We start from the raw sequence: 57374 nt of genomic DNA, 5'->3' as shown, positions 1-57374 counted from the left end.
AGTATACGTCGCAAACGTCCCGGGCCATAATGATCACCTCGATTTTCATTCAAACACGCGTTTGATTAAAAGTATATATCGTTTGCGCAACATATTCAAACATTCCTTTGATTGAAAATATTTGATTTGCGGTAACGCTTTGGGCGCTGGGCGAATATCCTAACGGTAAATAAAGGAGGCGCTGAAAACCATGTACCCGATTCAACCCGAAAGAGCCGGCTTATCGGCGGAAGATATCAAGGCACAATGCCACAAGTACATGAATTACCATGTTATCGCGCACGGGAACGACGGTTCGCAGTTCGAGGGCATTATCGACGGCATGGACGAGGAAGGGGTTACGATGCTCGTCCCCGAAGACGTCGATGGAGAAGAACGGGAGTTCGACCCGAGGCAGCCGTTTGGCTACGGCCGAAGAAGATTCCGCAGATTTCGCCGGCGGCGGTTTCCGTTTTTCTTTTTCGCTTTCCCGTTTTTCCGGCCTTACCCGTACTACTATCCGTACTACCCGTACTATCCCGGATATGGATACGGGTATGGATACGGCGGAGGCTACTATTGAACTTGAACGAGCATGCGGGAACCAAAAAGAAGCCTGTGCGTCCGTCAGGAAACACAGGCTTCTTTTTCGGTTTGCGGGACGGGCCCGCCGCAGCCCCGTTCGAACCGGCTAAACCGCGTCCTGATGCTGCTTCGTCGTCGCGAACTGGCTGTTGTACAGATCGGTGTAAAAGCCGTTCAAAGCGAGCAGTTCCTCATGGGTGCCCTGCTCGACGACGCGCCCGTGGTTCATGACCAGAATAAGGTCGGCGTCGCGAATCGTCGACAGCCGGTGCGCGATGACGAAGCTCGTGCGCCCCTTCATCAAATCGGTCATCGCTTTCTGGATATGCACCTCGGTTCGCGTATCGACGCTGCTCGTCGCTTCGTCCAATATAAGGATCGTCGGGTTCGCGAGAATCGCGCGGGCGATCGTCAGCAGCTGCTTCTGGCCTTGCGACAAATTGGACGCCTCTTCGTTCAGGATCGTATCGTAGCCGTCCGGAAGCGTACGGATAAAATGGTCGGCATATGCCGCCTTCGCGGCTTGCACCACTTCCTCCTCCGTCGCGCCTTCGCGGCCGTACGCGATATTGTCGCGGATCGTGCCGTTAAACAGCCACGTGTCCTGCAGCACCATGCCGAACATCCCCCGAAGCCCGCTTCGCTTCATGTCGCGTATGTCGACGCCGTCGATCGAGATGCCGCCGCCGCCGATTTCGTAAAAGCGCATCAGCAAATTGACGAGCGTCGTTTTGCCGGCGCCCGTCGGCCCGACGATCGCGACCGTCTGCCCGGGACGAATCGAGATCGACATGCGCTCGATGAGCGGCGCGTCTTCCTTGTACCCGAACGATACGTCGCGGAACTCGACGGATCCTTGCGGTTTCCGGTGCATCGCGGCTTCGGACGCTTCCGGCACTTCCTCCGGCTCGTCGAGCAGCTCGAACACCCGTTCGGCCGAAGCGAGCGCGGACTGGATCAGGTTGGCGATATTCGCCACCTGCGTGATCGGCATCGTAAACTGCTGCGAATATTGGATGAACGCCTGCACGTCGCCGATCGTGATCGCCTGACGGGTGACGAAAATGCCGCCGACGACGCAGACGAGCACGTAGCCGATATTGCCGACGAACATCATGAGCGGCATGATGATGCCGGACACGAACTGGGCCCGCCAGCCGGCATCGTACAGCTTTTCGTTGATCGATTGGAACGTATCGACCGCTTTTTTCTCGTGTCCGAACGCTTTGACGATCGTATGGCCCCCGTACATTTCTTCCACGTGGCCGTTCAGCTCGCCGAGCGTCTTTTGCTGCGCGGCGAAATATGTTTGCGAGCGGGTCGCCACCTTTTTGGTGACCAGGACGCTGAGCGGCAGCGTAACGATCGTAATGAGCGTCAGCAGCGGGCTGATCGAAAGCATCATGACGACGATGCCGACGAGCAGGACGACCGATGAAATGAATTGCGCGAGCACCTGCTGCAGCGTGTTGCCGATATTGTCCACGTCGTTCGTGGCCCGGCTCAATATTTCGCCGTGCGTGCGGGAATCGAAATATTTCAGCGGCAGCCGGTTCAGCTTGTTCTGCACGTCTTTCCGCAATTCGAATACGACTTTTTGCGCGACGCCGGCAACGATGAACTGCTGCACGAACGTAAACAGGGCGCTCAGGGCGTACAAGCCGACGAGCAGCAGCAAAATGCGTCCGATCGCATCGAAGTCGATTGCGGCGTCAGGGACGTTATTCAATTTCGCAACGGCGCCTTCGAACAGCCGGGTCGTCACTTCCCCCATAATTTTCGGGCTGACGATGCCGAACACAGTGCTTAAAACGGCCGCGACGAGCACGATCGACAGCTGTCCCCGTCTCCGCTTCAAATAGCCGAGCAGCCGCTTCATCGCGCCTTTGGCGTCTTTCGCCTTCTGCACCGGCATGCCCATCATGCCGCCGCCCGGCCCGAAGCCGGGACCGCGCATCGGCTGTCCCGCGGGAGCTTTGTTTCTATGCGATTCGCTCATGCGATCTCCTCCTCCGACAGCTGGGACGATACGATTTCACGGTATACTTCGCATGTTTCGAGCAGCTCGCGATGCGTGCCGATGCCCGCCACCTCGCCGTCGTCGAGCACGACGATCCGGTCGGCGTTCATGATCGTGCTGACGCGCTGCGCCACGATGATCAGCGTCGCGTCGGTCGTCTCGGCCTGAAGCGCGGCGCGCAGCGCGGCGTCGGTTTTGTAATCGAGCGCGGAGAAGCTGTCGTCGAACACGTAAATCGCCGGCTTGCGGACGAGCGCGCGCGCGATGGATAGCCGCTGCTTTTGCCCGCCGGAAAAGTTCGTTCCGCCCTGCGCCACGACCGACTCGAAGCCGTCCTTCATTTCCGCGATGAACGGCTTCGCCTGCGCGACCTCCGCCGCGCGCTCCACTTGCTCCGGGGAGGCTTCTTCGTTTCCGAACCGGATATTGCTCTCCACGGTACCGGAAAACAGCGACGCCTTTTGCGGCACGTAGCCGATCATGCCGCGCAGCTGCTCCTGCCGCATGGCGCGCACGTCGCAGCCGTCGATTCGCACGCTGCCGCCGTCCGCGTCGTAAAAACGGAGCAGCAAATGAACGAGCGTCGATTTGCCGGAGCCGGTTCCGCCGATGATTGCCGTCGTTTCGCCCGGCCTGGCCGTAAACGATACGCCTTTCACGGCCGGCTGCTCCGCGCCGGGGTAGCTGAACGTGACGTTGTCGAATTCGACGATCGCTTGCCGGAGATCCGTGTCGCGAACGCCCGGCCCGTCGACGATCGTCGGCGCGGCGTTCAGCACTTCGTTGATGCGCACCGCCGATGCCGAAGCGCGCGGAATCATCATGAACATCATCGACACCATCGTCAGCGAAAACAAAATTTGCGAGGCGTACTGCGTAAAGGCGATCAAATCGCCGACCTGCATATAGCCGCGGTCGATCCGGATGCCGCCGAACCACATGATCGCAACCAGGGACAAATTGAGCAGCAGCAGCATGACCGGGAAAATGACGGACATCATCCGCGTCACTTTGATCGCCGTGTCGGTCAAATCCGCGTTCGCCGCGCCGAATCGGCTCCGCTCCCATTCGGTCCGGTTGAAAGCCCGGACGACGCGAATGCCGGTCAAATTTTCCCGGAGGACGAGGTTCAGCCGGTCCAGCTTCGCCTGCATCGCCCGGAACAGCGGAGTACCTTTCGACGCGATCAGCACGATGACGCCGACGAGCAGCGGGATGACGGCCACCAGCACGAGCGAAAGCTTCGCGTCTTTCGAGACGGCCATGACGACGCCGCCGACGATCATAAGCGGAGCGCTCAAAAACATCCGCATCATCATGAACAGCACTTGCTGCACTTGCGTAATGTCGTTCGTCGTTCGCGTAATCATCGACGCGGTGCCGAACTTGTCGAATTCCTGCAGCGAAAACCGTTCGACATGGCCGAATACGCTGCCTCGGACGATTTTGCCGAAGCCCGAAGCCGTCTTCGAAGACAAATAGCCGGCCGTTACGTTGCACAGCGTACCGAGAGCCGCGACAAGCAGCATGACGGCGCCCGTCGTCAAAATATAGGCCGTATTGCCGTGCATGACCCCGACGTCGACGATGTCGGCCATCAGCGTCGGCAAGTACAGCTGGGCGATCGATTGCAAAAACATGAGGGCGACGATCGCGATCACCCATGAACGGTACGGCTTCAAAAACCGGAAAAGCTTGAACATGCTTTCACGCTCCTATTCGATATCGGGGCCGGGAGCCTGTCGCGGTCTTCCTCGCCCTCCGCCGCGACGGGCGTCGCCCGGATCGTCCGCGGCATGATCGCGACGGTGGGTCCGGCCGGGAGGGATCGGACCTCGATGCATCTCCGGATGTATGCACGAAGGCGGTCCTTCGCGCAAAAAAATGCCCCTTTTGCTCCGGTACTCGTCCAAAATGGCGGTCTGCCCCTCTTCCGACAGCTCCTGCTTGAACGATTCGATCTCGTCGCTCACGAGCAGCGAGAGCGCTTCGTTGACCGACAAATTCAAGCTCTCGCAATATTTGCTGAACAAAGCGAACAACTCGTAGTCGACTTTCCACGGATACTGGTGGTATTCTTCCTTCGATTTTTTCGCGTATTTTTTCAGTCTGCCCATAATGCCACGCCTTTCCAGGTAAATGTGTCTGCAAATAATATTACATATCTATTTCGATATGTAAATGTAATTATAACTAAATTTATTAAAGCACATCTTCCTATACATCTTTCAAAGCTATACGACTACTATATCCGGTTAAAAACGAAAAAAAATCGGCCTTGCGACCGATTCTTTTTCGTGCCTATGAGGTTCGTTAAAAGCGGTCCGGCGTAACCGGAATCGTACGCGAGCCGGTTCCGGTTCCCGATGTGCCGGTTCCCGTACCCGATGTACCGGTGCCGCTTCCCCCGCCGGTTCCCGTCGTTCCGGTGCCGGTCCCCGAGCCCGGAATGCCGGTGCCAGTCCCTGTTCCAGTTCCGGTACCCGCACCTGGCGTACCGGTACCGGTTCCCGTCCCGGAACCGGAGCCCGGCGAACCCGTTCCCGCACCTGTCCCCGTTCCCGCGCCCGAGGTGCCGGTGCCGGTGCCGGTGCCGGTGCCGGTACCCGTTCCGGTACCCGATCCGTTTCCAGTGCCCGGATTTCCCGTACCGGTGCCGCCCGGAGTCGTCGTCCCGGGCTTTCCGGAACCGGTTCCGTTGCCGCCAATTTGCCCGTTTCCGGTGCCGGTATTGTTTCCATTGCCGTTACCGATTCCGCTGCCGTTTCCGGCGCCTTGGCCGTTTCCGTTCGGATTGCCGTTGCCGGCGCCTTGGCCGCTTCCGTTTCCGTTGCCTTGCCCGTTATTCGGGCCGCCAGCCGGAACCTCGATCGAAACGACGTTCGATTTTTCCGCTTCCGCATCGGTCGCCGAATTGTAAGGAACAACGTAATATTCGTACTTGTCGCCCGCCGGCACGGTCATATCGTCCAATCCCGGCACCGCCGTCCGCGGCAGCTCGATAAATTCCTTGTCTTTCGAGCCTTTCCGGTAAATTTTGTACACGATATTGTCTCCGCCGACGGCCGACCAGCTCAAACGGACGATGCCTCTCTCGGGTACGTAAGCGGCGGTCAAATCGTTCACCGTCTGCGGCGGCTGGCTCAGCTCCTCCACGCCGTTCGGCTTCTGGAATTGCGTCACTTTGACGCCGGTCAACGCCTTCGTCATCACTTCCTTGAACATGACCGCGGGCAGCGCGCTTCCGCCCGAAACGTAATGCTCCCGATCGGTCGTATCGAAGCCCATCCAGATCGCGGCCGACCATTCCGGGGTATACCCGGCGAACCAAACGTCCCGGTTATATTTCTCCAGCCCTTTCAGATCGAGCTGGGTCGTTCCCGTTTTGCCGGCGACCGGGCGATTCATTTTCGCGCTGGCGCCCGTCCCGTTGTCGACGGCGTTTTTGAGCATGACCGTCATGTACCAGGCGGTTCTGGCGCTCATTGCCTGCGTCGGCTTCTCGTTGAATTTGTAAATTTCCTTGTCCGACGAGTCGACGATTTTGTCGACCGCGTGACTTTTGTACAGCTGGCCGTTGTTGGCGAACGCCCCGTAGGCGGAAGCCATTTGCAGCGGAGTGACCCCGTTGGTCAAGCCGCCTAGCGCGATGGCGAGGTTTCGGTCTTTGCTGCGATCCAAGTCGATGCCGAGTTTTTTGGCAAAATCGAACGCTTTCTGTACGCCGATTTGCTCCAGCAGCCAAACGCTCGGCACGTTCGCCGACTTTTGCAAAGCTTGCATCATGCTGATTTGGCCCAAATAGACGCCGTCCCAGTTGCTCGGCGAATATCCGCCCTGGAACGTCATTTTCTCGTCCTTCAGCATCGTGTACGGGTTCCACTTTTTGAAGTCCGTTTCCATCGCCGGGCCGTACTCCGCGATCGGCTTGAACGACGAACCCGGGGCCCGCGGCTGAACGGCGCGGTTCAACGTTTTCGTCTTATAGTCCCGGCCGCCGACCATGCCGACGATTCCGCCGTTTTTGTGATCGACGATGACCATCGCGCCCTGCATTTTTTGCTTCGGACCGTCCTTCTGGAACAGCTTGTCGTTCGCGAACGCCGTTTCCATCGCTTTCTGGGCGGCCGGGTTCATTGTCGTATATATTTGATAGCCGCCCCGCAGCAGCTCGTCTTCCGATTTGCCCGACTTTTCGACGGCTTCCTTGAGCGCATAATCGATAAAGGTCGCATAATCGCCGTTTCCGGTTTGCGGCTTGTACGTATATTCCACGGCCGCCGCCGCGGCCCGCTCTTCTTCGGTAATGTAGCCTTGATCTCTCATCAGCTGGAGCACGACGCCCCGGCGTTCCTTCGAACGGTCCGGATGATCGATCGGATTGTAATAGGCCGGCGCCTTCGGAATGGCCGCCAGCGTAGCCATCTCCCAAACTTCGAGCGAGCCGAGGTCCGACTTGCCGAAATATTTTTTCGCCGCCATCTTGACGCCGTACGCCCGATTACCGAAATAAATCCGGTTCAAATACAACGTCAATATGTCTTGCTTGGTCAAATTATTTTCCAGCGCAAGCGCGATGGACGCCTCCGTCGCTTTGCGGAATAACGTTTTGTCGGCGTTCAAAAACAAGTTTTTGGCGAGCTGCTGCGTAATCGTGCTTCCGCCCTCGACCGCTTTCCGGTTGACGATATCTTTGACGAGCGCCCGGCCGATCGACCAGAAGTCGATGCCGCCATGCTCGGTAAACCGTTTGTCCTCGGTCGCGATAAACGCCTGCGCGAGCCGTTCCGGAATATCCTTCGCCTCGACCAGCTCGCGGTTTGCCTCCGGCACGTACAGCGTCGTCATCTCGTTGCCGAACACGTCGTACACTTTGGCCGCTTCCGCCAAATCGAGCTTGTCTTTGTTTTCGTTGAACAGCTTTTCGCCGTTCAGCATGATGAACACGTAACCGCCCATCGCGCAAAATACGCCGAGCACGCACGTAACGAGAAACCAAACGAGCAGCTTCCGCGGCTTAAACCGCTTTTTCGTCTTTTTCTTTTTCGGCTGCGGGTTCGTTCCGCCGGCATTGGAGTTTCTTGCTGCGCTCATCCTCCGACTCCCTCCCTAAGTAACCCCACAAAGTGAAGCTGGACTTCGAAGCTTATTCCGATTACTTTGCGGGGACTCCGATACTGAACCCCACAAAGTGAAGCCGGCCTTCGAAGCTTAATCCTGTTACTTTGCGGGGACCCCGTTTCTTTCAGCGCCAGAAGCAAAAGAACAACCCGTTAGGGTTGCTCCTCTCTTCTCGGTACACTTATTAAACGATTGAAAGCCCGAAAAAGTTTCAAAACGGCTTCTTCCGGGCGTCCGGCCGATCAAGATTCGGTTGCGGACTCCTGCGGCATGAGCGATACGGGACGCTGCGGCGTGAACGTGGAAATCGCGTGCTTGTATACCATTTGCTGACGGCCGTCGCTGTCGATAATGATCGTAAAATTATCGAACGCTTTAATGTATCCGCGGATTTGGAAACCGTTCGTCAAATATACCGTAACGGCGATGCTCTCCTTGCGGAGCTGGTTCAAAAACGTGTCCTGAATGTTGATCGACTTGTTCATCAAAGGTCCCCCCAAATATAATGATTACCACGGACATTGCCGGAATTTTCGTTCGATACGTACCCCATTCTTATTCTGGATCGGGGGTAAACTTTCCTGCTAGTATATCATGAAATGTTTGCAAATGCGCAGAAAAATTTGGCTCCGTGACGTCGATCCAACGGATGTCCGGCATGCGCCGGAACCACGACAGCTGCCGCTTGGCGAATCTTCGCGTATTCCGCTTCAGAAGCTCTGCCGCGAACGGCAAGTCGTATTCGCCCTGCAAATAGCCGACGATTTCCTTGTACCCGAGCCCCTGCATCGAAGGCAGGTCGGTCGTATAGCCCCGGCGGAGCAAAGCGTCCACTTCGCGGACGAGACCTTGCTCGATCATGAGGTCGACCCGAGCTTCAATACGTTTATATAAAATTTGCCGGTCCATTGTCAAGCCGACGATACATAGTTCGTAAGGGGACTCCTTTTTCGGTCCGGTCGCTTCCGGAGACTGCGGACTTCCGGTCGCGCGCACGATCTCCAGGGCGCGGATCGTCCGTCTCCGATCGTTCGGATGGATGCGCCGCGCCGATTCCGGATCGGCCTGCGCAAGCATATCGTGGAGCGCGGCTTCGCCGTGGCGGTCGGCGTAATCGTTCAGCTCCTTGCGATACGATTCGTCGATGCCGATGTCGCTGAACTTGTAATCGTAGCACACCGATTCGACGTAGAGTCCGGTCCCGCCGACGATGAAGGGCAGCCTGCCCCGGCGATGGATGTCTTCGATCAACCGGCGGACCCGTTCCTGAAATTCGGCGACGGAAAACAAATGGTCGGGATCGCAAATGTCGATCATGTGGTGCGGCACGGCCGCTCGCTCTTCGCGCGATGCCTTCGCCGTTCCGATATCCATCCCCCGGTATACTTGCATCGAGTCCCCCGAAACGATTTCGCAGCCGTACCGGACGGCCGCCTCCAAGCTCAAATTCGTCTTTCCGACGGCCGTAGGCCCGACCAGCACGAGAAGACGCGGTTTCGATTCCGCTTCCGTCAAGGATGTATCACTCCATAAGCTATTTTCGTTCGCGACTTGGATCGCATCGTAAAGCCGAGCCGCTCGAACTCGCCGCTCTCCTTGCCCTCCTTCAGGACGACGCTTTTGCGGGCGACGCGAACCGCTTCGCGAATCGCCTCCTCGGCGAGCGGGGCATGATTGGCCAGCTGGCGCAGCGGCCCGATCGCGCTCGACTCCTCGACCGGCAGGCGGAACATCGGGTCGAAATAGACGATATCGACGCTTTTGTCCGCCAGCTGCCGCAGCACGTCGAGATGGTGGGCCCGCTTCATGACGACCCGTCTCATCGCCGCGTTAAATTCGGGCAGCTGCGTTTCGTAAGCCAGCAAGCCTTCCCGCACGATCGTATACAAGGCCGGCTCGCTTTCGACGGCCGTCACTTCGCCCGTTTCGCCCACCGCGTAAGAAAATACGATCGCATCCGCTCCGAGGCCTGCGGTGCAGTCGAGCACCCGGTCGCCGGCGGACGCCCCGGATATGTCGATCAGCGCGTCCCGTTCCCCGTTCATCAGCCGTTTGACGCGCACGAACGAAAGCGACGGGTGAAAAAACAGAGGCGCTTCGTCATTGCCGTGATAAAACAGCTCCCGCTCCGCGACGAGCAAAAAGCGAGACTCTCCGTACCGCTCTCCGAGCCTGCGGACCGAAGACGTTCCGCGCGGCACGTAACGGACGCCGAGCTCCGCCGCGAGCCGCTTTCCGCGTTCGACCGTTTCGCCGGACGGCGAATAGGAGGTCGTTACCAGCATTACATCACCCGCTTGAACATTTTTTCCAGCTCGTACGTCGTGAAGCTGACGACGATCGGCCTGCCGTGCGGACACGTATACGGATTGCGGCAGCGCGCGAGCCGGTCGAGCAGCGCTTCGATTTCCGCGATGCTCAAATGCTGATTCGCCTTGATCGACGCTTTGCACGAGCACATGATCGCCGCTTTTTCGCGCAGCTTCGTCAAGTCGACCGATTTTTTCTCCGCCAGCAGCCAATCGGTCATTTCCTCCACCAGCGCCTTCTCCTCGCCGGCCGGAAACCAGTGGGGCAGTCCGCGGACGAGAAAAGCGCCGCCTCCGAACGGCTCCAGGTCGACTCCGACCTGCGCAAGGAGCGGCAGCTTGCCGGCAAGCGCCTCGGCTTCGGCCGTCGTGAATTCGAGCGTGATCGGCACGAGCAGCTGCTGGCTCGCTTCGGCCGGCTTGCCGAATTTCTCGTAATAATATTCGTAGTTGATCCTCTCGTGCGCCGCGTGCTGATCGATCAAATAAAGCCCGGTTTCGTTCTGGGCGACGACATACGTGCCGTGCATTTGCCCGATCGGATCGAGCTGCGGAAACCGCGGCGCGGGCGCCGGCCGCTCGCCCGGCGTCTGCGGCAGCGCGTTCGCCAGCCGTTCGTACGCCGCCGCGCTCGTCGTCGAAGTCCGCTCGAACGACGGACGCGCCTGCCGGGCCGGCGACGAAGACGAATACGCCGACGGCGCGCTGCCGCCGCGCGGTTGCGGCGCGACGCGTTCCTCCCGCGCGAACGCCCCTTCGCGCCCAGGCGATCGTACCGCGTCGTTCGCCGACGATCCCGACAGCGGCTCGCTTATGTATGCATCGCGCCTTTCCGGACGCGGAACGGTATCGCCCTCAGCCGCATCGACGGCCGCATCCTTGCCGGGATTCCCGGCGGACGGGCGTTCCGGCGAGGGCGGCTGCCCGTTGCCGCGCTCCGCCGGCGGCGGTTCGGGCAGCGGAGCGTCCCGGTACGCGTCGTTATCGGCGATCGGCTCGGCCGAGCTCCGATACAGCTCCATCCGCTCCTGCACGACGGCCGCCTTCGGCGTCGGCCTGCCCGCCTTCGGGATGAGCACTTGTCCGCTCAGCACGGCGCGCAGCTCGGCTTCGACGAACCGGACCAACTCCTGCTCTTTGCTGAACCGCACTTCCAGCTTCGCCGGGTGGACGTTGACGTCGACGAGCGACGGGTCCATGCCGATATGCAGTACCGCGACCGGATACCGGTTGATCGGCAGCAGCGTATGATACGCGTTCATGATGGCGTTCGACACCGCATAGTTGCGTATCGTTCGTCCGTTCAGGATCGTCGTGATCGCCTGCCGGTTCGACCGCGTCATGTCGGGGCGGGATATAAGACCGCGCAGCGAATAGTCGGCGTTTTCCGCCTCGACCTGCAGCATCGTCTTCGCGACGGCCGTGCCGTAAACGGCGGCGACGACCTGCAGCAGGTCGCCGTTGCCGAGCGTTTGCAGCAGTACGTTGCCGTTATGCTTCAGGCCGAAGGCGACATGCGGATGGGCCATCGCGCAGCGGTATATATAGTCCGAAATATGGCCGAGCTCGGTTTGGATCGTTTTCATATATTTCAAACGAGCCGGCGTATTGAAAAACAGCTCCTTGACCGTCATGTCGGTCCCCCGCGAAGCGGCCGTCTCCTCGAACGACCGGACCGCGCCGCCTTCGATGACGAGCCTGCGGCCGAGACCGTCCGCGTTCGAGGCGGTAACGCATTCGACTTTGGCGACGGCCGCGATGCTCGGCAGCGCCTCCCCGCGAAAGCCGAGCGTGCGAATTTGGAACAAATCTTTGCCGCTCTCGATTTTGCTCGTCGCGTGGCGGTAAAAGGCGACCTCGCAGTCGCCGGATTCGATGCCGCTGCCGTTGTCGGTCACGCGGATCAACTGCAGTCCGCCTTCCTCGATGGCGACGTCGATTTTCGTGCCGCCGGCGTCGAGCGCGTTTTCCACCAGCTCCTTCACGACGGACGACGGCCGTTCGATCACTTCGCCCGCGGCGATCTGGTTCGCCACATGCTCGCTAAGCACTTTTATTTTTCCCATTACTTCCCGTTTCCTTTCACGGTCAGCACCGTTTTATCCGGACCGGCCGTCCATTCGAGCTGCGGAAACTGCTCCTTGAAGCGGCTCAGCTCGATAAACCCGGAGCCGTTCTCGTTGCGGAACCCCGTCGACGGACCGAAGACGCGCTTCGCCGCGCCTTGACCGATTTCCACGCCCTGCAGCTCGTCGTTCCAGGCGAGCGGCTCGCCGACGACGGCCGCCAACGTGCGGGCCGGGAAATAGACGCCGCCGTCCGCGCGCAAAGTCGGAAGCGCCGCGTCGAAAAACTCGAACCCGTTCAGCGTATACGAATGCTTGTCCGCCTCCAGCTTGATGTCGCGAAGCCCCGCCGCGCGCAGACCGGTAAGCAGCTGCGGAACGGCGCCTTCCGTCTGCACGTCCGGCTGGAGCCCCGCCTTGTTGACGACCCGCTTGTTCGGGGACAAATATTCCTGCACCGTCACTTTCAGGACGCCCCCCGTATTCAGCGGGTACAGCGCCTGAACGCTCCCTTTGCCGTACGTTTTCGCGCCGACCGCGATCGCTTTCTTGTAGTCTTGGAGCGCCGCCGTCAGCACCTCGGACGCGCTGGCGCTGTTTTCGTTGACGAGCACGACGACGGGAAACGAAACCGACCGGCCTTTCTTGATGACGAGAGGCTCGTCCTTATTGTCTTTGTCGCGCGTATGAATAAGGATGCCCTCCGGTATAAACTGCTCGGCGATATGCTTCGCCGTTTCCAGCAAGCCGCCCGGGTTGTCGCGCAGGTCGATGACGAGACCTTTCATCCCGTTTTTCTTCATCAAATCCAGCATCCCGGAAAACTGCTCGTCGGCGTCGTCGGAAAAGCTGTCCAGGTTCAAATACCCGATTCCGCCCTCCATCATGCCGCCGCTGATGACCGGCAAATGAATTTGTCCGCGCGTGGCGGTGACGTCGATTTGCTCGTTGCCGCGTTTCACCCGGATCTGGACGTCGGTGCCTTCGGCTCCGCGAATCAGTCCGGTCACCTGTTCGATTTTCATGCCGGCCGTCGATTCGCCTCCGACCGCGATAATGTAGTCCCCGCGCCGCAAGCCGGCTTTCAGCGCCGGCGACCCTTGAAACACCTCGACGGCGATAAACCCGCCTTCGTCCTGGCCGAGTCTCATGCCGATGCCCGCGTAGTTCAAATCGAGCGAATTCATGAAATCGTTCCATTCTTTTTCGTCGAAATATTCGGTGTACGGGTCGTGAAGCGACTCGATCAAGCCGTCGATCGTATTCGCCGTCACCTTTTCGATGCCGGCTCCGTTAATATGGACCTGCGAGAGCATCTGCTGAACTTCCTTCACCTGCTCCGCCGTATCCGCCCATGCGGCGCCGGCCGGGAAGACGAGCGAGCCGAACAGCAGGGCGGCGGCGGTCCACGTTTGAAGCAACGGCGACCGGCCGGTCTTTCGTTTGAAAATCATCGATGAGTCCTCCTTATTTCGATTCGGCCGCGGCGAGCTGCTTCAGCTCGAACAAAAAATTCATCGCCGCGAGCGGCGTCATGTTGATCAGGTCGGCGGCCTGCAGCCGTTCGGCGAGCTTTCCTTCGGCGGCCTCCGCCTTCGATTTCGTTCTCGCTCCGCCTTTCGCCACCCGGTCTCCGTCGCCGAACAGGCTCAGCTGGACGACCGGCTCCTCTTCCTTGACCAGCCCGGCTTGCCGCCCCGCGTCGTCGCGATAAGTCGCCGAAGGCGCGGGCGGCGCCGTCTCCTCGAGCGCGGCGGCCGTCCGTTCGCCGCTCGCGGCGGCTTCGCCGGCGGCCTGCATCGCCGAAGCCGCCGCCTCGTGCCGGCCGAGCAGGTCGTACGCCCGGTCGATGATCGAGCCGGGAAGCCCGGCGATGCGGGCGCAGTAGATGCCGTAGCTCGTGCTGGCCGCGCCGCGGATCATTTTGCGCAAAAACGTCACGTCGTTGCCGCTTTCCTTCACCGCCATGCAATGGTTGCGCAGTCCGCCGAGCGTTTCCTCCAAATGGGCCAGCTCGTGGAAATGCGTCGAGACGAGCGTCTTGCAGCCGACCCGGTCGTGCAAAAATTCGATGACCGCCTGCGCGATCGCCATCCCTTCCCCGGTCGACGTCCCCCGGCCGAGCTCGTCGATAATGACGAGGCTGCGCGCGGTCGCCTTCTCCGTCATCGTCCGGATGTCCATCATCTCGACCATGAACGTGCTTTGTCCGCCGACAAGGTCGTCGGCCGCCCCGATGCGCGTAAAGATGCGGTCGACGATCGGCACCGTGGCGGCTTCCGCCGGCACGAAGCTGCCGATTTGCGCCATGATGCAAATCATCGCCACCTGTCGCATATACGTGCTCTTGCCGGCCATGTTCGGCCCGGTAATGAGCAGCACCCGTCCGTCGTCCTGCGTCATTTGCGTATCGTTGGCGATGAAGGAGCCGTCCGTCAAAATCGCCTCGACGACCGGATGGCGGCCGTCCGTCACGTTCAGTTCGAACCCGTCCGAAATCGTCGGACGGCGGTACCGGTACGCGGCGCCGACCGTCGCGAACGATTGCAGCACGTCCGCGGCCGCCACCGTTTCGGCGAGCCGCTGCAGCCGCGTCACTTGGCCGGACAGCTTGTCCCTCAGCTGCAGGAACAGCTCGTATTCGATGTCGACCATCTTTTCCTCGGCTTCGAGAATGAGCGCTTCTTTTTCCTTCAGCTCCGGCGTCACGAACCGCTCCGCGTTCGCAAGCGTCTGCTTCCGCTCGTACCGTTGCTCGGGCAGCGAAGCCAAATTGCTGCGGGTCACTTCGATATAGTAGCCGAACACCTTGTTATAGCCGATCTTGAGCGATTTGATGCCGGTCGACTCGCGCTCCCGCCGCTCCAGCTCGGCGATCCACTGCTTCCCGCTGACGCTCGCCTCGCGCAGCTGGTCGAGATGCGCATGGTAGCCCGGCTTGATCAGTCCGCCTTCGCGCACGGACACCGGCGGCTCCTCCACGATCGCGTCCTCGATCCATTCGCGGATGTCGGCGCAGTCGTCCATCGTCTCGGCCAGCTCCTTCAGCGTGGACGAACCGGATTCGGCGCATATTTGCTTGATGAGCGGAATTTGCGCCAGCGACAGCTTCAGCGCGACGAGATCGCGCCCGTTCGCGTTGCCGTACGAAATGCGGCCGACGAGCCGCTGCAAATCGTAGACGTCCTTCAGCTGCTGCCGCAGCTCCTCGCGGACGATCAGCCGATTGTACAAGCAGTCGACCGCCTCGAGCCGCTTCTCGATGTCGGCGCGGTTCGTCAGCGGCTTGTCGATCCAGCGCCGCAGCAGGCGGCCGCCCATCGAGGTCGCCGTCCGGTCGAGCAGCCACAGCAGCGATCCTTTTTTCGCCCGCTCCCGGACCGTCTCCGTCAATTCCAGATTGCGCCGCGTGAACGGGTCCATCGTCATATGCTGCCGGCGCTCGTATGCTTCGATGCGCGTCAGGTGGGACAACGTCCGCTTCTGCGTTTCTCCGAGATACGAGAGCAGCAGCGCGACGGGGGGCAGCCAGTCCGGGGCGACCGAGCGGAGATGCTCCGGAGAAAACTGGCGGTTCATCAGCGCCTCGTCGGCCCGTTCCCAATCGGTCATCAGCATTCCTTGCAGCAAGCCGCTCTTCTCGGAGCGAAGCTGACGCAGCAGCTCCGGCTGTCCGATCAGCTCGGACGGCGAATAAACGTTGATTTCATCGATCAGCTGCGCGAGCGAAGGCTCGGTCGCCGTAACGAACAGCTCCCCGGTCGACAAATCGCAGGCGGCCAGGCCGTATTGGCCGTTCGACGCGGCGACGCAGACGAGAAAATTGTTTTTCGCCTCCGTCGCCGTTTTGCCGTCCATGACCGTTCCCGGCGTCACGATTCGCACGATTTCGCGCCGGACGACCCCTTTCGCCTCGGCCGGATCCTCGACCTGCTCGCAAATGGCGACTTTATACCCTTTCTCGATCAGACGGTGAATATACGATTCCGCCGAATGGTACGGGACGCCGCACATCGGAATGCGCTCCTCCATGCCGCCTTCCCGTCCGGTCAGCGTAATTTCCAGCTCTTGCGCCGCTCTGATCGCGTCGTCAAAAAACATTTCGTAAAAATCGCCCAGGCGGAAAAACAAAAACGCGTCCTCCGCCTGCGCTTTGATCGACAAATATTGCTCGATCATCGGCGTATATTTGCTCATGTCCATCCTCCAACCGCGATTCGTGTTCCAATTGCCCGTTTTTCGCTATTATAACACAAATTTTGCCGATCACCTTCCTCCGGCGACCGGAGAACCGATTTTCCAGGCGGCGCGAATGTCGGCGCTCTCGTCCCAGCGTTCCCCGTTTTCGATCATGGCGAAAAGCGGCGCGATCATGCCGGCGTATTCCGCGTAGTCCGGCAAGCCGCGAATATCGGCCATCAGCGGCTTGACGACACCGCGGAGCGTCTCCTTGTCGCCGGCGAAATAGCCGCTCAGCACGTCCGGCCGAAGCAGCGGCCTCGCGCGCAGCGAGCCGCACCGCTTCGCGACGAGCGCCGCCAGCGCAAGCGCGCCTTTGGCCACGCGCGGCGAAACGAGCCAGCTCGGCAGCGTGCGGTATTCGAAGCCGCCGTGCGGCTGGCGGCGGAAATCGCCGGGAATGCCGTAGCGCGGGCGACGCGCGGACGAACGCTCGTCTTCGATCAGGACGAGCGGCAGCGCCAAATAGTTGTCGAGCGCCCGCAGCAGCGGAACGCGAAGCGAGACGCCGCTCAAATGAATATGGCCGCCGAGGGCGAACCCTTTCGCCGGCATCCCTCCGGCGAGCCATTTGACCCCCGGCGTATCCGGAATGAGCCTCGATGCGGCCGCGAGCGCCTGCCGCACGTGCCCCACCAGCTGCAGCGGGTCGGCGCTCGGCCGCGGACGCAGCTCCGCCAGCGGATACATCACCTTGCCGCCGATGCGGACGACATCGCAGCCGGCCCGGCCTTGTCTCGGCAAATAGGCGGAAGCCGGCACCACCTTGCCGTCCGCGTTCGTCAGCAAAAACTCGGGATCGGCCCCCATCCGGAAATTCGGCAGCCCGGGGTCGCGCTCCCGCTCGCGGGCTTCGGCGTCCCGATACCGGCCGAGCGCCTCCGCGAGCCGGCCGGCCAGCGGCGCCTCCATCGCCGGAAACGGCTCGATGGCGAGCAGCAGCGGCCGCCCTCCCGGCCGGATGCCGATATCGACCATGCCGTAATCGAGACCGGCCAAGAACAGCAGCCGCGCGGCCGCCTTTCTGGCCCGGCGCTGTTTCGGATCCGCGGCGTCGTCCGGATCGGCGCGAAGCCATTCCCCGCCCGCCGCTTCGCTCCCGCCGGCCGAATAGAGCGTTCCGCGGCGAATCGCCGGAGCCGCATACACGCAATTCGCCGCCGACCGGTACACGGCGATCGTTTCCAGCTGAAACAACAAAAACCGGTAGCGATGGGTGATGCCGAAATCGCCTCCGGTTTCCGATTCCTCCGAATAGCCGAGCAGCCGCGCCGCGGCCTGTCCCGGCCGTGTCTCGCGGGACGTCCGGCCGATCGGTTCCGCGTTCAGTCCGAGCCGTCTCGCTTCCGCATGGATTCCGTCCATCCGGCCACCCCTTCCAGCGTATCAATTCAACAAAAAAGAGGGCGAATGCCCCCTGGCGAAACGTGTAGCTCCGACATACTATACAGTAAGCAGTAAGTATTAATCCACTTCGTCGTCGAGCAGGTCCGGATCGAGATCTTCGTAATCCTGCTCGCCGCCGTCGTCGAAGTCCGCATCCTTGTCGAGATCGTCGCAGCCGCCTTCGCATACGAGCACGCACACCTTCGTCTCGGCGACCATCTCGACCTGGAATTCCCGCTCCACTCTGATGACGACACCGCCTCCGGTGGACGAAACATTCGCTTCCACGCAGTTCGGATCCTGCGTCGCGACCGCAGAAACCTCGACCGTGGAGGCTCTATGTTTCGAATCGAGATACGACAGCGGGACCAGTTCTACATAAGATACCGTCTCTTTCGCTACGTCCGTGCTCTTGTTTTTGTCGTAAGAATACCAAATGTTGATATCGTAAGTACCTACCACTTCGACTCCGTCGCTTGCTTTTACGGCTTCATATTCATGGTTGATGACCCATGCCCCAAGAATACTGGACGGCGTCTGTGGCGGAGTTACGGTATGCGTCACTTGAGAAAACTTACGACCTTTGCCGCATACAGCTTTCGTGATGATTTCTCTGCAATGCGTATCTCTATGTGTAGTCGACATCCTGCAAACCTCCTCCATGACAAATCATTCAATTAAAGTGTATGCAGGACATTCGTCTAGAGTGACAACATTTTTTGAACCTTATAGGTTTTGCGTAAAACCGGATCCCGCAAGGCCCGACGCTGTACGCTTCGCAGGCCGGCGCGGCTTGGCGGGGTTATTAGACTTCCAACTGCTTCTTTTCTCTTTTCGCGATATTCAAATAATATGTTAGCTCGCGGCATAGCTGCAAGATGGCCGACCGCACCTCGAACTCCTCGCGGCTTTGCGGCAGCGGCATGCGTTTGAATTCGTCCTCCAGCGCGGCAAGCCGCTTCTCCACGTTTCCCGTGTACGTCATGCTCTTCACGTCGACGCTCAGCGCCTCGAACAGCTCCGCCACCAAATGTCCGTGCGGCAAGCTGCTGTATACTTGCGCGACGAGCCGGATCATATCCTCGATCGATTCCAGCTGACCGCCGCGCATATGAAAGTATGTATTCCAGTACGGGTTTCCCGAAAAAAGCCGGTTTTCCGCCGCTTTCACCGCTTCGGCCTTGCCCCGCTCGATCGCTTCATGCGCGTCCAGCACCTCGCCGCCGCTCCATACGTAATCGACTTCGCGAAGCTGTTTCGCGATATGCCGGAAGATGTCGGAGAACGCGTTCTCGACCCGCTCCCGTTCCGTTATCAGTTTACGCTCGGCATCCGGCATATAGACGACGTTTACGACCGTCGCCGTACCCAGTCCGACGAGAAGCAGTCCGATCTCGTTCAGCACGATCGGCACCGACGCCTCCCCGATCGAGAAGATGTGGAAGACGGCGACGCAGCAGGTCGCGAGCCCGTTCTGCAGCCGCAGCCGCAGCAGCACCGGAATCGCGATCAGGATGAACGCGGCCAGCACGAGCAGATGGAACCCGAACGCCATCAGCATCGACGTGGCGATCACAAGTCCCATCAGCGACGCGCCGATGCGGGTGAGCGACGTGACGATCCCTTTGCGGATCGTCGACTCCACGCCCAATATGGCTAGCAGCCCCGCGGACATCGGATATTCGAGCGACAGCAGCATCGCCAAATAAACGGCCGCCACGGTGGCGATTGCGGTTTTCACGGTGCGAATGCCCATAGGCGACTCCCCCTTGTTTCCTTCTATAGTAATGCATGCGGCATCGGCATGACAAACCGCGGGCGGGCTCGTCCGGCGGAAAACGAGGCGACGCAGGCGAACGTCCCGCCTCGCCGCCCCGGACCCGGCTTTCGCAAGCCGTCACGGTTTCCGGTTCAGTCTTCCTTCGATATAAGCGACGATTTGATACATGACGGTCGCCACGACGGCGATCACGACGAGACTTCCGAGCACCAGCGTAAAATTGAACACCTGGAAGCCGTATATGATCAAATAGCCGAGCCCCTGCTTCGATACGAGAAATTCCCCGACGATGACGCCGACCCAGGCGAGGCCGACGTTCACCTTCAGCGTCGACACGATCGCCGGTATCGAAGCCGGCAATATGACTTTGCGGAACGACTGCCCCTTCGTCCCCCCGAACATGCGCACCACTTTCAAGTAGTTCGCGTCGACTTCCTTGAAGCTCGTAAAAACGACGAGCGTCGTAATGATGACCGTGACGGCAAGCGTCGTCGCGATAATCGACGCGACGTTCGGCCCGAGCCCGACGATGAACAGCGGACCGAGCGCCACCTTCGGCATGCTGTTCGCGACGACGAGGTACGGGTCGAGCACGCGGGCGAGAAACGGCGACCACCAGATCAAGGTGGCCAGCGCGGTCCCGAGCAGCGTGCCGAGCGTAAATCCCGCTCCCGTCTCCAGCACGGTCGCCCATACGTGAGGCAGCAGCGAGCCGTCGGCCCATTTGCCCGCCAGCAGCAGCGCGATTTTGCTCGGATAGCTGAACAGCAGCACGTCGATCCATTTCAGCCGCCCGGCCGTTTCCCATAAAGCGATAAAGGCGACGAACAGAAACAGCTGCGTCAGCGAGACCGACGCCGTGAGGCGCCGCCCCGCCTTTCGGTGCTCCTGCAGGACGCGGGCGGGCAGCGCGGAAAGCGAATCGGCGGATCGGTCAAGCTTCGGTCCCGAACTCATGACGGCTCCCTCCTTGCTTCCATCTCTTCGAACTCGCCCCATATTTCGCCGAACAGCGCGTGAAAGCCGGGCAATTCCCGCGCTTTCATCGGACTGGCGGCGCGAATCTCGTCGGGGACGCGAATGTCCCGGCGCACCCGCCCCGGCCCGCGGTCCATGACGATCACCCGGTCGCTCATGGCGATCGCCTCCGATATGTCGTGCGTCACGAGAATCGCCGGCTTGCGCCGCTTGCGCAGCGTCTCGGAGACGAGCTGCTCGAGCGTCAGCTTCGTCTGGTAGTCGAGCGCCGAGAACGGCTCGTCGAGCAGCAGCAGCTCCGGCGACGCAATCAGCGTCCGAACGAGCGCCACCCGTTGGCGCATGCCGCCGGACAGCTGGTGCGGATATTTCGCCGCCACGTCGCCGAGGCCCATCTCCTTAAGCAGCCGCAGCGCGTCGGTCCGCTGGGCGTCCGTCACTTTGCCGTGCAGCTCCAGTCCGATCAAGCAGTTGTTCTCGATCGTCCTCCACGGAAACAAATAATCGTGCTGCAGCATATAGCCGACTTGCCGGGAAGGGCCGGTTACCCGCCTGCCGCCGATTTCCACCCGTCCCTCGGTCGGAACGATCAGTCCCGCGACGACGGACAGCAGCGTCGTTTTGCCGCAGCCGCTCGGACCGACCAAACTGACGAACTCGTCTTCGTCCAGCTCGAAGCCGATCCGCTCCAGCGCCAGCAGCGCCCCTTTGCCGGATACGTATACGTGGGAAACGTCGGTTAAGCGGACGGCCGCCTGCTTCTCCTTCATAACCGATCACCGCCCTTTTCATTTTTTGGCGGCGTCGATCGCTTTTTGCGCGAACGTATTGTCGACGAGCTTCTTATAGTCGGCCCGCTGCTTCAGCTCGCCCGCCGCCTCCATCACATCCTGCAAATTGTTCCACTCGTTCTCGTCGACGATCGGGTCCGCGGCGAACGACTGCTGGTCTTTGTACCGCTTCACGACCGCCTTCACGATTTCTTTGTCCGTGTCCGCGAAAAACGGCTGGAGTGCGGCCGCGATCTCGTCGACCGATTTGTCCGCGACCCACCGCTGCGCCTTATAAACGGCGTTCGTAAATTGCTGAATCGTTTTCGGATTGCGGTCGATAAAGCTTTTTTTCGCCATAAACACCGTATACGGCAGCTTGCCGCTTTCGATGCCGAACGAAGCGACGACGAACCCTTTCCCTTCCTTCTCGATCACGGTCGCCTGCGGCTCGAACATTTGCACGTAGTCGCCGGTTCCGGACGAGAAGGCGGCCGGAATGTTGGCGAAGTCGACGTTTTGGATCAGCTTCAACTCTTTTTGCGGGTCGATCCCTTTCTTTTTCAGCGTAAATTCGCCCGCCATTTGCGGCATGCCGCCCTTTCGCTGGCCGAGAAACGTACTTCCCTTCAGCATCGACCAATCGAATTTGTCGATTTTTTTGCGCGATACGAGAAACGTCCCGTCCGTCTGCGTCACCTGCGCGAAATTGACGACCGGATCGTCCGACCCTTGCTGGCTGACATAAATCGACGTTTCCGAGCCGACGAGCGCCACGTCGATCCCGCCCGACAGCAGCGCGGTCATCGTCTTGTCGCCGCCCGCCGTCGTCGTCAGCTCGATGTCGAGCCCCTCTTCCTTGAAAAAGCCTTGGCTGATCGCCACATACTCCGGCGCATAAAAAATCGACCGGGTCACCTCGCCGATCCGGATTTTCGTCTTGTTGCCGGCGGAGCCCGAGCATGCGGCGAGCATGACCGGCACGACGGCGACGATCGCCAGCAGCAGCGACTTCATCGTTTTGCTCATGCTGCAACGCCTCCCTTTCGTTTGCGATTATCATATGCAAGCGCCCAGAGCGGGGTGATAGAACGATAGACGAATCCGGGGCCCGATCGAACGCAAAAAAGCAGAGAGCGCGCGCTCTCTGCTTCGCAAACGTTTCGGCTTATCGCAAACCGTAAATGTCGCCGTATTTCGTTTTCAAATACGCAATCATGTATTCGGGGTTGAGCGGCTCTCCGGTAACGCCTTCGACGATTTCGTCCGGCGTAAGCAGCTTGCCGTGACGGTAAATGCGTTCGACGAGCCAGTCTTTGATCGCCGCAAAATGTCCGCCCGCGATCAAATCGTCCAGATCGCCGAGCTGCCGCTCCATCGTCCGGCGAATTTGCGCCGAGTACATGTTGCCGAGCGAATACGACGGGAAATAACCGAACGAGCCGCCGGCCCAATGTACGTCCTGCAGCACGCCTTCCCCGTCGTGAGCGGGCTCGACGCCGAGGTATTCCTTATACTTCTCGTTCCAGTAGGACGGCAAATCGGCGACTTGCAGCGAGCCGCCGAACAGCGCTTTTTCGATCTCGTAGCGGATCATAATATGCAGGTTGTACGTAAGCTCATCCGCCTCGATCCGAATAAGCGACGGCTGCACGCGATTGATCGCGCGGTAAAACGAATCGACCGAAACGCCTTGAAACCGGTCCGGATACAGCTCCTTCAGCTTCGGGAAATACCGGTCCCAGAACGTCCGGCTGCGGCCGATCATATTTTCCCAGAAGCGCGACTGCGATTCGTGGATGCCCATCGACGTGCCCGAGCATAAAGGCGTGCCGATCAGCTCTTTCGATATATTTTGCTCGTACAGGGCATGGCCGCATTCGTGGATCGTGCCGAACAGCGCGCTCGTCACGTCGCCGGGCAAGTAGCGGGTCGTGATGCGCACGTCGCCCGGATTGAGCCCGGTCGCGAACGGATGGACGCTTTCGTCCAGACGGCCCGCTTCGAAGTCGTAGCCGAGCTCCTTCAGAATGTACAGGCTGAACGCTTTTTGCTGCCGCACGTCGAACGTCTCGTTCAAAAACGACGTATCCGGCTCGTTGTTCGACCGCTGAATCGCCGACACGAGCGGCACGAGCTTTTCCCGGACGTCCGCGAAAATGCGGTCGAGCTTTTGCACCGTCATGCCCGGCTCGTACATGTCGAGCAGCGTGTTGTACCGGTGTCCTTCGTAGCCCCAAAGCTCGACGAATTCGAGATTGGCGGCGACGATTTTTTCCAAATACGGACGGAACATGGCGAAGTCGGCTTTTTCCTTCGCTTCCTCCCAAACGGATTCCGCCTGCGACGTCAAAACGACGTACGCCTGGTATTTGTCCGGCGGAATTTTTTTGCTGCGGTCGTATTCCTTCCTGCACTCTTCCACCAGCTTGCGGTCGACGCTGCCAAGCCGCTCGAACGCCGCCGGTTCGGACAGCCGCTCCAAATAACGGCCCATCTCGTCGGAGACGGACATTTTGAACATCTCCGCGGACAGCTCTCCGATGACCTCGGAGCGGGCTTCCACGCCTTTGCGCGGCGCTCCGGTTCGCAAATCCCAATACATGACGTCCAGCGCTTCCCCGTAGCTCTTCATTTTCTTCACATAGCTTCGAAAAGACGGCAACAACGTTTCGATCGATTCGCTCATGACGGCGTCATCCTCCTTTAGCGTGGAAACGGATGGTAACATCATACTTGGAAACGGCGGACGAATCAACATCGCCCCGGTTTTATGATACAATGTGACGGAGCGACAACGAATGGGAGATGACCGGCATGTACGTCCAGTTTACCGATGAAGCGGCCGATTTCATCGGATCCAAATTTTTCGGCAGCACCGCGTCCGGCGCCTTGAAGCTGGCCTACGACACGGACGGATGCGGCTGCGCCGTGAACGGCGTGGCCGCCCTATGGATCGTCGACCGACCGGAGGAGGGAGACCGGCTCGCGCGCAGCAACCGGTTCACCGTCTTTTACGATCCGAAGCAGTCGATCTTTTTCGAGGACGAGGTGACGGTCGACCGGAAGCCGGGCCAGCCTTCGCTCGTGCTGAAGAGCAGACAGCAAACGTACAATCCGAACATGAAGGCGATCGATTTTCGGCCGCAGCCGGAAAGCCGATAAGCCGCGGCGCGTAAAAAAGCTTCTTCGTCCGGTCGGCGAAGAAGCTTTTTGCGCTTTTTAGTCCAAATACCCTTCGTCCACGACGTCCAGCTTGCCTGTCTTCGGATCGATGACAAGCCCGTGAATCGGAATTTTCGGCACAAGCGGATGGTGGCGAATGAGGCTGACGCTTTTGCGGATGCTTTCCGTCACGTCGTTGAACCCCCGCAGCCAATGCTCGATATTGAGCCCCGAGTTTTCCAAAATTTGCAGCGTATCCTCGGAAATGCCGCGGTCCAAAAACTTCGATTTCATCGCATGCGGGTTAATGTTGCCCATGCCGCAGTCGTAGTGTCCGATGACGAGCACTTCTTCCGCGCCGAGCTCGTAAATGGCCACGATAATGCTTCGCATAATGCCGCCGAACGCCGTCGACACGACGCCGCCCGCCGATTTGATCATTTTGACGTCGCCGTTTTTGATGTTCATGCTCGCCGGAAGCAGCTCGATCAAGCGCGTATCCATACACGTCAAAATGACGAACTTTTTATCCGGAAATTTCGACGTCAAATACGGCTCGTATTTGCGCTGCTCGACGAACGAGCGGTTGAATCCGATAATTTCATCCAACAGTCTTGCCATCGCTGTATGCTCCCCTTCGTTGTAAATTTGCGGTTTTCCCGCTGCGATCCGGAACGGCCGTCAGTCGAAATACCCCCGCGACACCGCATTCCGGATCATCTGCTCGGCATACCGCCAAAGCTCGGCCGAGCCTTCCCCGATCGACGCGTTTCGGCGAAGCACCCGGTCGCTCGCAATGCCGTGCTCTTTCCACGACTGGCCTTCGTTCTCGTAATTGAACAGCATCGGCTGCAGCCGGTCGATCGCCGCGGCGAACTTCGCTTCCTTCGTCTCCCGTCGTTCGAACTGCTCCCAAAGCCGGATAAACTCGTCCCGCTGGTCGTCCGGCAGCATGCCGAACAGCCGCCGCGCCGCTTCGCGCTCGCGCTCGTATTTGCCCTCGAGCCCTTTGTCGTCGTAGGCGAACGTATCCCCGGCGTCGATCTCGACAAGGTCGTGGACGAGAATCATTTTGAGGACCGTCGGCAGGTCCAGATCCGGTTCGTTCGCGTATTCGAACAAGACGACGGCCATGATCGCCAAATGCAACGTATGCTCGGCATCGTTCTCGAACCGTTCGCTGCGGATGAGACGGCTTTTGCGAAACACGTGCTTCAACTTGTCGATTTCCAATATAAATCCGAGCTGCTTGTCCAGTCGCGCTCCTACCGTTCTCACCCCCTCGCTTCGCTGCGGCCGATTTGCCTTTTGGCCGCTTCCAGCCGTCTCGCCTCGATGACGTCGGTCCGATCGCGAAGCGTATGCTTGTTGCGAATAAACGAATCGTTCGGATCGGTCGGCTGCTTCCAGACCAGCCCCCGGCTTCGGCATTCGGCCATGCAGGCGGCGGCCAGCTCCGCATCCGCGAGCGGAATGTCCATATCCGCATACGGCGCCGCCGCATCGTCCGTCAGCTGCGCCAACCGGCGCTCCGCTTCGCGGCGAAACGCCGGCGCGTCGACGCCGAGCTCGGCCAAATGCGCGTCGTCCATATTGCGCAGCGCGGCGGCCATCATTTTCAGAGCGCCGGCCCGGTTGCCCCGCCGCTGATGATACAGCGACACCGCGACCTGGATGAGGCCGACCCACGTTTTGCTTTTCGGATCGTCCGGATGCCGCTTCCAATAATCTTCCAAAATTTCATGGCATTCGAAAAAATCGCGGCTCGCGTGAAACTGAACCAAATATTCGATATAGGACGCCGGATACACGGTGCGGACCGCCTCCTTTTCCGCCAGCAGGCCGTAATCATCTCTACATTATATCACGGATGGCGGAAATTTGCAGACTCATTGAAAGCCTGCGGATCGGTCTATTTTTTTTTCATATTTTTTTATAAAAAACGAAACCGTTGCCCACGCTATTCGTAGTACATCGTGTACCGGCATATTGATTTACGAAAACAGGAGGGTTTTTCTGATGAAAAAATGGGTGCTCGTATTGATGGCCTGCTTTGTTTTCGCCGCGATCAGCGCACCGCAGTTCGCGGACGCGAAGCCGAAGGGCAGCTTCAATTCCGGCAGCAAATCGTACTCGCCGACCAAGCCTGCGGACAATGTGTCGAAAACCGATTCGAGCAAACCGGCTTCTACGAATCCGACGACGCCTGCAACCGCGTCCAAACCCGGCTTTTTCGGCGGCGGCGGTTTCATGAAGGGCTTGATGCTCGGCGGACTCGCCGGCCTGCTGTTCGGCGGCTTGTTCGGGGGCATGGGCTTCCTCGGCAACATTCTCGGACTGCTCGTCAACGTGATGGCGATCTTCCTTGTCATTATGCTCGTCCGGATGGCGTACGTCTACTTCCGCGACCGGAATAAAACGAAGAAGAGGTTCCAAGAATGACGCTCAGCCAGCAAGAAATCATTAACGCGATTTGCGAGCATATGGCCGAGCGAAAAGGGATCGCGCCGGATCAAGTGACCGTCCAGCTGGAATGGGAGGAAAGCCTCGGGTTTTCCGCCCAGGTGACGATCGACGGCCGCTCGCACTATATCGTGGAAGCGAACATGCTCGAGGCGATCGAGCGGTATATATTGAACCAGTACAACCGGCGCGTCTTTCGCAGCCAGCTCGAGCTCGATGTGGAAGACGAAATGTTCTGCATCGTGAAAGAGTAAGCGCGAATGAACGCTTCCAAAAGCGGCTGGCCGGCGAACCAAGCTTCGCGGCCGCCAAAGAACGTTCCGATATCGGAACGTTCTTTTTTTTCGCCCGTTCGCGAGGCGACCGCTTTCCCTCACCCGGCGTTCAGACGTAGTCGCTCTTCGTATCGAACAAGTTCGGCGCCAACGGATGAAACGGCTCGAACGTCGTCGTCAGCTCGTACCGGCTTCCGGATTCGGCGGATCGGTATACGCCGAACATCACCTCGTGCACATGCAGCTGCTGCCGCGCCGACTGCTTCGGCGAAACGCCGGAGCGGATGCAGTGCACGAAGTGGCTCACGATGTCCTTCTCCGTATCCGGAGCCGGCCGCAGCGCCGGCGCGTAGCACGATTCCATCCCGCGCCAAACGACCGGGCTCGCTCCCGGGATCGGTCCGTGCGGGGAATGAATCACGAGCGGAAAACCGCCGTCGTTCAACGCGATCGTTCCGTTACGCCCGTACACGATCGTGTTGTTTTGCGTAAAGGACGTCCCCCACAATGTGCGAACGACGGCGTGCTGCCCGCCCGCGAACTCCACGATCGCGGTCGCATTGTCGTCCACGTCGCTGACGATCCGCTTCCCTCCGCCGACGATCCGATTCGGAATGAGCGTGTTGACTTCGGCGACGAGGCTTTTCGCCGGGCCGAGCAGCGCAATGAGCCGGCTGATCGGATACACCATGCAGTCCAGAACGGCGCCGCCGTGCGAAATCGCCCGGTTGTAGTACCAGTTGTCCCGCGGCGGTCCCGGAATGTTGAGCTGCGCTTCCGCACCGGTCACTTTTCCGATCGTCTCTTCGTTAAGGTACGAAAGCGCCGTCAGCAAGGCCGCGTTCAGATCGTAGGGCAGGTTCATCAAAATGACGTTGTTCCGTTCGGCCGTCCGAACCATCCGCTCGCAATCGTCGTAGCGGGTCGCCATCGGCTTTTCGTTCAGCACATGGAGCCCCCGGTTCATAGCAGCCAGCGCCGGCTCGGCGTGGACGGAATGGGGAGTCGTCACGACGACCGCGTCAAGCTCCTCTTCGTCCATCATGGTCTCGTAATCGTCGTACGCCCGAGCCACCCCGTACTTCTCCGCCTTCCGCTTCGCGTTGTCCAAATGCTTCGCGCACGTCGCCGCGAACCGGACGCCTTCCAGCCTGGCCGCCTGCTCGAAAAAGCGGTTGCTTATATCGCCGCTCCCGATCATGCCGAGTACGATCGGTTTCATCGCGCATCCCTCCTTTTGCTTAAGCATACCACGTTTTCGGCCGTCCCGCTCCAACAAACGGCAGCGGCGGGGCGCATTCCCGCCTTTTCGGGCTTTTTCCCGGAATCTCGCAACTATTTGCATTCCATCACGTCTGAACATATGGAAGATTGCTAGGGAAAGAGGTTGAGAGATGAGAAGATTCGGTTGGGTTGCCGCACTGCTCGTGGCGGTGACCGTAATCGTCGCCCCCGCCGGAGCGACGGCTGCGAACAAAACGACGAAGTATCGCGTGTACCAGAACGAAACCGCCGTTTCCGAGTTTTCCGACCTGAAGCAGGCGATCGCGTTCGCAAGCGGGTACAAGAAAAGCTACGTCGAGGAAATCGGCACGAGAAACTGGGTATGGAACAATTATCCCCGCTACAAGCTGTACCAGTACGACGTATCGCTCCCCGACTGGGAATTCGCCACGCTGGAGGAAGCGAAAGCGGTCGCCCGGTATTACGGCCATGCCGCCATCCGCGACATGCAATCGACCGGCTGGGTCTGGAACAACTACCCGCGATACCGGCTGTATCAAGGCGGCATAACGCTCGATCAATGGGAATTTGCCGATATGAAGGACGCGATTGCGGCCGCAAAATGGTACTTGGGCGCCCACGTCATCGACTTGAACACGAACAAATGGGTATGGGACAACATCCCCGCCTCCGAGAAGCAGCAGCTTCGCCAAGGGTCCGCCGTTTATAAAGTGGTGCAGGACGGCGTCTCGCAGGATTTGGGAACGTTCGCCTATTTGGAGGACGCCGTCAACGAGGCGCTGAACTGGTCGAACTCCTCGGTCGTGGACACGTCGAACGGCAATCAGGTCGTCTACCGCAACGCCAAGCCTTACAAAGTGTATCAAAACGACAACCTGATCGCCGAGTTCGTCAGCATGGACGAAGCGATCGCTTATTCGCAATGGTACTTACATATCCGCATCAAGCTGGACGGCAAAGAAATATGGACGAACGTTCCCTATTACCAGGTTTACCAAAGCGACAACAAAGCGGCCGAATTCAAAACGCTTTCCGAGGCGCTGCAATTCGCAAAGTGGTATACGAACATATCGATTCGGACGTATCACGGCGAACGGATCTGGAACAATTATCGCAAGCTGCTCTATTGGGGCTGGAACGGCTCCTCGGCCGCCGACACCATCAAGAAGCAGGTGCAGACGACGGTCGGTCTCGACATCGTGTCCCCGACCTGGTTTCAGCTGGCCGACGGCGGCGGAACGATGAAGGACATGTCCAACACGGAATCCGTGGCATGGCTCAAAAATCAAGGCTACGCCATTCATCCGCTCGTCAACAACCAGTTCGACTCGGCGATGACTTCGCAATTTTTGGCCAACAAGGGGGCGCAGCAAACGTTCATTCGCGCGCTGATCGATAAAGCCGCCCAGCTGGGCGTCGACGGGCTGAACATCGATTTTGAAAACCTTTCCGGCAAAGACCGGGCCGCCTTCACCGCCTTCATGAACGACCTTACGGTCGAGGCTCATGCGAAAGGACTGATCGTTTCCGTGGACTTGCCTCGCGGAAGCGTCAAATGGAACCATCTGTCCGCGTTCGATCACGAAAAGCTGGCGCAAATCGTCGACTATGTCATTACGATGGCTTACGACCAGCACTACTCCGGCAGCGACAAGCCGGGCTCCGTCTCCGGCCTGCAATGGGCGGAGGAAGGCGTCAAGGAGTTTCTCGAGTACGGCATTCCGCGCGACAAGCTCGTGCTCGGCATTCCGTACTACGTCCGCGAGTGGAAAATAAACGCGGCGACCGGCGCTCTGGAAAGCAACCGGGCCATTTACATGAAAGACATCCCGGCGCTGATCGCCGCCAAAAAGGCGACGTCCGCCTGGGACCCGCAATTCCAGCAGTACAAGGTCGAATACGAGGACGGCGGCTACCGCTACGTCTTTTGGCTGGAAAACGAAGAAACGGTCAAGGCGCGGGTCGATATCGCCGCCAAGTACGACCTGGCCGGGATCGCCGCCTGGAGGCTCGGCTACGAAACGACCGACGTTTGGAACGCGATTTTACAGCAGAAATAAGACCGATATGGCGGCGGCGGTTTCCGACGGGGACCGCCGTTTTTGTTCGCTGCGGCGAAGCCGGACCGCCATTTTTGGCCGAACGTTCCGATCGAAATGGCGTACCCCGGCTTCGCGGCGGGTTTATAATAGGGTCAATCGAACCGACCAAAGGAGGAGTTGCGGCATGTACGCTTGCCGACCGGCGCAAAGCGAAGATTTTCAAACGATATGCACGTTTCCGCAATCGGAGGACGAGCTGTTTTTCATGTTTCCGTCGGGCACGTATCCGCTTACGGCCGAACAGCTGGAGCTAAAAGCGAAAGAACGATGGTGGCCGACGGTCGTGGCCGACGAAAACGGCATTGCCGGGTATGCGAACATATACGGCTACGAGGAAGGCAAGCACTGCAGCCTGGGCAACGTCATTATCGCTCCGGGCCACAGAGGGCGCGGGGCGGCCGTTTGCCTGCTGGAAACGATGATGGAGAAAGCGGCGAACGAGCTGAAGGTGCCGCGGCTGCTCCTCGTCTGCCACCATTCGAATCCGCGGGCGCTGCTGTTTTACGACAAGCTCGGCTTCGTTCCGTACGGTCTTAAGAAAATGCAAAACAAACGGGGCGAAGTGATCGTCGGCATTTTGATGGAGAAAAATTTGTAGCGAAAGTCCCTCTAACGGAAAGGCGCCAAACCAAACAACGGCCTTCAGCTCCGCCGATGCGGGTCTGAAGGCCGTTTCGTTTTTACTCCGGCTGCCGTTTCGCGAGCACGGCCCGGTAGCAGTACAATTCCCCCCACATCGTGGATCGCAGCGCATGCGCCGGTTTCTCCGTCGAACGAGCTCCGTAATATCCGAAGCCGGTCAGCTTCAACGCTTCGTCCAGCCGGGGCAGCGAGATGGTCGGGTAATCGAACGTCACGACGAGCAAGCCGTCGTCCTTCAATACCCGGTGAAATTCCGACAGCGCCCGCACGATATCGTCCCATTGCATATGCTCCAAAACGGAAATGCAAAAAATTTTGTCGAACTTTCTCTCCTCGTAAGGAAGGCTGGCCAGATTGGCTTGGGCGTAACGAATGCCGTCGAAATAATGATCCGGCATCGCCGCGTAAATGTCGGGACCGAGCTCGGCCGCGACGGCTTGGCGCATCAGCTCGGCGGAAGCGATCCGGCCGTCCAGGTCGCAAGCATGCACCTCCTTGCATACGTCAGACAAATAAAACTTCAGCGGATGCGGGATGCCGCAGGCCGCGTCCAGAACGACGTCCGCGGCATTCGCGAATCGGCCCGCCCACTCGTATTCGTATAAGCGGCTCCACCAGGCGTCGGGCAAATCGTAAACAAACCGGTTCGTTCGCGGGTCGGTTTCCAAAATGAATCTCGACTCAAAATGGTCGGACATTGCGCACTTCCCTTCCTCATTGCAATCGTTGCGCCGCTAGGATAACTTATGAACGGTCCAAGCCAAACGGAACATCATCTTGCAGCCGGAAAACGAAAAAAGGCGTCCCCATCATAATCGCGGGACGCCTTTTTCACTATAACGCACGATTATCCGTCCAACAGCTCCTCCAGCTCATCCGCGTCTCCGGTCGGAGCCTGGCATGCGAAATGCTCGCAAACGTAAGCCGTCGCCATGCCGCCAAGCGCCGTTTTATCCCGTACGAGAGGGATCGCCGCCCGGACGCGGTCCCCTTCGGCGCCGTTCGGAACGAGGATAACGACGGCGTTCGGGAGAAACCGGCTGCGCACCGCCTCCACCATCCGCTTCGTGTCCGGCTTCGCCGGATCGCCGGCGATGACGATTTCCGCCGGAGCCGACACGGCGAAATCGAGCGCCGTCAGCAGCATCGAGTGGCCGGTCGGATACCGGTCGGCCGCTCCCGCGAACGCCTTCAGCAGCTCGTCGGCTTTTTGCGACAGCGCCGCATCGTATACGTATTTGGACAGCCGCTGCAAATTGTACGCCGCGACGGAATTGCCCGAAGGCATCGCTCCGTCGTAACTTTCTTTCATCCGCGTCGGCAGCCGCTCGGCGTCGTTTCCGTAAAAGAAGAAGCCGCCTTTCTCGTCGTCCCAAAACAGGCCGATCATCGCATGGGCCAGCTCCGCCGCTTTTGATACGTACGCCGGATCGAACGTCGCGCCGTACAGCTCGATCAGCCCCCATATCGTATAGGCGTAATCGTCGACGTACCCGGGAATCGCCGCTTCGCCGTCGCGATATCGCGCGAGCAGCCGACCGTCATCTCGCCGCAGCTTGCTCCATAGGAACGACTCCGCTTTGACGGCCGCCGCCGCATACTGCGGTTCGCCCAGCACGGCGGCGCCTTTCGCGAGCGCGGCGATCATAAGCCCGTTCCACGACGTCAATATTTTGTCGTCCTTAAACGGGTGAACGCGTCGCTCGCGATGCTCGAACAGCTTGGCGCGGCATGCTACGATTGCGTCGCGCAGCTCGGAGACGGCCATTCCTTTCCGTTTCGCCGCCGTATTCAGGTTTTGGCCGATCAAATTCGGAATGCTGCGCCCTTCGAAATGGCCCTCCGCCGTAATGTCGAACAGCTCGCAAAACAGCTCCCCGTCGTCCGGACCGAGCACTTCGAGCACTTCCTCCGGCCTCCAGACGTAAAATTTGCCCTCGACGCCTTCCGAATCGGCATCCTCGGCCGAATGGAAGCCGCCCTCCGCGTCCGTCATATCGCGCAGTACGTATGTAAAAATGTGCTTCGCCGTTTCCGCGTATTCCGCTTTGCGCGTCAGCTGATACGCTTCCAGATAGGCGATCGCAAGCAGCGCGTTATCGTAAAGCATTTTCTCGAAATGCGGAACGAGCCAGCGCTCGTCCGTCGAATATCGGGCGAAGCCGAAGCCGATATGATCGTACATGCCGCCGCGGTACATCGAGTCGAGCGTTTTCTCCGCCATTTCCAGCGCATGCGCGTTGCCCGTCCGTTTATAATAGCGCAGCAGCAGCGACACATGGTGCGCCGCCGGAAATTTCGGCGCGGAGCCGAAGCCTCCGTACGTCTCGTCGAACGACTCCGCATACTGCCGATAAGCGCGATCGAGCGTCCGCTCCGTCAGCTCTCCCTCAAGGTTCGAAAGCATCCGGCTTTCCGTATCCTTGACGATTTGCTCGCCGATTTCCTCGACTTTGCCGCGGTCCTCTCCCCATTTCTCCGCAAGCTGGGGCAAAATGTCCAGAAGGCCGTACCGTCCGTACTTGCGCCGCTTCGGAACATACGTGCCGGCAAAAAACGGCTTCTTCTCCGGCGTCATGACGATCGTGAGCGGCCAGCCGCCCTGCCCGGTCATCGCCTGGCAGACGGACATGTACAGGTGGTCGACGTCGGGCCGCTCCTCGCGGTCGACTTTTACGGACACATAACGCTCGTTCAACATCGCGGCGACTTCCTCGTCTTCGAACGATTCGCGTTCCATGACGTGGCACCAATGGCAGGTGGACGCAAGCCGCTCCTTTCATCCGACTAGGAATAGCCTATTGACAAAAATACCGGCTTGCTCTCCCTTGCCGCTTTGGAAAACGCTTCTTCTCCCCAAGGAAACCAATTGACCGGATTGTACGCGTGCTGCAGCAAATAGGGCGATTTTTCACGAATCAGCCTGTTTGCTTTCCGCTCTTTTCGCTCCACGAATTCTCTCATGTTCCCGTCCATCTCCTTCGCAATAGGTATCGACTCCAGTGTACCCTTATTTTGACAAAAAAAATAGAGCCGTAACTTACGGCTCTGTCGCGTTATTTTTACTGGCTCCCCGTTTCGCAACCGTGTATAAAGTCGCGGATCGCGGCGAAACATATCCACATACCGGAGGTGTTGACGAATGGATGACGAACAACAATTCACCAATGGCACCAATCAACAAATTGCCAATAACAGACCCCCGAATCTCACCGAAGATTTCGGGATCATGGACGGAGAAGATAAGCTTGATCAAGAAATAATGGAAACGCTCGGGCAAAACAAAACGGAAAAGAATAAGGAATAGCGTACCAGCCGGCATCTTCGCCGGCTTTCCGTCCCATTGTGCACTGCCTTCAAACCGTCATGCCAAATGAAGCTCGATCACCGTATCCCGCTCGTCCGGCAGCCGGGCGCCCGCGAGCGTTATAAAAGCGCCGCTCTCGATGTCGGAATATTCCTCGGCCATCCAGGGCGTCTCCACCTTCAGCTCGGTTCCGTCCCGCAGCAGTCTCGCTTTTTTGATTTTTCCTTTCAAGCCTTCGAAATAAATCGGTCCGATGCCCCGGTCGTAGACGTGGGCGTACAGCTTGCTGCCGTTTTGGGTGTATCGTCCCCACTCCGGCTTTTGGAAATTCGCCGCCGCGCCGCACCCGTAGATGCTGTCGCCGTTAAGCCGCAGCCATTCCCCGACCTCGCGGAGCACGTCCAGCGTCTCCCGGTTGATTTCGCCTTTGGCGTCGGGCGCGACGTTGAGGAGCAGGTTGCCGTTTTTGCTGACGCACTCGACGAGCGTGCGAATAATTTGCTGCGGCGACTTGTAGTTTTTGTCGGCGGAATGGTAGCCCCAATGGTCGTTCAGCGTAATGCACGCCTCCCACGGCACGGGCTTGCCGTTCACGTCGATGATGCCGCCGGGCGGAATGATCTGCTCCGGGGAGAAGAAATCGCCCGCGTATTCTTCCGGCTCGGCCGCGCGTATGTTGCCGCCCAGCCGGTTGTCGATAATGATGTCGGGCTGGATGGAGCGGATCATCCGGACGAGCTCCGTCGCCTTCCATTTCTCGCCGGTCATCTGGTCGTAGGAGAAATCGAACCACATGATATCGATTTTGCCGTAGTTCGTCAGCAGCTCCTTCACCTGACCGTGCATATAGGTCAAATAGCGGTCGAAATCGATCGGCTTGTCCTTGACCGCCTCGTTGGACCGATCGGGATGCGCTTTGTCCCCGTAGGCCGGATAATCGTCATGATGCCAGTCGATAATGGAATAATACAACCCGACCGCGAGTCCCTCTTCCCGAAAAGCGTCGACGTATTCGCGAACGAGGTCGCGTCCGGCCGGCGTGTTGGTCGCCTTGAAGTCCGTCAGCTTGCTGTCGAACAGGCAGAAGCCGTCGTGATGCTTCGTCGTCAGCACGGCGTATTTTTGCCCGGCGGCCTTCGCCGCTTTGGCCCATGCCTTCGGATCGTAGCGGGAAGCGTCGAATTCGTCGAAATACGCTTTATACTGCTCCCAGCTCATCCGCTCGTTTCCGCGAATCCATTCCCCCCGGGCCGGTATCGAATACAGCCCCCAATGAATAAACATGCCGAACCGGTCGCGCATAAACCAGCGGGTTCGTTCCTCCCTCGTACTCATACGGCAAACCTCCGTTTTCCATGATTGGGCAGCGGCTGCGCAGCTCCGTCACGACTTGTGGAACAAAGCGGCGGCGCCGATCAGCCCCACATCGTCCCGTAATCCGGCGGGGACGATTTCGTACGTGCCCCGGTAAGGCTTCATGACAAGCTCTTCCGTCCGTGCCCGCAATGCCGGGAAAAGCTGATCTCCCGCTTTGCTTACGCCGCCTCCGACGACGATGCGGTCCGGATTGAACGTATGGACCGCGTTGGCGAGTCCGAGCGCCATATAATAAACCGCCCGGTCGACCACTTCGACGGCGACCGCGTCGTTCAGCCTGCACGCCTCGAACACATGCTTCGAAGATAGGTCTTCATCGCCGGCCGCCGCAAGCTCCGAAATGGCGGACGGTCTGCTCCGCATAAGCTCGAGCGCCGAATCCCGGATCGCCGTTCCCGAAGCGAACATTTCCCAGCAGCCGTTGTTGCCGCATATGCATGCCGGACCGCCGGGCTCGATAATGGTATGGCCGAGCTCCCCGGCAAACGAGGTGGTGCCGAGCAGCAGCTTACCGTCCAGCACGATCCCCGCTCCGATGCCGGTACTGAACGTAACGTACACCATGTTCTCGGATCCCCGGCCCGCGCCTCTCACATATTCGCCCCACGCCGCCGCGTTGGCGTCGTTGACGACCTGCACGTCGACGCCGAGCGCATCGCCCATCCATTTTTTCAGGGGGACGTTTTCCCACTGGGGAAGGTTCGTGCCGTGCAGCACGATCCCCTCCTTGCTGTTGACCGCCCCGGGCGACGCAAGCCCGACGCCGGAAAGCGGATACCCCGCGGATACGGAACGGACCATGTCGATCATCCGCTGCACGACTTCCTCCGCGGTGCGCGCATGGGCCGTTTCCATCCGTTCGCGGTTCAATATGCCGCCGTTCGCGTCGAAAAGCGCCGCCGCTATTTTCGTTCCGCCAAGATCGATTCCTACTACGTGTTGATCTAAGTTGTGCAACTTCATTCACCTATTTTCAAAAATCTAGGATCGGCCGTACTTGCGAAGTCGGTCGGATAAAGCCCGCAGCCGTGCGGGATCGATCGGCGCCAGACCGGAGCGGCCGTGGCGAACCGCCGAACCGAAATGCACTTCGGTCACCCCCGTTTGTTCGATAAACGATTCGATGCTTTCCGGAGTCAGGCCGTTTCCCGCCAAAATGCGCAGGGACGTCCCTTCCGCGGCCTCGACGAGCCTCCGGATCGCCGGAGCCGCCTCGGGAGCCGGCTGCGGGCCGCCCGACGTGAGCACGCGGGTAATCGACGGATAGCGGAGCAGCGTCCGAAGTCCCGTAGGCTGATCGTCCAGCTCGTCGAAAGCCCGGTGAAACGTCACTTGCATGCCTTCGGCCGAAGGCAGCAAAGCTTCCAGCGCTTTTTCGTCGATCCTCCCGTCGTCCGTCAAAGCGCCGACGACGATGCCGGCCGCCCCGGCCGCGGCGACCGCCTCGATCTCCGCCTGCATCGTCTTCACATCGAAGTCGTCGTAGACGAACGAGCGGCTGTGCGGCCTGACCATCACGTGTACCGGTATGCGCACCGTTTGAACGACTTGCCGGACAAGCCCGATGCCCGGCGTCAAGCCGCCTTCGGTGACGGCGGTAATCAATTCGAGCCGGTCGGCGCCGTTCGCCTCGGCTTTCAGCGCATCGTCCATGCATGTGGCGATTACTTCCAATATCATAACGACATCTCCCGATTTCCCCGTTTATGCTTGCCGGGCGAACTGAATCGCATAGTCCGCGAGCAGTCTCGCCCCGTATCCCGTAGCTCCCGCCTCCGCATAGCCGACATCCTGCTTGTACTGCACCGTGCCGGCCATATCGATATGAACCCAGCTCATCGAATCGGCGATGAAGCGCCGGATGAACAGCGCCGCGACGATCGCGCCCGCCAGCGTGGACGTGCCGACGTTGCGCAAATCGGCATAATGGCTTCTCAGCTCCGTTTCGTATTCGTCCATCAGCGGCATCGGCCACAGCCGTTCCCCGTTCCGTTCGCCGATCTCGGCCAGGCTGCGCGTCATCGCGGGATCGCCCCATATTCCCGCGATGCCGAGCCCCAGCGCATCGCCGACATTGCCCGTCAGCGTGGCGATGTCGATCGCCTGCGCCGCGCCGAGCCCGGCGGCGTGAAGCAAGGCGTCCGCGAGCACGAGCCGCCCTTCGCCGTCCGTATTCGCCACTTGAACGGTCAAGCCGTTCGGGTAGGCGATGACGGACGAAGGCAGCGTGGCGCGGGCGTCCGGCACATTGTCGGCAACGGCGATCAGCGCCGTTACGTTCGCATCGGCTCGCAGCCGAACGAGCAAGTCGAGCGCGCCGACAACGGCCGCCGCCCCGCCCATGTCCATCCGGGCGTCGCTAATGTCGCGGCCGGTTTTCGCGTTCATGCCGCCCATATCGAACGTAATCCCTTTGCCGACCAGAGCAAGCATCGGCGCGTCCGGACGCGAGCTTCCTTCGTAGCGGAGCTCGATCAGCGCGGGCGCGTACACGCTGCCGGCTCCGACGGTCAGCAAGCCGTTCATGCCGCGGTCGACCAGCTCTTGGCCGCGATAGATGCGGACGCCGACCGGTTTGTCCTCGAACAGCTCGGCCGTCCATTGCACGAACGTATCCGGATTCAACGCGCCGGGCGTCTCGTTGACCCAGTCCCGCGCCAAATTGGTCGCCTCCGCCCGGTGACGGGCGTTTTCGATGACCGCCTCCAGCTCGGACCGCGTCAGCTCGGCCCAATCTTCCGAGCGAACATTCAAGCCGACTTCGCCGTCCAGCCTCGTGGCGCTCCGGTATTTATCGAACCGGTACGAGCCGAGCAGCCAGCCTTCGATCCAGGCTTGCAGCCATTCCGCCGCCGCCTCTCCGCTTCGGCCGCCTCGTTCCGCAGCCGCCTCCGGGCTTCCGACGAGCGTCGCCCCGCTTCGGCCTTCCTGAAGCAAGGCGCGTGCGGCGGCGCCGCCGGCACGGCGAACCCGTTCCGGCGTCAGCTTGCCGCGCTCTCCCATCCCCAAGGCGAGCACGTCCGGTTCGCCTTCCGACCGGCCGTACAGCCAAGTCGCCGCGACCGGCTGCTTGCGCCGCTCGTTCAGCGGATACGGGAACGGTTCCCCGGCATAGGCCGGAACGATGGGAACATCCGCCGATCCGGCGTTATCGATTGTAATCAGATGCATGGCGATCCCTTCTTCGACAAGAATAGGAAGCCCCGATGATAGTCAGGGCGCTTCCGAATGCGCAGTTTGAACCCCTTCGTCGTACAAATGGCAGGCGACCTGGTGCCCCGGCTCCACTTCTCTGAAAACCGGCTCCTTCTGTTTGCAAATGTCCATGCAGGACGGACAACGGGTATGGAACCGGCAGCCGGACGGCGGGTCGACCGGGCTCGGCAGGTCGCCTTTCAGAATAATGCGTTCCTTCTTCTGCTTCGGGTCGGGAACCGGCACGGACGACAAAAGCGCCTGCGTGTACGGATGTAGCGGCCGTTCGTAAAGCGTATCTTTGTCGGCCGTTTCGACCAGCGTGCCGAGGTACATGACGCCGATCCGGTCGCTAATATGCTCGACGACGCTCAGATCGTGCGAAATGAACAAGTACGTGAGACCGTACTCCTCCTGCAAATCCTGCAGCAGGTTCAGCACCTGCGACTGGATCGACACGTCGAGCGCGGATACCGGCTCGTCCGCCACGATCAGGCTGGGACGGACGGACAGCGCCCGCGCGATGCCGATCCGCTGCCGCTGCCCGCCGCTGAACTCGTGGGCGTACCGCTCGGCATGGAAGCTGCTCAGCCCGACCGTTTCCAGCAGCTGCCGCGCCAGCTTGTCCCGTTCGTTCGGGCTCAGCTTCGTATGGATGAGCAGCGGCTCGGCCACCAGTTCCTTCACCTTCATCCGCGGATTGAGCGAAGCATACGGGTCTTGAAACACCATCTGCATCTGTTTGCGGATCGGACGCATTTGGTTGTCGTTCAATTCGCCGATGTTTTTCCCGTCGAACCATACTTCCCCGTCGTTAGGCTTCAGCAGCCGGGTGACGAGCCGGCCCGTCGTCGATTTGCCGCAGCCGGATTCGCCGACGAGGCTGAACGTTTCCCCTTTGCGGATGGCGAAGCTGACGCCGTCGACGGCGCGCAGCTGCTTGGCGGTTCCGAACCAGCCCTTTTTCACGGTAAAAGCTTTCCGCAACCCTTTCACTTCTACGAGCGGCGTCTCTTTCACGCGCGTTTCCCTCCTTCCGGTTGATCCGGCTCCGACAGCCAGCAGCGGCTTTTCCGGTCCGCCCGTCCTTCGACCGGAAGCAGCTCCGGCTCCTGCGCGAGGCAGCGATCCGTCGCGTGCGGACAACGCGGGGCGAATTTGCAGCCCGCCGGCATGGCGCTCAAGTCCGGCACGTTGCCCGGAATCGACGCGAGCCGGCGCACGTTTTGGCGCAGCTTCGGTACGGATTGGATCAATCCTTTCGTATACGGATGCTGCGGCCGTTCGAACAGATCGTGCACCGGAGCTTCTTCCACGACGCGTCCGGCGTACATGACGACGACCCGGTCGCACATTTCCGCCACGACGCCGAGATCGTGCGTAATGAGCAGCATCCCCATCTCCTTCTCTTCCTTCAGCCGTTTCATCAAATCGAGAATTTGCGCCTGGATCGTCACGTCGAGCGCGGTCGTCGGTTCGTCGGCGATGAGCAGCTTCGGACCGCACGCCATCGCCATCGCGATCATGACCCGCTGGCGCATCCCTCCGGACAGCTGGTGCGGATAATCGTTCACTACGTCCTCGGCGCGGGGAATGCCGACAAGCTTGAGCATATGGATCGCGTGCTCGCGCGCGCGCTTCCGGCCGTATCCGAGATGCATCATAATCGGCTCTTCCAATTGGCGGCCGATGCGCAGCACCGGGTTCAGCGAGGTCATCGGCTCCTGGAAAATCATCGCGAGCTCGTTCCCGCGAATGCGCCGCATCTCTTTTTCCGCCAGCTTCGTCAAATCGACGCCCTCGAAACGGACGGCGCCGCCGGCGATCCGGCCCGGCGTATCTTTGAGCAGCCGCATAATCGACAAGGAAGTCACGCTTTTGCCGCAGCCGGATTCGCCGACCAGGCCGAGCACCTCGCCTTTGTTTATATGAAAGTCGACGCCGGACACCGCCGTTACGCTTCCGCCGTCGCGTCGAAACTCCGTTTTCAACCCTTGCACTTCCAGCAATTTAGGCGTCACGGTCTGGCCCCCCATCAATTTTTCGTCTTGGGATCGAGAGCGTCGCGCAGTCCGTCCCCAACCAGGTTAAACGCAAGCACAGTCAAAAAGATCGCCGCTCCGGGAACGTACACGATATGCGGAGCGATGCTCAAATAGTCCCGCCCCATGCTGAGCATGGCGCCCCAGTCCGGCTCGGTCGGCTTCGCCCCCATGCCGAGAAAGCTTAACGAGGATGCGGCCAAAATCGCGCCGCCTATTTTCATCGTCACGTTGACGATGACGCTCGGAACGGTTTCCGGAAAAATATGCTTCCATATAATGCGTCCGTTTTTGGCGCCCATCGAACGGGCCGCTTCCACGAACAACGTTTCTTTGGCCGACAAGGTGACGCTGCGAATGATCCGGGCGAACGACGGCGTGCCGAACACGGCGACGGCAATGACGACATTGGACAGCCCGGGACCCAAAATGGCCACGATCCCGATGGCGAGCAGCAGATCGGGAAACGAAAACAGCACGTCGCTGCTGCGCATGATGAGCCGGTCCAGCCATCCGCCGTAATAGCCGGAAAGCAGGCCGAGAACCGTGCCGGCAACCGCCGCGATAAGCACGGCGCTTAAGCTGACCGCCAGCGTCAGCCGGGTGCCGTCGATCAGCCGGCTCAAAATATCCCGCCCGTACTCGTCCGTTCCCGCCCAGTGTGCGGCCGACGGGGTCGACATAAGCGCGTCGTAATCCGGCTCGTTCGGGTCGTAGGGCGTCAGGTGCGGACCGAACAGAGCCACGATCGCCAGCAGCAAAATGAATATGCCGGCCGCAAGCGACAATCTTTGCTTGCAAAACTTGCGGAAAAACTGTCCCGCGCGGCTTCGGTCGCGCCGCGGCTTGGCCGCTTCCCCGCGTTCGGAGGAACCGGCGCCCGTGATCGTCGAATCGTTGTTCATCATCTTTCCTCCTAGTTCGACGCATAGCGGATTTTCGGATTGAGTACGCCGTACAGCAAGTCGACGATCAGATTAATGAGTATGAATTGCGTGGCAAACAATAGCAGCAGCGCCTGAATAACGGTGTAGTCCCGGAATGCGATCGAGTCGACCAGCAGTCTGCCGAGACCCGGAATGCTGAACACGGTCTCCACCATGACCGATCCGCCAAGCAAAAATCCGAATTGCAGGCCGGCGACGGTCACGACCTGGATCAGCGAATTGCGCAGCGCATGGCGGCCGACGACGACGAATTCGCGCAGCCCTTTCGCGCGTCCGGTCCGGATGTAATCCTCGCGCATCGTTTCCAGCATCGACGATCTGGAAAAACGGGCAAGCATGGACATAATGCCGGCGCCGAGCGTAAGGGACGGCAGCACGTAAGACTTCCACGAGTCTACGCCGCCCGTGGGAAACCAGCCGAGCTGGACCGAAAATAGTTGAATGAGCACGAGACCGAGCCAAAAGCCCGGAACGGAAATGCCGGAAATCGCCGTCAGCATGCCCGCGTAATCCGGCCACCGGTTCCGGTTGACCGCCGAAACGGTGCCGATCAGCAAGCCGATGACGAGCGCCCACCCGAGACTCGTAAACGTTAAGATGACGGTCGGCACGAATCGGCTCTCCAGCATGTCGGCTACCGGCAAGCCGGAACGGAGCGAGTTTCCGAGATCGCCCTGCAGGAGATTTCCCATATAATGGGTATATTGCTGCCAGAGCGGCAGGTTCAGCCCGAGCTGTTCGCGGATGCCGTTAATTTCCTCCAGCGTGGCGTCCTTGCCCGCCACGAGCCGCGCCGGGTCGCCGGGTATGAGATGAATGAACATAAAGACGAGCACCGATACGACGAACAGCAGCGGAATGACGCCAAGCAATCGTTGAAGCGCGTATCTTCCCAACGCGAAAGCCTCCTTTCCTTTCGGTACCTAGATAACGGGGCCGCTTCCGCAGCAACATACAGAAACGGCCCCCGCTATTTTAAACGAATGTTATTGCTTCACTTCCGCGTCGCGGACGCTGATGGAACCGTCCGGGAACACTTTTACGCCGTTCAGGTAAGCCCGTTTGCCCGAGATGACTTGGTCGACGCCCATGAACGCCCAAGGCGCGTCTTCCCAAATTTGTTTTTGAATATCGGCGTAAATGGCGCCGGCTTTTTTCGGATCGGTCGCCTTGTTGGCATCCGCGATCCATTTGTCGACGTTCGCGTTTTTGTAGTACGCCGTGTTCGCTCCGGCCGGAGGGAACATTTCGCTGCTGAACAATCCTCTCGTCGCGCCGTCCGCGTCGCCGGAAGACGGCGACCAGCTGACGTACCACATTTGGATTTTGGCTTCTTCCGGCGTTTTGGCCGAGTTGATTTGCTGCGACAGCGTGCCGCCTTCCATCGATTTCACGTCCAGCTTGATGCCGACGAGCGCGAGCTGCTGCTGAATGAACTGCATTCCTTTCATCGTTTCGGAGTCGTTCTCGCCCCAAATTTCCGCGGAGAAGCCGTCCGGATAGCCCGCCTCGGCGAGCAGCTTTTTCGCTTTGGCCACGTCGTAGTCATAGCCGGTTTGCTTGGAGTAGTATTGCGTCTTGGACGACATCGTCGAATCGAGCTTCGCGCCCAGGCCCGATTTGACGACCTTGATATAAGCGTCTTTGTTGATGGCGTAGTTGATCGCCTGGCGCACTTTGACGTCGTCGAACGGTTTTTTCATCGTATTCAGCGTCACGTAGCGGACGATCGTCGAGTCGATTTTGTCGACGACGATATCTTTCTGCCCTTCCACCTCGGATACCTGTTCGGTCGGCATTGGGTAAATGAAGTCCGCTTCGCCCGTCTTCAGCATCGCGATGCGGGAGCCGTTTTCCGGCACCGGCTTGAACGTGATGCTGTCGACTTTCGGAAGCTCCTTTTGCCGGTAATCCGCATTTTTCACGACGACGAGACGGTCGCCCTGCACCCATTCCTTGAATTTGAAAGGACCGGTGCCTACCGGATTTTTGCCGATGTTGTCGCCCTGCTCCTTCAACGCTTTCGGGCTGACCATGAGCGCCATGGCCATTTTGTTCAAAAATGCGTTATACGGCTCGCTCAGCGTAATGACGACCGTTTTGGCGTCCTGTGCCGCCACGTTGGACACTTTCGCGAAGCTTTTGCGCAGCTTCAGGTTGTTTTTCTCGTCGCGAATCCGGTCCAGATTGATTTTGACCGCTTCGGCGTTGAAGTCGGTGCCGTCGTGGAATTTGACGTTTTCCTTCAGCGTAAACGTATAGACGAGACCGTCGTCGCTAATTTTGTAGGAGTCGGCCAGCACCGGCACGACGTTCATATTTTCGTCGAAGCCCATCAGGCCTTCGTACATCGTTCTTGCGCCGGTAATCGAATGCGTGTCGCTCGTGTTGTGGGGATCCAGCGTAATAAAATTGGCGTTGATCGCGATCACGATATCTTTATTGTTTTTGGAAACCGTTTTGGAGCCTTCGCCTTGGCCGCCGGTCGCGTTGTTCGTCCCCGCGTCCCCGGCTTTGCCGCCGCAGCCTGCGGCTGCGACCGCAACGATCAGCAGCAGCAGAAGCGCGGTCCACATGTTGCGTTTGCCCTTCATTTGTTTCACTCCCCATGATGTTGGTTGTATAGAATGACTCCGGCCGCGCTTCGCATCGAAACGCAGGATAGGAAGTTATTCCCTCGGTCAAGCTTTCAGTTCGAATACGGCCCGGCGCTCTCCGACTTCCGTACCGCCGTCGTTTGCGATGACGTTCGGAACGAGCTTGTACAGTCGGTCGATCGTCTCCCGGTTGCGGTATCCGAGCCTCTCCAGTATCGAAGCGACGATGCAAGGCCATACGTGCTCGGCGCCGTCGGACACTTTCAGGGAGATGCCCAGCCGCTCCTGCCGCAAGCCGATGCCGTACACCCCTTTCGCGCCGCCTTTGGCGGTCACGTTCGGATCTTGGAGCAGCTCCGAGCAGACGAACTTCGAATCCGCTATCATCAGCGGGTGCTCGTTCATGCGGCCGGCTATCGCGGCCGCGGCGCGGCGCGTATCCGCGTCCCCGATCCGGTCGGGACACGCCAGCTTCATAAACGAATAAGCGATTTTATGCAGCGGCAGCGCGAATATCGGCAGCCCGCAGCCGTCGACGCCTTGCGGAATCGAGCTTTCCGGAACTTCCGCGAAGGAAGCGAGCGTTTGCACGATTTCTTTCTGCACCGGATGCTCCGGCTCGTAATACGTTCGCTCGTCCCAGCCCATATGCTTGCACAGCGCGAGAAGTCCGGCATGCTTGCCGGAACAGTTGTGAAACAGCTTCCGCTTCGCTTCGCGCGCTTGATGGCGCAACGCCTTGGCGTCCTCGTTGAGCGGGTACGTCGCGCAGCAGTGAAGCTGCTCCTCCCGGATGCCGGTTTTGCGCAGCATCGATTCGAGCGCTTCGATATGAAACGCTTCGCCCCGGTGCGAGGCGGCGAACAGCGCCGTTTCGCGGCCGTCCAGGCCGTATACCTCGTCGATGCGCCGTTTCATCGCCGGAATCGCCTGGAACGGCTTGGCGGCCGATCGCAAAAACGTAACGTGCTCCGCGTCTCCCGCCGCGTACATAAGCCCGCCTTTCTCGTCGACGACGGCAATCGCCCCGTAATGCACGTTTTCCAGCACGCCGCCGCGGTATTCTTCAACCAATGGCGTAAATTTCATGTTGCTCCCTCCCGTATGCAGCCGCGCGCAAGGCCGGCCGCTACTTCAACGCAAAAAAACGATTTTGCGACATCAGTCCCGAACCGATCACGACGCCCTGCTCGTTCAGCACCGAGCGCATGATCGAGAACGTTCCCCGCAGCGGTTCCCAAACGAACCTGGAGAAGCATAGCTCGACGACTTCCTCGTACAGCTCCGGGAACTTGTCCAACAGCTCCCCGCTCAGGATGACGCTGTCCGGGTTGTACATGCATACGACGTTGTTGATCGTAATGGCCATATACATGAGAGCGCGGTCGATCAAATATACCGCCCAACGCTCGCCCGCCCGTCTCGCTTCGAACAGCTCCTCGATCGAACGGACCGGACGAACTTTGCCCGCCTCCGACAGCAGCGAATGGATGTTGATGTAGGTTTGCAGGCAGCCCGCCTTGCCGCAATCGCACATCATCCCGTCCGGGTCGATCGTCGTATGGCCGATTTCGCCGGCGCTGTTCGTTTTTCCCCGATAAATGTCCCCGTCGACGATCAGCGCGGAGCCTACGCCGTTGCCGAAGCCGAGCAGCGCGGTCCGGTTCGAGCCGATGGCGGCGCCCTTCATATGTTCCGCGAGCGCTTTCACTTTGAGCTCGTTGTCGATCGCCACGTCGTAGCCCGTAATCGCCTTCAGCCGCTCGGCGAGACGGACGTTTTTCCAGCCGAGCTGAACGGAGAACAGGACGACCCCTTGATCGTCGTCGACGATTCCGGGCAAGCCGATGCCGATGCCGATCACTCGGGCGCAGTCGATGCCGTTCGCTTTCGTCAGCCGGTCGATTTCCGCGCCGATGCGTTCCAGCGTCGTGTTCGCGCTTTCATCCGCGGGCCGCGGATAGGTGCCGCCGGCGACGACGCGGCCTTGTATATCGACGATGCCGATATGAAACTGATGGCGATCGAGCTCGATGCCGACGGAGAGCACCGCGGCGTCGACCATGACGATCAAGGTCGACTTTCGGCCCAGTCCGGCGGACACTTGTTCCGATTCGAGCAAATACCCCTCTTCCGTCAGCTCGCCGACGATCCGGCTTACCGTTGTCGGACTCATGCCCGTCTGCTTGGCGATCGAAGCGCGGGAGATCGGCTGCTGGTTTTTGATGATTTCAAAAACGGTGAGCCGGTTTTGCCGTTTCATAAAATCTTGATCATGCTTCTTCATCGTCGATCTCTCCATTATTTTCACCAATGGATTAAATAAGTACGGTTTCCATCATTTCGCAGCGAATATCCGAATGGATGTTAAGGAATTAGGTTATTTTTTCATTTATATTCTCCAGTGGTATTAATAATAAAGGATGACTTCGAAAGCTGTCAATAACAATAACGCGATTGCTTGGAGGGAAAATTTGCTTCCTCGGTCGATTTCGTGAACGGCGCGACCGAACAATCGGACGTTTTCTCCGATACGGAGCCGGTTTTTCGACGGTTTGTCAATCGGATCGTTCGGACGATGAACGAAATACTTGACGCCCATTATGTTTAGCTACTAAACTTAAGGCATGGAAACGAACAACCATTTATCGAATACGTCCGGCAAGCCGCAAGAAGGCAGCCTTCGCCTCGGCCGGCTCATGATGCAGCTTCGCAGACTGGAAAGCGCGCCTCGAGTGTTCGGCAGCGCCGGCGCCTTGACGCCCGGCGAAATTCATACGATCGATGCGATCGGAACCGGTGAAGGCATCCTGATGGGAGCGCTGGCCGATCGGCTCGGCATCACGAAAGGAGCCGTTACGCAAATCGTCGACCGTCTGGAAGCGAAAGGGCTTGTCAAACGGTCGCCTCATCCGAACGTTCGCCGAGGCGTTCTCCTGTCCCTTACGGAAACCGGCGCGGATGCGTATCGCGCTCACGGAGAGATGCACTCGGCGTTCTACGACCGGCTTCGGGCCTCTTTCACCGAAGAAGAGATCGCTATTTTTGAAAAATGCGTCGTCAAATTAAGCGAATTTTTGAGCGAGTAAATTTTTTTGCATCTTAAGTTTAGTTGCTAAACATAAATTGCCTGTTGAAGGAGAAAACAATCATGCGCGATCACATTCTCGTCATCGGCGGGTACGGCCGCGTCGGCAGGACGATATGCTCCGAGCTGGCGCCGCTGTACCCCGGCAAAGTCGTTGCCGCGGGAAGAAACCTGGAACGGGCGGAACGTTTCGGCCGGGAAACGGAAGGCCGGGTTCGACCCCTGCGAATCGATATGGAGCAAGAGCTCGATCCCGAAGCGCTGGCCGGCGTAAAGCTCGCGATCGTGTGTATGGATCAGCGACATCCGTCATTCGTTCAAGCCTGTTTGCGGCAAGGCGTTCACTATCTCGATATTTCGGCCGATTATCGCTTCTTGTCGCAAGTCGAATCTCTTCATGATTTGGCCGCATCTTGCGGAGCGACGGCCGTACTTAGCGTAGGGCTTGCGCCGGGATTGACGAACCTGCTGGCTTCGCAAGCGAAGCGCATGCTGGACGTTACCGATGCGATCCATATTTCCGTTATGCTCGGCTTGGGCGATTCCCATGGCAGGGCGGCGATCGAATGGACGGTCGAACATTTGCGTTCGGGCTTCATCGTCCAAGAGGGCGGGAAACAAATCCAGATAGCCGGCTTCCGGGACGGGAGAAGAACGGATTTCGGAGGCAGGCTCGGCAAACGAACGGCGTACCGGTTCAACTTCGCCGATCAGCATAGTTTGCCGCGAACGCTGCAAGTCCCGGTCGTCGCGACCCGTCTATGCTTCGATTCGTCCGCCGTTACCGGTGCGCTGGCCGCGGCGATGCGTATGGGGGCGCATCGGCTGTTGAATGCGGGGCGGATCCGGGATGCCGTTATCGACGGGTTCTCCTCCGTTCGAATCGGAGAGCCCCGGTTTGCATTAAAAGTCGATGCGATCGGAACGGTACGGAACAAAGACGCATTGGCCGAATGCTTCCTGCATGGAACGCACGAGGCGGACGTCACCGCGAAAGTGGCGGCCGCGGCCGCGGACATGCTTTACGGCTCCGACTTGCCGCGCGGCGTCTTTCATATCGATCAGCTGTATGCGTACGAAGATTTCGACCGGGCATTAAACGGCTTAGCCGTCATGTCGAAGCGCTGCAGCGTCGGATGAAGTCCAAACGATTCGGCCGAAATTTCGAATATAGCAATTTGAAAGAAACGCTGCCCCTCTGCGGAATGCTATAATGTAAATACGGATCAAACCCGCAAAACGAATGCGTGGGAGCGATGCGGACACGGAGCGAACCGGCTCCGGCTCCGGGGATCCGACCGGAATAGGAGACGAAGATTGCGGTAACGCGCCGAAGAAACAGCTGCTTCAAGATTGAAATCGAAAGGAGCAACTTTTTCATGCTTACTTTGAAGGAAGCGCCGTTCGTCAAAGCGGACATGCTGATCCGCAGACCGGTCGCGGAAGTGTTCGAGGCGTTTGTCGACCCGGCGATTACGACGAAATTTTGGTTTACGAAGAGCACCGGCCGTCTGGAGACGGGCAAGCGGGTCCGTTGGGATTGGGAAATGTACGGCGTATTTGCCGATGTGGACGTCGAAGCAGTCGAGCCGAATCGGCGAATTCGCATCGAATGGGGTTCGGACGGCGACATGACCGAGGTCGAATGGACGTTTACGCCGAGAACCGGCGACGAAACGTTCGTCACCGTAACGAATACGGGGTTCAAAGGGGACGGAGATTCGATCGTCGGTCAAGTTATCGATTCGACCGGCGGCTTTACGATGGTGCTGTGCGCGCTGAAGGCGCTTCTCGAGCATAACGTCGTCTTGACGGTCGTGGCGGACAAAGCACCCGATGCCCATGTAACGCGTTAACGGCGGTCTTTTCGTAAGCAGTCGCGCTGCCAAAACCGACAAGGACAAACGGCGGCCGGGCTTCGGCTCGGACCGCCGCTTCGTTTTTCCGGGGACCTCGATTATGGCTTCCCGGCGTGATTCGGGTTCGGCGGAGTCGGAACGGCCGGCGCCCCGCCGCGTCCAAGCCTCCTTCCGGCCGTTTCCCTGTCGCCCGTAGCGGGAACGTGGCTCCCCGCCTTCGCCAATCCGAAAACGGGCATGTTGTTGTACAAGCATTCGTACTGTCCTTCCGGAACGAGATACGTTTCATGATAAATGCCGACGACGCCGCTCGTGCCGACCTTGCGGTTGAAGTCGCGCCACGCCTTCAGGTGGATTCCGTTCCGGGCGTAACGCTCCAGCTGCTCGAACGACCTCCAGTATTGAACAAGCGTGACCCCTCGCCACGACAAATGAAAGCTGGCGTCCAGAAAACCCAAGTCGCGGTTGCGGTACAATTCCTGAAGCATCGGATTCATCGCGTTGAACACCGGCAGCCATTTATGCACGGCCCACAGCTTGTTCACCCGCATACCGATCATAAAAACGACGAAGGATCCGTCCATTCGGGCCGTATACCGGCCGGGAATCGCTTTGCCCACGATCGGAAGCCTCCTTTATTTTTGAATGAGCCATTGCAGATGAGATTCGTATACGTCCGCGACATGGTTCGTGCCGTACAGCCGGGCGGTCAAAAAACCGCCGTAAAACACGGTAAACAACGCTTGCACCGCCGAATCGACCGTATACTCCTTCCGGAGCTCCCCGTCCGCCTTCGCCTCGCGCATACAGGCCTCGAGCAGCTTGCGCATATCGGGAGCTTCGGCGCCCACCGTTTCGTTTCCCGGAAAAAGCAGCCGAATTTCCGCCTCGCTCAGCTCCGGCATGCAAGGATGCATGTTCATTTCCGCCAAATACGATATCAAGCTGGGCATGATGCCGGGTTGCCGTTCGGACTGACGCGCCACCTGCTGCAAAAGATGGCGGACGGCGGCAAAGCCGCGCATCCGTCCGGCTCCGATCTCGATGATCCGTTCGGTCAGCCAAACGCGCATAAAATAAACGAGCAAATCCTCCTTTCTTTGAAAATAGTTAAAAAACGTCACCCGCGACACTTCCGCTTTCCGGCATATATCGTCGAGCATCACGTCCCGGAACGTGCCGTCTTCCATCAACGACAAAAACGATTCGTATAAAGCGATCTTCGATCGGGCTTTCTTCAACTCCCGCAGCGGTATATCCGGTTCGGCCACCATCGCCCCTCCATTCGTTAACTCATATATAATTTTTAACACGAGTTAATTTATTTTGTCAATAGACGGCCGAATGAATAAAAACCGTCCGGACGGTTCTTTGGCGTGCATCCCGATACGCTAGATCATGGGGAGGGAACCGGGATTAGCCTCCAACGTCTAACGAACCGAGCGATCGCTATCGGAGCCGAATGCGACGGTTTGGTTTTGTAACGAACTTTGATAACGTTACCGCCCGACAATCGGATCGTTTTCTTCCCTTTTCGGCTCGATAACGATGCACCGATTCGTTAGTCTTGAAAAACGATCGTTTTTCCGCCTATAAGCTTCGTAAGGTTCGTTAGCCGTCGACCCGGAGCCGGCTTTCTCGAAAAAAAAGATGCCGCGTCTTTCGCCCGGCGACGAAAAACAAACGGCATCGTAAGATTCGTATGATCTCCGAATCGCGGCACAAACAAAAAAAGGCGGAAGGCTTCCCTCCCGCCACGAACCTATATACATGCATCATGTGAAGCGCCCGCTTAGCTTCCTTACAAGCCGATCGCGGCGGCCGGTCAGCGAAACATCCCCCACAGCTTGATCAAGTGGAACGTATTGTTCGGATCGATTTTCAGATCGATCACCATTTGCACGATTTGGTTCGCGAGCGCGTCCGACACGGGCTCGTGCAGCGCTTTGGTCAGCCTGCTGAGCAGCGCCTTGACCTTGACCCGGTCCTGCAAATCCGCCTTTGTGACTCCGTCCAATATGCGCTTCACGCGCTCTTTCGTATCGGGGTCCCTCAGCTTCAGCTTGACGCGCTCCACCAGCTCCCGCGGGATGCCGTAACTTTGATAGTTCAACGAAATAACACCTCCCCGAATCGTCATTGTACATTGTATGCGAGGGGGTTCTTCGTTAAGCCATCCGATTGCGGATCGATCCGCGCGGCGGAGCCGTTAATCGAGCCGATCTCCGTCCAATATTTGTTCCCGTTGCAAAAATTCGCGCAGCGGCAGCGTGTCCGCCGACGTCCAAAACTCCGGAGAAGCGACCAGCTCGGCCGAATCGTCGCGCGCCATTTCCATGATGTCGAAGTCGCTCATCATGTCGGCCAGCTTGAATTCCGGCAGGCCGCTCTGCTTCGTGCCGAAAAAGTCGCCGGGGCCGCGCAGCTCCAAATCGCGCCGTGCGATCTCGAAGCCGTCGTTCGTCTCGGTCATGACGCGAAGCCGCTCTTTCGCCGTCTCGTTTTTCGGATCGGCGATCAGAATGCAGGTCGATTGATGCTCGCCCCGCCCGACGCGGCCGCGCAGCTGGTGCAGCTGCGACAGCCCGAACCGGACGGCGTCGTAGATGACCATCACGGTGGCGTTCGGCACGTCGACGCCGACCTCGATGACGGTCGTCGAGACGAGCACCTGTACGTCATTGTCCTTGAACTCGTTCATGACGGCGTCCTTTTCCTGGGGCGGCATGCGCCCGTGCAGCAGGCCGACGCGAAATTCCGGAAAGGCGTGCGACATTTGGGCGTGCACGTCGAGCGCGTTCTGCACATCGAGCTTGTCCGATTCTTCGATGAGCGGACAAATGACGTACGCCTGCCGGCCTTCCCGCACTTCGCGCCGCATAAATTCGATAACCCGGTCCAGCTTGTCGTGGCCGAGCGCATACGTCTTGATCGGCTTGCGGCCTTGCGGCAGCTCCCGGAGCGTCGACACGTCCAAATCGCCGAAGGCGGTGATCGCCAGCGTACGCGGAATCGGCGTCGCGGTCATCGTCAGCACGTCCGGGTTCATCCCTTTGCGCCGAAGCACGCTGCGCTGGTTGACGCCGAACCGGTGCTGCTCGTCGGTGACGACGAGACCGAGACGCCGGAACAGGACGTCGTCCTGGATCAGCGCGTGCGTGCCGACGACGACGTCGATCAGCCCCATATGCAGCGAAGCGATCGTATCTCGCCGCTGGCGGTCGGTCAGGCTGCCGGTAAGCAGGCCGACCTGGATGCCGTACGGCTCGAACAGCCGCTCCAGCGACCGCTTATGCTGCTCGGCCAAAATTTCCGTCGGCACCATGAGCGCCCCTTGGCACCCCGCTTTGACGGAGGCGAACAAGGCGGCGGCCGCGACGACCGTTTTGCCGGCGCCGACGTCGCCCTGCAGCAGCCGGTTCATGCAGTACGGCTGCTTCAGGTCGTGCAAAATTTCGCCGATCACCTTTTTTTGCGAATCGGTCAGCTTGAACGGCAGCCCGCGCACGAACTGGCGAACGACCTCGTTGTCGAATTCGTGCGCAACGCCGTCGGCCCGCTTCCGCTGCAGCGCGCGAAAGGCGTGCATTTTCAGCTGGAAGAAAAACAGCTCCTCGTAAACGAGCCGTCTGCGCGCCTGCTTCCCTTCCTCCGCGTCGTCCGGATGATGGATCCGGTATACCGCTTGCCTGCGCGGCATAAACCGGTACTTGTCGACGAGCGGGCGCGGCAGCGCCTCGGCGATGAGCGCGCCGAACTGCGTCAGCGCCTGCTTCACCGTTTTGCGCATCCATCGCTGCGAAATCGCCGCCGTCACGGAATAAACGGGCTGCAGCGTTCCCGTCTGGGCCGGGCCGGTTCCCGGGAATTCCGTCTCGGACACGGTCAGCTGCTGCCTCCGCGCATCCCATTTGCCGGTCAGCACGATTTCCAGACCGGGACGCAGCTTGTCCTTCAGAAAATGGCGGTTGAACATCACGGCCGACACGAACAGCGGATCGACGAACACTTTGACCGTCGTACGCGATTTCGTACGGCCGTACATTTGGACGACGGGCTCGCTGTATATTTTGCCTTGCACGGTTACTTTCTCTCCGTCCTGGACGCCGGATAAATCGCGAATCCGGTAATCCTCGTAGCGGAACGGATAATATTCGAGAAGGCGCGCCACCGAGTCGATTCCGAGCGCCTCCAGCTCCTTCGCCTTGGCCGGAGTGACGCCAGCGACCGAACGGACGGGGAGCGCGTGCAAATCGGCTGTCATGGCGCCGGTCTGGCGAATACGGCGACGGTGCCCGGTCCGGCATGCGTGCCGATAACGGGTCCGACTTCCGTAAACGTCATCTCCGCGATATCGAAATGGGCCTTGAGCACTTCGCTGAATTCGTCCGCCGCTTCGGGCGAGCCGGCATGCGCGACGGTCATGTTCAGCTTCCGGTCGCCGAAATCGGCCTTGAGCAGGTCGACGATGCGGGCGACCGCCTTTTTATGTCCGCGCACCTTGTCGACCGAAGCGACTTCGCCGTCGTCGTCGATCGTCAAAATCGGCTTGATGTTCAGCAGCGAGCCGAACAGCGCGGCCGCTTTGCCGATCCTTCCGCCCTTCTGCAAATATTCGAGCGTGCCGACAAGGAAATAAATGCGCAGCTCTTTCCGGATTTGCCCGATCAGCGCGAGAATGTCGTCTGCGCTTTTCCCCGCCGCGGCCGCCTTGGCCGCTTCCACCGCAAGCACGCCGGAGCCGTACGAGGCCGATTTCGAATCGACGACCGACAGCGACAGCTCCTGCTCGAGCAGCGATTTCGCCAGCAGCGCCGACTGATACGTTCCGCTCATCGCCGAAGATAAATGTATCGAAATGATTTCGGTGTCCGGTCCCTCGGCCAGCTTTTTATAAACGTCCATATAATCGGCGGGAGACGGCTGCGACGTCGTCGGCAGCGCCGAGGACGTTTTCAGCTTTTCGTAAAACTGCGCCGGCTGGATCGTAACGGCGTCGTAAAACGTCTCCGAGCCGAAATGTACTTTGAGCGGCACCATCTCGATGCCGAGCTGCTTCCGGAGCGATTCCGGAATATCGGACGTGCTGTCCGCCACAATGCGTATTTTCGCCACCGGCGTCCCCCATTCCCCTGACGGTTTCTTGTCGTTATTCGACCGATATCAAATAGTAATAGAGCGGCTGTCCGCCCGCCAAAATTTCCAGCTCCGCATCCGGGTACGTATCCTCGATCAGCTCCGCGAGCTGCGCCGTTTCCGCTTCCCTCGCCTCGGCTCCGGACAGCACCGTCACGACTTCGCCGCCGGCGGCCATCATGCTTGCCAGCAGCTTCCGGCAAACGTCGATCATATCCGGCTCCGATGCGACAATCTTATTGTTGTGGATGCCGAGATAATCGCCTTCGCGTATGTCGACCCCGTCGATCTGCGAATCGCGGACCGCGTACGTCACTTGTCCGGACTGAACGTCGCCGATCGACGCTTCCATCAGCTCCGTGTTCCGCTCCGCCGTTGCGTTCGGCTGGAAAGCGAGCATCGCGGTGATGCCTTGCGGGATCGTCTTCGTCGGCAGCACGACGACGCGGCGGTCGAGCAAGTCGCGCGCCTGCTGCGCGGCCAAGATGATGTTGGAGTTGTTCGGGAAGACGAACACGGTTTCGGCTTTCACCTGCTCCACCGCTCCCACGATATCCTCCGTGCTCGGATTCATCGTTTGCCCGCCGGACAAGACGACGTCGACGCCCAAGTTTTTGAAAATGGCCGCAATGCCGTCGCCGGCCGCCACGGCCACGAAGCCGAACGGCTTGATCGCCGCGACCGCAGCTTCGGAATCGGCTTTCGCCGGTTCCTTGGCCGGTTCTTTGGCCGGCTCTTTGGCCGGCTCCGCCGCCTTCGCTTCGGCATGCCCGTCCGAAACGATATGGGAATGCTGCTCGCGCATGTTTTCGATTTTGATTTTGACCAAATCGCCGTACCGCTGCGCGAACGACAGCACGTTGCCGGGATATTCCGCGTGCAAATGCACCTTCACGAGATCGTCGTCGGCCACCACGAGGACGGAGTCGCCGTGACGCTCCAGCTCGCCGCGGAACAACGGCTCGCTGAACGCGCCGTTCGTCGTCTTCGCCGGATCGAGACGGAGCATGAATTCGGTGCAATAGCCGAATTCGATATCTTCGGTCGCCATATGCGCCTGCGCGCTGAGCGACCGCTCCACCGCATGCGACGGTCGGGCGGCCGGCTCGAAAACCGCGGCCGCGGCCGACTCCGGCATTTCGCCGTTCAGCGCGGCGACGAACCCTTCGTAGATCAGGACGAGACCTTGTCCGCCGGCGTCGACGACGCCGACCTGCTTCAGCACGGGCAGCTGCTCCGGCGTTTTGGCGAGCGCCTCCTTCGCCTTGGCGAGCACTTCGGTCATCAGCCCGCCGATGTCGGAATGGTGCCGCGCGGCGGCGACGGCGTGCTTGGCCGCTTCGCGGGCGACGGTCAAAATCGTGCCCTCCACGGGCTTGACGACGGCTTTGTACGCCGTATCGACGCCTTGCTGCAGCGCCGCGGCAAACTGTTGGGCGTCGATCTCCTCCGCCTGCTGAATCGATTTGGCGAAGCCGCGGAACAGCTGCGACAAAATGACGCCGGAATTGCCCCGCGCGCCCATCAGCAGCCCTTTCGACAACGCCTCGGCCGATTTGCCGATATGAGGGGACGTTTTCTTCTTCAGCTCATCCACACCGGAAGTCAATGTCATGTTCATGTTAGTCCCCGTATCGCCGTCGGGCACGGGAAATACGTTCAAAGCGTTGACGTCTCCTACGCCGGCATGCAACAGTTCGGCGCCTTTGCTCATCATGTTGGTAAAATTTGGCCCATTTAACGTTTTGAAGCGCTTACTCAAGAACAAACTCCCCCATCCATCGGAATACGTGTCGGCATCGGGCCGAAGCCCCCAAACTAGCGCGCGATGCGAACCCCTTGTACGACTATATCAACGAAGTCGGCCTTCAGACCGACGACATCGTTCAGCACGTATTTCACTTTGGCTTGCACGTTATGCGCGACTTCGGAAATTTTCGTCCCGTAGCTGACGATAATGTGCAGCTCGATATGTACTCCGTCCGGTTCCGTGCGAACTTCCACGCCGCGGCTCAAGTTTTCGCGTCCGAGCAGCTCGGCGATGCCGTCCTTCAGCTGCTTGCGCGAAGCCATGCCGACGAGCCCGTAGCAATCGAGCGCGGCCGATCCGGCCAGTACCGCGATCACTTCGTTGGAAACGAACACTTTTCCCCATTCATTATCGATCTGCATGGGCATGGCGACTTCCTCCCCGGTTCGATATTGTACCGCTGCTTCCATTTTACTATAATCGACAAAAGAAAGAAATGCAAAACGGGATCGCCCGGAATTGACGCAGCCGTATCGCATGTGCTAATATATTGAAGTATGTGCTCGGTATGATTGTTTTATCAGGAGGTGTAGCTCATGTCCCGCAAATGTACGATTACTGGCAAAAGCCCGCGCCAAGGCAACCACGTTTCGCACGCGAACAACAAAAACAAACGCACTTGGGGCGTTAACGTGCAAAAAGTTCGCATTATGGTAAACGGCAAGCCGAAACGCGTTTATGTAAGCGCCCGTGCTCTGAAATCCGGTCTTGTCGAGCGCGTGTAAGATTTCGTCCGGAACGTTGCCTCGGATTCGGTCCGAGGCAATCGAGTAGGAGGGGGCGGCTAACCCCCGTCCTCTCACAACACCTAGCATGCGGGTCCGCACTAGGCGTTTCCAAAAGGTTAACAAAGTTCCAGATAACGAGAAAGCAAACTTTTCAGCCCTTTCA

Annotated in this window: 54 protein-coding genes (1 of these 54 running past the window's edge); 11 read left to right on the top strand and 43 right to left on the bottom strand. The window is 59.3% G+C overall.

The genetic code is table 11. From position 1 onward, the window contains the following. Positions 1-49: the 5' portion of an ArsR/SmtB family transcription factor gene (locus PV407_RS07290; RefSeq protein WP_332089242.1), read on the bottom strand. Its footprint begins 338 nt before the window's first position; only the first 49 of its 387 coding nucleotides appear in the window; its start codon is at positions 47-49; its stop codon lies off the left edge, out of view. Positions 50-190: 141 nt separating this feature from the next. Between PV407_RS07290 and PV407_RS07285 the strand changes: the two genes are divergently transcribed. Continuing rightward, on the top strand, positions 191-562 hold the full coding sequence (locus PV407_RS07285) for a hypothetical protein (RefSeq protein WP_332089241.1): 372 nt from the start codon (positions 191-193) through the stop codon (positions 560-562). Between the two features lie 108 nt (positions 563-670). Here PV407_RS07285 and PV407_RS07280 read toward each other — a convergent pair whose 3' ends face one another. The 17 genes from PV407_RS07280 to PV407_RS07200 all read right to left on the bottom strand — a co-directional run bounded on the left by PV407_RS07280 (position 671) and on the right by PV407_RS07200 (position 23922). Beyond that, a complete protein-coding gene (locus tag PV407_RS07280) occupies positions 671-2563 on the bottom strand; it encodes an ABC transporter ATP-binding protein (protein WP_332089240.1) in 1893 nt (630 codons plus the stop codon). Then, the gene (locus PV407_RS07275; protein ID WP_332089239.1) at positions 2560-4287 is read right to left on the bottom strand and encodes an ABC transporter ATP-binding protein; all 1728 of its coding nucleotides are present in this window, start codon (positions 4285-4287) and stop codon (positions 2560-2562) included. Before PV407_RS07275 ends, PV407_RS07280 begins: the two co-directional genes overlap by 4 nt. 12 nt (positions 4288-4299) lie before the next feature. Further along, complete coding sequence (locus PV407_RS07270) at positions 4300-4701, bottom strand: hypothetical protein (RefSeq protein ID WP_332089238.1); 402 nt, start codon at positions 4699-4701, stop codon at positions 4300-4302. Positions 4702-4897: 196 nt separating this feature from the next. After that, the gene (locus tag PV407_RS07265) at positions 4898-7678 is read right to left on the bottom strand and encodes a transglycosylase domain-containing protein (RefSeq protein WP_332089237.1); all 2781 of its coding nucleotides are present in this window, start codon (positions 7676-7678) and stop codon (positions 4898-4900) included. Between the two features lie 269 nt (positions 7679-7947). Continuing rightward, positions 7948-8190 carry an RNA chaperone Hfq gene (gene hfq, locus PV407_RS07260; protein ID WP_332089236.1) on the bottom strand — a complete coding sequence of 81 codons (243 nt, stop codon included), beginning with the start codon at positions 8188-8190 and terminating at the stop codon, positions 7948-7950. 70 nt (positions 8191-8260) lie between these two features. Beyond that, on the bottom strand, positions 8261-9220 hold the full coding sequence (gene miaA / locus PV407_RS07255) for a tRNA (adenosine(37)-N6)-dimethylallyltransferase MiaA (RefSeq protein ID WP_332089235.1): 960 nt from the start codon (positions 9218-9220) through the stop codon (positions 8261-8263). After that, positions 9217-9990 (bottom strand): class I SAM-dependent methyltransferase, encoded by a 774-nt coding sequence (locus tag PV407_RS07250; protein ID WP_332089234.1) that lies wholly within the window; start codon positions 9988-9990, stop codon positions 9217-9219. Before PV407_RS07250 ends, miaA begins: the two co-directional genes overlap by 4 nt. Continuing rightward, positions 9990-12080 carry a DNA mismatch repair endonuclease MutL gene (mutL, locus tag PV407_RS07245; protein WP_332089233.1) on the bottom strand — a complete coding sequence of 697 codons (2091 nt, stop codon included), beginning with the start codon at positions 12078-12080 and terminating at the stop codon, positions 9990-9992. Before mutL ends, PV407_RS07250 begins: the two co-directional genes overlap by 1 nt. Further along, positions 12080-13534: a S41 family peptidase gene (locus PV407_RS07240; RefSeq protein WP_332089232.1), complete on the bottom strand. Its 1455-nt coding sequence runs from the start codon at positions 13532-13534 to the stop codon at positions 12080-12082. The genes mutL and PV407_RS07240 overlap by 1 nt, the downstream gene beginning before the upstream one ends. Before the next feature lie 13 nt (positions 13535-13547). Continuing rightward, the gene (gene mutS / locus PV407_RS07235; RefSeq protein ID WP_332089231.1) at positions 13548-16277 is read right to left on the bottom strand and encodes a DNA mismatch repair protein MutS; all 2730 of its coding nucleotides are present in this window, start codon (positions 16275-16277) and stop codon (positions 13548-13550) included. Between the two features lie 69 nt (positions 16278-16346). Further along, positions 16347-17684: a putative amidoligase domain-containing protein gene (locus tag PV407_RS07230; protein WP_332089230.1), complete on the bottom strand. Its 1338-nt coding sequence runs from the start codon at positions 17682-17684 to the stop codon at positions 16347-16349. Between the two features lie 99 nt (positions 17685-17783). Then, the gene (gene cotE / locus PV407_RS07225) at positions 17784-18350 is read right to left on the bottom strand and encodes an outer spore coat protein CotE (RefSeq protein WP_332089229.1); all 567 of its coding nucleotides are present in this window, start codon (positions 18348-18350) and stop codon (positions 17784-17786) included. Positions 18351-18510: 160 nt separating this feature from the next. Next, complete coding sequence (locus tag PV407_RS07220; protein WP_332089228.1) at positions 18511-19461, bottom strand: aromatic acid exporter family protein; 951 nt, start codon at positions 19459-19461, stop codon at positions 18511-18513. Between the two features lie 141 nt (positions 19462-19602). Beyond that, a complete protein-coding gene (locus tag PV407_RS07215) occupies positions 19603-20442 on the bottom strand; it encodes an ABC transporter permease (RefSeq protein ID WP_332089227.1) in 840 nt (279 codons plus the stop codon). Further along, positions 20439-21233: an ABC transporter ATP-binding protein gene (locus tag PV407_RS07210; RefSeq protein WP_332089226.1), complete on the bottom strand. Its 795-nt coding sequence runs from the start codon at positions 21231-21233 to the stop codon at positions 20439-20441. The genes PV407_RS07215 and PV407_RS07210 overlap by 4 nt, the downstream gene beginning before the upstream one ends. An 18-nt stretch (positions 21234-21251) precedes the next feature. Further along, the gene (locus tag PV407_RS07205; RefSeq protein ID WP_332089225.1) at positions 21252-22262 is read right to left on the bottom strand and encodes an ABC transporter substrate-binding protein; all 1011 of its coding nucleotides are present in this window, start codon (positions 22260-22262) and stop codon (positions 21252-21254) included. 139 nt (positions 22263-22401) lie between these two features. Continuing rightward, on the bottom strand, positions 22402-23922 hold the full coding sequence (locus tag PV407_RS07200) for a carboxypeptidase M32 (protein ID WP_332089224.1): 1521 nt from the start codon (positions 23920-23922) through the stop codon (positions 22402-22404). 128 nt (positions 23923-24050) lie between these two features. Between PV407_RS07200 and PV407_RS07195 the strand changes: the two genes are divergently transcribed. Beyond that, the gene (locus tag PV407_RS07195) at positions 24051-24398 is read left to right on the top strand and encodes an iron-sulfur cluster biosynthesis family protein (RefSeq protein WP_332089223.1); all 348 of its coding nucleotides are present in this window, start codon (positions 24051-24053) and stop codon (positions 24396-24398) included. A 57-nt stretch (positions 24399-24455) separates the two neighbouring features. Here PV407_RS07195 and PV407_RS07190 read toward each other — a convergent pair whose 3' ends face one another. The 3 genes from PV407_RS07190 to PV407_RS07180 are packed head-to-tail and all read right to left on the bottom strand — an operon-like array spanning position 24456 to position 26209. Next, positions 24456-25019, bottom strand: a complete 564-nt coding sequence (locus tag PV407_RS07190; RefSeq protein ID WP_332089222.1) for a beta-class carbonic anhydrase — start codon at positions 25017-25019, stop codon at positions 24456-24458. Positions 25020-25079: 60 nt separating this feature from the next. Further along, on the bottom strand, positions 25080-25676 hold the full coding sequence (locus PV407_RS07185; RefSeq protein WP_332089221.1) for an HD domain-containing protein: 597 nt from the start codon (positions 25674-25676) through the stop codon (positions 25080-25082). Further along, positions 25673-26209, bottom strand: a complete 537-nt coding sequence (locus PV407_RS07180; protein ID WP_332089220.1) for a DUF309 domain-containing protein — start codon at positions 26207-26209, stop codon at positions 25673-25675. The genes PV407_RS07185 and PV407_RS07180 overlap by 4 nt, the downstream gene beginning before the upstream one ends. Positions 26210-26417: 208 nt before the next feature. Between PV407_RS07180 and PV407_RS07175 the strand changes: the two genes are divergently transcribed. Together PV407_RS07175 and PV407_RS07170 are read left to right on the top strand one after the other, a co-directional pair. Then, a complete protein-coding gene (locus tag PV407_RS07175; protein WP_332089219.1) occupies positions 26418-26840 on the top strand; it encodes a hypothetical protein in 423 nt (140 codons plus the stop codon). Then, on the top strand, positions 26837-27115 hold the full coding sequence (locus tag PV407_RS07170) for a DUF2653 family protein (RefSeq protein ID WP_332089218.1): 279 nt from the start codon (positions 26837-26839) through the stop codon (positions 27113-27115). Before PV407_RS07175 ends, PV407_RS07170 begins: the two co-directional genes overlap by 4 nt. 130 nt (positions 27116-27245) lie before the next feature. Here the strand turns inward: PV407_RS07170 and PV407_RS07165 are convergent, their stop codons facing one another. Continuing rightward, on the bottom strand, positions 27246-28358 hold the full coding sequence (locus tag PV407_RS07165) for a Gfo/Idh/MocA family protein (RefSeq protein ID WP_332089217.1): 1113 nt from the start codon (positions 28356-28358) through the stop codon (positions 27246-27248). Positions 28359-28530: 172 nt separating this feature from the next. Here PV407_RS07165 and PV407_RS07160 point away from each other — a divergent pair, with 172 nt between their 5' ends. Both PV407_RS07160 and PV407_RS07155 read left to right on the top strand, forming a co-directional pair. Beyond that, positions 28531-30441 (top strand): glycosyl hydrolase family 18 protein, encoded by a 1911-nt coding sequence (locus tag PV407_RS07160; protein WP_332089216.1) that lies wholly within the window; start codon positions 28531-28533, stop codon positions 30439-30441. A 166-nt stretch (positions 30442-30607) separates the two neighbouring features. Continuing rightward, entirely contained in the window at positions 30608-31081 is a 474-nt protein-coding gene (locus tag PV407_RS07155) for a GNAT family N-acetyltransferase (protein WP_332089215.1), read from the top strand. 82 nt (positions 31082-31163) lie between these two features. On the opposite strand, the gene PV407_RS07150 is transcribed toward PV407_RS07155, so the two are convergent. From PV407_RS07150 to PV407_RS07140, 3 genes are all read right to left on the bottom strand, one after another. Further along, complete coding sequence (locus tag PV407_RS07150) at positions 31164-31823, bottom strand: class I SAM-dependent methyltransferase (protein ID WP_332089214.1); 660 nt, start codon at positions 31821-31823, stop codon at positions 31164-31166. Between the two features lie 149 nt (positions 31824-31972). Next, entirely contained in the window at positions 31973-33865 is a 1893-nt protein-coding gene (locus tag PV407_RS07145) for a thioredoxin domain-containing protein (RefSeq protein ID WP_332089213.1), read from the bottom strand. 47 nt (positions 33866-33912) lie between these two features. Continuing rightward, positions 33913-34089, bottom strand: a complete 177-nt coding sequence (locus PV407_RS07140; protein WP_332089212.1) for a DUF255 domain-containing protein — start codon at positions 34087-34089, stop codon at positions 33913-33915. A gap of 178 nt (positions 34090-34267) precedes the next feature. On the opposite strand from PV407_RS07140, the gene PV407_RS07135 reads away from it, so the two are divergent. After that, positions 34268-34432, top strand: coding sequence for a hypothetical protein (locus PV407_RS07135; protein WP_332089211.1), 165 nt, complete (start codon positions 34268-34270; stop codon positions 34430-34432). A gap of 57 nt (positions 34433-34489) precedes the next feature. On the opposite strand, the gene PV407_RS07130 is transcribed toward PV407_RS07135, so the two are convergent. The 11 genes from PV407_RS07130 to PV407_RS07080 form a co-directional block, all read right to left on the bottom strand. Further along, on the bottom strand, positions 34490-35767 hold the full coding sequence (locus PV407_RS07130; RefSeq protein WP_332089210.1) for an alpha-L-fucosidase: 1278 nt from the start codon (positions 35765-35767) through the stop codon (positions 34490-34492). Positions 35768-35815: 48 nt separating this feature from the next. Beyond that, positions 35816-36766, bottom strand: coding sequence for an ROK family protein (locus PV407_RS07125; RefSeq protein WP_442951635.1), 951 nt, complete (start codon positions 36764-36766; stop codon positions 35816-35818). A gap of 24 nt (positions 36767-36790) precedes the next feature. Next, positions 36791-37489, bottom strand: coding sequence for a copper homeostasis protein CutC (locus PV407_RS07120; RefSeq protein ID WP_332089208.1), 699 nt, complete (start codon positions 37487-37489; stop codon positions 36791-36793). A gap of 24 nt (positions 37490-37513) precedes the next feature. Then, a complete protein-coding gene (locus tag PV407_RS07115) occupies positions 37514-38980 on the bottom strand; it encodes a M17 family metallopeptidase (RefSeq protein WP_332089207.1) in 1467 nt (488 codons plus the stop codon). Positions 38981-39022: 42 nt separating this feature from the next. Next, a complete protein-coding gene (locus PV407_RS07110) occupies positions 39023-40024 on the bottom strand; it encodes an ABC transporter ATP-binding protein (RefSeq protein WP_332089206.1) in 1002 nt (333 codons plus the stop codon). Beyond that, the gene (locus PV407_RS07105; RefSeq protein WP_332089205.1) at positions 40021-41025 is read right to left on the bottom strand and encodes an ABC transporter ATP-binding protein; all 1005 of its coding nucleotides are present in this window, start codon (positions 41023-41025) and stop codon (positions 40021-40023) included. Before PV407_RS07105 ends, PV407_RS07110 begins: the two co-directional genes overlap by 4 nt. 14 nt (positions 41026-41039) lie before the next feature. Then, entirely contained in the window at positions 41040-41951 is a 912-nt protein-coding gene (locus tag PV407_RS07100) for an ABC transporter permease (RefSeq protein ID WP_332089204.1), read from the bottom strand. An 11-nt stretch (positions 41952-41962) separates the two neighbouring features. Beyond that, a complete protein-coding gene (locus PV407_RS07095) occupies positions 41963-42889 on the bottom strand; it encodes an ABC transporter permease subunit (protein WP_332089203.1) in 927 nt (308 codons plus the stop codon). A 90-nt stretch (positions 42890-42979) separates the two neighbouring features. Beyond that, entirely contained in the window at positions 42980-44587 is a 1608-nt protein-coding gene (locus PV407_RS07090; RefSeq protein ID WP_332089202.1) for a glutathione ABC transporter substrate-binding protein, read from the bottom strand. 87 nt (positions 44588-44674) lie between these two features. Further along, positions 44675-45679 carry an asparaginase gene (locus PV407_RS07085; protein WP_332089201.1) on the bottom strand — a complete coding sequence of 335 codons (1005 nt, stop codon included), beginning with the start codon at positions 45677-45679 and terminating at the stop codon, positions 44675-44677. Positions 45680-45719: 40 nt separating this feature from the next. Next, positions 45720-46877, bottom strand: a complete 1158-nt coding sequence (locus PV407_RS07080; RefSeq protein WP_332089200.1) for an ROK family transcriptional regulator — start codon at positions 46875-46877, stop codon at positions 45720-45722. Between the two features lie 340 nt (positions 46878-47217). Here PV407_RS07080 and PV407_RS07075 point away from each other — a divergent pair, with 340 nt between their 5' ends. The 3 genes from PV407_RS07075 to PV407_RS07065 all read left to right on the top strand — a co-directional run bounded on the left by PV407_RS07075 (position 47218) and on the right by PV407_RS07065 (position 49534). Beyond that, positions 47218-47679, top strand: coding sequence for a MarR family winged helix-turn-helix transcriptional regulator (locus PV407_RS07075; protein ID WP_332089199.1), 462 nt, complete (start codon positions 47218-47220; stop codon positions 47677-47679). A gap of 62 nt (positions 47680-47741) precedes the next feature. Then, complete coding sequence (locus tag PV407_RS07070; RefSeq protein WP_332089198.1) at positions 47742-48818, top strand: saccharopine dehydrogenase family protein; 1077 nt, start codon at positions 47742-47744, stop codon at positions 48816-48818. Positions 48819-49057: 239 nt separating this feature from the next. Continuing rightward, positions 49058-49534 (top strand): SRPBCC family protein, encoded by a 477-nt coding sequence (locus PV407_RS07065; protein ID WP_332089197.1) that lies wholly within the window; start codon positions 49058-49060, stop codon positions 49532-49534. A 101-nt stretch (positions 49535-49635) separates the two neighbouring features. Here PV407_RS07065 and PV407_RS07060 read toward each other — a convergent pair whose 3' ends face one another. From PV407_RS07060 to PV407_RS07030, 7 genes are all read right to left on the bottom strand, one after another. Further along, positions 49636-50157: a DUF4188 domain-containing protein gene (locus PV407_RS07060; protein ID WP_332089196.1), complete on the bottom strand. Its 522-nt coding sequence runs from the start codon at positions 50155-50157 to the stop codon at positions 49636-49638. 15 nt (positions 50158-50172) lie between these two features. Then, positions 50173-50811 (bottom strand): TetR/AcrR family transcriptional regulator, encoded by a 639-nt coding sequence (locus tag PV407_RS07055; RefSeq protein WP_332089195.1) that lies wholly within the window; start codon positions 50809-50811, stop codon positions 50173-50175. A gap of 551 nt (positions 50812-51362) precedes the next feature. Beyond that, the gene (locus PV407_RS07050) at positions 51363-51650 is read right to left on the bottom strand and encodes a stage VI sporulation protein F (protein ID WP_332089194.1); all 288 of its coding nucleotides are present in this window, start codon (positions 51648-51650) and stop codon (positions 51363-51365) included. A gap of 96 nt (positions 51651-51746) precedes the next feature. After that, positions 51747-53801, bottom strand: a complete 2055-nt coding sequence (gene recG, locus PV407_RS07045; RefSeq protein ID WP_332089193.1) for an ATP-dependent DNA helicase RecG — start codon at positions 53799-53801, stop codon at positions 51747-51749. After that, a complete protein-coding gene (locus tag PV407_RS07040) occupies positions 53798-54652 on the bottom strand; it encodes a DegV family protein (RefSeq protein ID WP_332089192.1) in 855 nt (284 codons plus the stop codon). Before PV407_RS07040 ends, recG begins: the two co-directional genes overlap by 4 nt. A gap of 34 nt (positions 54653-54686) precedes the next feature. Next, positions 54687-56390, bottom strand: a complete 1704-nt coding sequence (locus PV407_RS07035) for a DAK2 domain-containing protein (RefSeq protein WP_332089295.1) — start codon at positions 56388-56390, stop codon at positions 54687-54689. Positions 56391-56491: 101 nt separating this feature from the next. Continuing rightward, positions 56492-56851, bottom strand: coding sequence for an Asp23/Gls24 family envelope stress response protein (locus PV407_RS07030; protein WP_332089191.1), 360 nt, complete (start codon positions 56849-56851; stop codon positions 56492-56494). 168 nt (positions 56852-57019) lie between these two features. On the opposite strand from PV407_RS07030, the gene rpmB reads away from it, so the two are divergent. Beyond that, positions 57020-57208: a 50S ribosomal protein L28 gene (gene rpmB / locus PV407_RS07025; RefSeq protein ID WP_120745324.1), complete on the top strand. Its 189-nt coding sequence runs from the start codon at positions 57020-57022 to the stop codon at positions 57206-57208. The last annotated feature ends 166 nt before the right edge of the window (positions 57209-57374 follow it).

Origin of the sequence: Paenibacillus sp. GYB003 (assembly GCF_036577625.1) — a bacterium.
In the GTDB taxonomy this organism is placed as follows: Bacteria; Bacillota; Bacilli; order Paenibacillales; family NBRC-103111; genus Paenibacillus_AB.
This window is presented reverse-complemented; position numbering and strand designations above follow the sequence as displayed.

What these genes read in the sequence shown, in the direction of transcription:
- recG (WP_332089193.1), bottom strand. Translation starts at nt 53,801, where the DNA reads ATGACAGCCGATTTGCACGCGCTCCCCGTCCGTTCGGTCGCTGGCGTC.
- PV407_RS07285 (WP_332089241.1), top strand. Translation starts at nt 191, where the DNA reads ATGTACCCGATTCAACCCGAAAGAGCCGGCTTATCGGCGGAAGATATC.
- cotE (WP_332089229.1), bottom strand. Translation starts at nt 18,350, where the DNA reads ATGTCGACTACACATAGAGATACGCATTGCAGAGAAATCATCACGAAA.
- PV407_RS07065 (WP_332089197.1), top strand. Translation starts at nt 49,058, where the DNA reads ATGCTTACTTTGAAGGAAGCGCCGTTCGTCAAAGCGGACATGCTGATC.
- PV407_RS07165 (WP_332089217.1), bottom strand. Translation starts at nt 28,358, where the DNA reads ATGAAACCGATCGTACTCGGCATGATCGGGAGCGGCGATATAAGCAAC.
- PV407_RS07250 (WP_332089234.1), bottom strand. Translation starts at nt 9,990, where the DNA reads ATGCTGGTAACGACCTCCTATTCGCCGTCCGGCGAAACGGTCGAACGC.
- PV407_RS07145 (WP_332089213.1), bottom strand. Translation starts at nt 33,865, where the DNA reads ATGGAACGCGAATCGTTCGAAGACGAGGAAGTCGCCGCGATGTTGAAC.
- mutS (WP_332089231.1), bottom strand. Translation starts at nt 16,277, where the DNA reads ATGAGCAAATATACGCCGATGATCGAGCAATATTTGTCGATCAAAGCG.
- PV407_RS07140 (WP_332089212.1), bottom strand. Translation starts at nt 34,089, where the DNA reads ATGAGAGAATTCGTGGAGCGAAAAGAGCGGAAAGCAAACAGGCTGATT.
- PV407_RS07175 (WP_332089219.1), top strand. Translation starts at nt 26,418, where the DNA reads ATGAAAAAATGGGTGCTCGTATTGATGGCCTGCTTTGTTTTCGCCGCG.
- PV407_RS07195 (WP_332089223.1), top strand. Translation starts at nt 24,051, where the DNA reads ATGTACGTCCAGTTTACCGATGAAGCGGCCGATTTCATCGGATCCAAA.
- PV407_RS07090 (WP_332089202.1), bottom strand. Translation starts at nt 44,587, where the DNA reads ATGAAGGGCAAACGCAACATGTGGACCGCGCTTCTGCTGCTGCTGATC.
- hfq (WP_332089236.1), bottom strand. Translation starts at nt 8,190, where the DNA reads ATGAACAAGTCGATCAACATTCAGGACACGTTTTTGAACCAGCTCCGC.
- PV407_RS07280 (WP_332089240.1), bottom strand. Translation starts at nt 2,563, where the DNA reads ATGAGCGAATCGCATAGAAACAAAGCTCCCGCGGGACAGCCGATGCGC.
- PV407_RS07035 (WP_332089295.1), bottom strand. Translation starts at nt 56,390, where the DNA reads ATGATGAGCAAAGGCGCCGAACTGTTGCATGCCGGCGTAGGAGACGTC.
- PV407_RS07150 (WP_332089214.1), bottom strand. Translation starts at nt 31,823, where the DNA reads ATGTCCGACCATTTTGAGTCGAGATTCATTTTGGAAACCGACCCGCGA.
- PV407_RS07135 (WP_332089211.1), top strand. Translation starts at nt 34,268, where the DNA reads ATGGATGACGAACAACAATTCACCAATGGCACCAATCAACAAATTGCC.
- PV407_RS07155 (WP_332089215.1), top strand. Translation starts at nt 30,608, where the DNA reads ATGTACGCTTGCCGACCGGCGCAAAGCGAAGATTTTCAAACGATATGC.
- PV407_RS07210 (WP_332089226.1), bottom strand. Translation starts at nt 21,233, where the DNA reads ATGAAGGAGAAGCAGGCGGCCGTCCGCTTAACCGACGTTTCCCACGTA.
- PV407_RS07205 (WP_332089225.1), bottom strand. Translation starts at nt 22,262, where the DNA reads ATGAGCAAAACGATGAAGTCGCTGCTGCTGGCGATCGTCGCCGTCGTG.
- PV407_RS07220 (WP_332089228.1), bottom strand. Translation starts at nt 19,461, where the DNA reads ATGGGCATTCGCACCGTGAAAACCGCAATCGCCACCGTGGCGGCCGTT.
- PV407_RS07070 (WP_332089198.1), top strand. Translation starts at nt 47,742, where the DNA reads ATGCGCGATCACATTCTCGTCATCGGCGGGTACGGCCGCGTCGGCAGG.
- mutL (WP_332089233.1), bottom strand. Translation starts at nt 12,080, where the DNA reads ATGGGAAAAATAAAAGTGCTTAGCGAGCATGTGGCGAACCAGATCGCC.
- PV407_RS07055 (WP_332089195.1), bottom strand. Translation starts at nt 50,811, where the DNA reads ATGGTGGCCGAACCGGATATACCGCTGCGGGAGTTGAAGAAAGCCCGA.
- PV407_RS07030 (WP_332089191.1), bottom strand. Translation starts at nt 56,851, where the DNA reads ATGCCCATGCAGATCGATAATGAATGGGGAAAAGTGTTCGTTTCCAAC.
- PV407_RS07190 (WP_332089222.1), bottom strand. Translation starts at nt 25,019, where the DNA reads ATGGCAAGACTGTTGGATGAAATTATCGGATTCAACCGCTCGTTCGTC.
- PV407_RS07130 (WP_332089210.1), bottom strand. Translation starts at nt 35,767, where the DNA reads ATGAGTACGAGGGAGGAACGAACCCGCTGGTTTATGCGCGACCGGTTC.
- PV407_RS07240 (WP_332089232.1), bottom strand. Translation starts at nt 13,534, where the DNA reads ATGATTTTCAAACGAAAGACCGGCCGGTCGCCGTTGCTTCAAACGTGG.
- PV407_RS07265 (WP_332089237.1), bottom strand. Translation starts at nt 7,678, where the DNA reads ATGAGCGCAGCAAGAAACTCCAATGCCGGCGGAACGAACCCGCAGCCG.
- PV407_RS07120 (WP_332089208.1), bottom strand. Translation starts at nt 37,489, where the DNA reads ATGATATTGGAAGTAATCGCCACATGCATGGACGATGCGCTGAAAGCC.
- PV407_RS07230 (WP_332089230.1), bottom strand. Translation starts at nt 17,684, where the DNA reads ATGGACGGAATCCATGCGGAAGCGAGACGGCTCGGACTGAACGCGGAA.
- PV407_RS07215 (WP_332089227.1), bottom strand. Translation starts at nt 20,442, where the DNA reads ATGAGTTCGGGACCGAAGCTTGACCGATCCGCCGATTCGCTTTCCGCG.
- PV407_RS07200 (WP_332089224.1), bottom strand. Translation starts at nt 23,922, where the DNA reads ATGAGCGAATCGATCGAAACGTTGTTGCCGTCTTTTCGAAGCTATGTG.
- PV407_RS07085 (WP_332089201.1), bottom strand. Translation starts at nt 45,679, where the DNA reads ATGAAATTTACGCCATTGGTTGAAGAATACCGCGGCGGCGTGCTGGAA.
- PV407_RS07270 (WP_332089238.1), bottom strand. Translation starts at nt 4,701, where the DNA reads ATGGGCAGACTGAAAAAATACGCGAAAAAATCGAAGGAAGAATACCAC.
- PV407_RS07275 (WP_332089239.1), bottom strand. Translation starts at nt 4,287, where the DNA reads ATGTTCAAGCTTTTCCGGTTTTTGAAGCCGTACCGTTCATGGGTGATC.
- PV407_RS07080 (WP_332089200.1), bottom strand. Translation starts at nt 46,877, where the DNA reads ATGAAGAAGCATGATCAAGATTTTATGAAACGGCAAAACCGGCTCACC.
- PV407_RS07075 (WP_332089199.1), top strand. Translation starts at nt 47,218, where the DNA reads ATGGAAACGAACAACCATTTATCGAATACGTCCGGCAAGCCGCAAGAA.
- PV407_RS07100 (WP_332089204.1), bottom strand. Translation starts at nt 41,951, where the DNA reads ATGAACAACGATTCGACGATCACGGGCGCCGGTTCCTCCGAACGCGGG.
- rpmB (WP_120745324.1), top strand. Translation starts at nt 57,020, where the DNA reads ATGTCCCGCAAATGTACGATTACTGGCAAAAGCCCGCGCCAAGGCAAC.
- PV407_RS07160 (WP_332089216.1), top strand. Translation starts at nt 28,531, where the DNA reads ATGAGAAGATTCGGTTGGGTTGCCGCACTGCTCGTGGCGGTGACCGTA.
- PV407_RS07115 (WP_332089207.1), bottom strand. Translation starts at nt 38,980, where the DNA reads ATGCATCTGATTACAATCGATAACGCCGGATCGGCGGATGTTCCCATC.
- PV407_RS07170 (WP_332089218.1), top strand. Translation starts at nt 26,837, where the DNA reads ATGACGCTCAGCCAGCAAGAAATCATTAACGCGATTTGCGAGCATATG.